This is a genomic window from Tenacibaculum amylolyticum (genome assembly GCF_964511145.1).
GTDB classification, from domain to species: Bacteria; Bacteroidota; Bacteroidia; order Flavobacteriales; family Flavobacteriaceae; genus Polaribacter; species Polaribacter amylolyticum.
This window is the reverse complement of the sequence record NZ_CAZEFZ010000063.1, coordinates 238,427-296,097: the sequence shown is the minus strand read 5'-3', so window position 1 is coordinate 296,097 and position 57,671 is coordinate 238,427. Positions and strand designations below refer to the sequence as shown.

General features: G+C 30.6%; 37 protein-coding genes (1 of these 37 cut by a window edge). 14 read left to right on the top strand and 23 right to left on the bottom strand.

Annotated elements, in window-relative coordinates; all coding sequences use genetic code 11:
* Positions 1-98: 98 nt before the first annotated feature.
* From ACKTTC_RS14390 to ACKTTC_RS14360, 7 genes are all read left to right on the top strand, one after another.
* Positions 99-914, top strand: coding sequence for a DUF6597 domain-containing transcriptional factor (locus ACKTTC_RS14390; RefSeq protein WP_408040539.1), 816 nt, complete (start codon positions 99-101; stop codon positions 912-914).
* A gap of 72 nt (positions 915-986) precedes the next feature.
* On the top strand, positions 987-1,361 hold the full coding sequence (locus ACKTTC_RS14385; RefSeq protein ID WP_408040538.1) for a VOC family protein: 375 nt from the start codon (positions 987-989) through the stop codon (positions 1,359-1,361).
* Positions 1,362-1,503: 142 nt separating this feature from the next.
* On the top strand, positions 1,504-2,145 hold the full coding sequence (locus tag ACKTTC_RS14380) for a DEAD/DEAH box helicase family protein (RefSeq protein WP_408040537.1): 642 nt from the start codon (positions 1,504-1,506) through the stop codon (positions 2,143-2,145).
* A 143-nt stretch (positions 2,146-2,288) separates the two neighbouring features.
* Positions 2,289-3,269, top strand: a complete 981-nt coding sequence (locus ACKTTC_RS14375; RefSeq protein ID WP_408040536.1) for a hypothetical protein — start codon at positions 2,289-2,291, stop codon at positions 3,267-3,269.
* A 133-nt stretch (positions 3,270-3,402) separates the two neighbouring features.
* Entirely contained in the window at positions 3,403-3,804 is a 402-nt protein-coding gene (locus ACKTTC_RS14370; protein WP_408040535.1) for a hypothetical protein, read from the top strand.
* Positions 3,805-4,101: 297 nt separating this feature from the next.
* Complete coding sequence (locus tag ACKTTC_RS14365) at positions 4,102-4,554, top strand: hypothetical protein (protein WP_408040534.1); 453 nt, start codon at positions 4,102-4,104, stop codon at positions 4,552-4,554.
* 163 nt (positions 4,555-4,717) lie between these two features.
* Entirely contained in the window at positions 4,718-5,440 is a 723-nt protein-coding gene (locus tag ACKTTC_RS14360) for a YebC/PmpR family DNA-binding transcriptional regulator (RefSeq protein WP_408040533.1), read from the top strand.
* A gap of 151 nt (positions 5,441-5,591) precedes the next feature.
* Here ACKTTC_RS14360 and ACKTTC_RS14355 read toward each other — a convergent pair whose 3' ends face one another.
* The 3 genes from ACKTTC_RS14355 to ACKTTC_RS14345 all read right to left on the bottom strand — a co-directional run bounded on the left by ACKTTC_RS14355 (position 5,592) and on the right by ACKTTC_RS14345 (position 10,875).
* A complete protein-coding gene (locus ACKTTC_RS14355) occupies positions 5,592-6,653 on the bottom strand; it encodes a sphingomyelin phosphodiesterase (protein WP_408040532.1) in 1,062 nt (353 codons plus the stop codon).
* A 527-nt stretch (positions 6,654-7,180) separates the two neighbouring features.
* The gene (locus ACKTTC_RS14350; protein WP_408040531.1) at positions 7,181-8,551 is read right to left on the bottom strand and encodes a gluzincin family metallopeptidase; all 1,371 of its coding nucleotides are present in this window, start codon (positions 8,549-8,551) and stop codon (positions 7,181-7,183) included.
* A 233-nt stretch (positions 8,552-8,784) separates the two neighbouring features.
* Complete coding sequence (locus ACKTTC_RS14345) at positions 8,785-10,875, bottom strand: vWA domain-containing protein (protein WP_408040530.1); 2,091 nt, start codon at positions 10,873-10,875, stop codon at positions 8,785-8,787.
* Between the two features lie 471 nt (positions 10,876-11,346).
* Here ACKTTC_RS14345 and ACKTTC_RS14340 point away from each other — a divergent pair, with 471 nt between their 5' ends.
* Positions 11,347-12,432, top strand: a complete 1,086-nt coding sequence (locus tag ACKTTC_RS14340; RefSeq protein WP_408040529.1) for a helix-turn-helix domain-containing protein — start codon at positions 11,347-11,349, stop codon at positions 12,430-12,432.
* 386 nt (positions 12,433-12,818) lie between these two features.
* On the opposite strand, the gene ACKTTC_RS14335 is transcribed toward ACKTTC_RS14340, so the two are convergent.
* The 4 genes from ACKTTC_RS14335 to ACKTTC_RS14320 all read right to left on the bottom strand — a co-directional run bounded on the left by ACKTTC_RS14335 (position 12,819) and on the right by ACKTTC_RS14320 (position 33,964).
* A complete protein-coding gene (locus tag ACKTTC_RS14335; RefSeq protein WP_408040528.1) occupies positions 12,819-22,676 on the bottom strand; it encodes an RHS repeat-associated core domain-containing protein in 9,858 nt (3,285 codons plus the stop codon).
* Positions 22,677-23,032: 356 nt separating this feature from the next.
* Positions 23,033-26,191, bottom strand: a complete 3,159-nt coding sequence (locus tag ACKTTC_RS14330) for an RHS repeat domain-containing protein (RefSeq protein ID WP_408040527.1) — start codon at positions 26,189-26,191, stop codon at positions 23,033-23,035.
* Between the two features lie 56 nt (positions 26,192-26,247).
* On the bottom strand, positions 26,248-32,898 hold the full coding sequence (locus ACKTTC_RS14325) for a coiled-coil domain-containing protein (protein WP_408040526.1): 6,651 nt from the start codon (positions 32,896-32,898) through the stop codon (positions 26,248-26,250).
* 565 nt (positions 32,899-33,463) lie between these two features.
* Entirely contained in the window at positions 33,464-33,964 is a 501-nt protein-coding gene (locus ACKTTC_RS14320) for a hypothetical protein (protein ID WP_408040525.1), read from the bottom strand.
* Between the two features lie 146 nt (positions 33,965-34,110).
* Here ACKTTC_RS14320 and ACKTTC_RS14315 point away from each other — a divergent pair, with 146 nt between their 5' ends.
* Both ACKTTC_RS14315 and ACKTTC_RS14310 read left to right on the top strand, forming a co-directional pair.
* Positions 34,111-35,178 carry a helix-turn-helix domain-containing protein gene (locus ACKTTC_RS14315; protein ID WP_408040524.1) on the top strand — a complete coding sequence of 356 codons (1,068 nt, stop codon included), beginning with the start codon at positions 34,111-34,113 and terminating at the stop codon, positions 35,176-35,178.
* Positions 35,179-35,775: 597 nt separating this feature from the next.
* Positions 35,776-36,876 (top strand): discoidin domain-containing protein, encoded by a 1,101-nt coding sequence (locus ACKTTC_RS14310; RefSeq protein ID WP_408040523.1) that lies wholly within the window; start codon positions 35,776-35,778, stop codon positions 36,874-36,876.
* A gap of 215 nt (positions 36,877-37,091) precedes the next feature.
* On the opposite strand, the gene ACKTTC_RS14305 is transcribed toward ACKTTC_RS14310, so the two are convergent.
* The 13 genes from ACKTTC_RS14305 to ACKTTC_RS14245 form a co-directional block, all read right to left on the bottom strand.
* A complete protein-coding gene (locus tag ACKTTC_RS14305; RefSeq protein WP_408040522.1) occupies positions 37,092-38,147 on the bottom strand; it encodes an AMP-binding protein in 1,056 nt (351 codons plus the stop codon).
* A gap of 10 nt (positions 38,148-38,157) precedes the next feature.
* Positions 38,158-39,123 (bottom strand): CPBP family intramembrane glutamic endopeptidase, encoded by a 966-nt coding sequence (locus ACKTTC_RS14300; RefSeq protein WP_408040521.1) that lies wholly within the window; start codon positions 39,121-39,123, stop codon positions 38,158-38,160.
* A gap of 4 nt (positions 39,124-39,127) precedes the next feature.
* Positions 39,128-40,168: an o-succinylbenzoate synthase gene (locus ACKTTC_RS14295; RefSeq protein WP_408040615.1), complete on the bottom strand. Its 1,041-nt coding sequence runs from the start codon at positions 40,166-40,168 to the stop codon at positions 39,128-39,130.
* 40 nt (positions 40,169-40,208) lie between these two features.
* Positions 40,209-40,733 (bottom strand): SRPBCC family protein, encoded by a 525-nt coding sequence (locus tag ACKTTC_RS14290; RefSeq protein WP_408040520.1) that lies wholly within the window; start codon positions 40,731-40,733, stop codon positions 40,209-40,211.
* A 1-nt stretch (position 40,734) separates the two neighbouring features.
* The gene (locus tag ACKTTC_RS14285) at positions 40,735-41,412 is read right to left on the bottom strand and encodes a metal-dependent hydrolase (RefSeq protein ID WP_408040519.1); all 678 of its coding nucleotides are present in this window, start codon (positions 41,410-41,412) and stop codon (positions 40,735-40,737) included.
* Between the two features lie 38 nt (positions 41,413-41,450).
* Entirely contained in the window at positions 41,451-42,380 is a 930-nt protein-coding gene (gene menA / locus ACKTTC_RS14280; protein WP_408040518.1) for a 1,4-dihydroxy-2-naphthoate octaprenyltransferase, read from the bottom strand.
* Positions 42,371-43,879 carry a PH domain-containing protein gene (locus tag ACKTTC_RS14275; protein WP_408040517.1) on the bottom strand — a complete coding sequence of 503 codons (1,509 nt, stop codon included), beginning with the start codon at positions 43,877-43,879 and terminating at the stop codon, positions 42,371-42,373. Before ACKTTC_RS14275 ends, menA begins: the two co-directional genes overlap by 10 nt.
* Positions 43,872-44,381 (bottom strand): PH domain-containing protein, encoded by a 510-nt coding sequence (locus tag ACKTTC_RS14270; protein ID WP_408040516.1) that lies wholly within the window; start codon positions 44,379-44,381, stop codon positions 43,872-43,874. Before ACKTTC_RS14270 ends, ACKTTC_RS14275 begins: the two co-directional genes overlap by 8 nt.
* Positions 44,382-44,383: 2 nt before the next feature.
* On the bottom strand, positions 44,384-45,163 hold the full coding sequence (locus ACKTTC_RS14265) for a (Fe-S)-binding protein (protein WP_408040515.1): 780 nt from the start codon (positions 45,161-45,163) through the stop codon (positions 44,384-44,386).
* 64 nt (positions 45,164-45,227) lie between these two features.
* Complete coding sequence (locus ACKTTC_RS14260; RefSeq protein WP_408040514.1) at positions 45,228-46,544, bottom strand: 4Fe-4S dicluster domain-containing protein; 1,317 nt, start codon at positions 46,542-46,544, stop codon at positions 45,228-45,230.
* A gap of 15 nt (positions 46,545-46,559) precedes the next feature.
* A complete protein-coding gene (locus ACKTTC_RS14255) occupies positions 46,560-47,162 on the bottom strand; it encodes a carboxymuconolactone decarboxylase family protein (RefSeq protein ID WP_408040513.1) in 603 nt (200 codons plus the stop codon).
* Between the two features lie 3 nt (positions 47,163-47,165).
* Complete coding sequence (locus ACKTTC_RS14250; protein ID WP_408040512.1) at positions 47,166-48,134, bottom strand: MlaD family protein; 969 nt, start codon at positions 48,132-48,134, stop codon at positions 47,166-47,168.
* A 66-nt stretch (positions 48,135-48,200) separates the two neighbouring features.
* Positions 48,201-49,535, bottom strand: coding sequence for an N-acetylmuramoyl-L-alanine amidase family protein (locus tag ACKTTC_RS14245; protein ID WP_408040511.1), 1,335 nt, complete (start codon positions 49,533-49,535; stop codon positions 48,201-48,203).
* A gap of 91 nt (positions 49,536-49,626) precedes the next feature.
* Here ACKTTC_RS14245 and ACKTTC_RS14240 point away from each other — a divergent pair, with 91 nt between their 5' ends.
* On the top strand, positions 49,627-52,341 hold the full coding sequence (locus ACKTTC_RS14240; RefSeq protein ID WP_408040510.1) for a putative LPS assembly protein LptD: 2,715 nt from the start codon (positions 49,627-49,629) through the stop codon (positions 52,339-52,341).
* A 13-nt stretch (positions 52,342-52,354) separates the two neighbouring features.
* Positions 52,355-52,738, top strand: coding sequence for a RidA family protein (locus ACKTTC_RS14235; protein WP_408040509.1), 384 nt, complete (start codon positions 52,355-52,357; stop codon positions 52,736-52,738).
* A gap of 87 nt (positions 52,739-52,825) precedes the next feature.
* Here ACKTTC_RS14235 and gap read toward each other — a convergent pair whose 3' ends face one another.
* The 3 genes from gap to ACKTTC_RS14220 form a co-directional block, all read right to left on the bottom strand.
* Positions 52,826-53,818, bottom strand: coding sequence for a type I glyceraldehyde-3-phosphate dehydrogenase (gene gap / locus ACKTTC_RS14230; RefSeq protein ID WP_408040508.1), 993 nt, complete (start codon positions 53,816-53,818; stop codon positions 52,826-52,828).
* A gap of 32 nt (positions 53,819-53,850) precedes the next feature.
* Positions 53,851-54,837, bottom strand: a complete 987-nt coding sequence (gene pfkA, locus ACKTTC_RS14225) for a 6-phosphofructokinase (RefSeq protein ID WP_408040507.1) — start codon at positions 54,835-54,837, stop codon at positions 53,851-53,853.
* 419 nt (positions 54,838-55,256) lie between these two features.
* Positions 55,257-56,618, bottom strand: a complete 1,362-nt coding sequence (locus tag ACKTTC_RS14220) for a tetratricopeptide repeat protein (RefSeq protein WP_408040506.1) — start codon at positions 56,616-56,618, stop codon at positions 55,257-55,259.
* Between the two features lie 219 nt (positions 56,619-56,837).
* Between ACKTTC_RS14220 and ACKTTC_RS14215 the strand changes: the two genes are divergently transcribed.
* Positions 56,838-57,179: a DUF2853 family protein gene (locus tag ACKTTC_RS14215; RefSeq protein WP_408040505.1), complete on the top strand. Its 342-nt coding sequence runs from the start codon at positions 56,838-56,840 to the stop codon at positions 57,177-57,179.
* Positions 57,180-57,276: 97 nt separating this feature from the next.
* Positions 57,277-57,671, top strand: the 5' portion of a protein-coding gene (locus ACKTTC_RS14210) for an L-serine ammonia-lyase (protein ID WP_408040504.1). Its footprint extends 1,036 nt past the window's final position; 395 of the gene's 1,431 nt are visible here — the first part of the coding sequence; it begins with the start codon at positions 57,277-57,279; the stop codon falls past the right edge of the window.

Genomic DNA, 57,671 nt, shown 5'->3' with positions numbered 1-57,671 from the left:
GGAATAAATAGAGTGAAAATAACTAGTACCAACAAAATGTATAATTAATAACATTTATGATTGATTGTTACTAAATTCGACTCCTGAAAAGAAATCGTATGAATCCGAAAATATTTGAACCAAATAATGAGTTAACAGACTTTGTAAAATGTTATTGGACATTAGAAAGTTCTTTGGAAAAAACTCCAGTAAAAAATACAATTATTCCAGATGGTACAATGAAATTAATTTTTCATTATGGTGATTTATATTGGCACCATCCTAAAAATGGGGAGAGTTTTTTACAACCAAGATGTTTTTTAATAGGTCAACTAACTAAACCTTATATTGTTGAACCTACTGGGATAACTGGAACTTTTGTTGTTCGATTCCATCCAAATGGGTTTTCACCTTTTACCGATATCTCAATAAAGGATATGGAAAACAAACCTATTCCTTTAAAAAAATTATTTGGCAAAGAAGGAGAAAAATTAGAACAAGACATTTTAGAAGCAAAAACTACTAGTCAACGAATAAATATAGCTGATACATTTTTACTTGGGCTATTAAAAAGCAAAAAGGTAAAAGATCGAATTGTAAAATCTACAATAAAAACTATCTCTCAATATAAAGGATTACTTTCTGTTAATGAATTATCTAATCAAGCCAATTTAAATCGAAGGGTACTCGCTCGTAAATTTTCTTCAAATGTTGGATTAAGTCCAAAACAACTCTCAAAGATTATACGACTTCAGACAGCACTAAGATCATTATTACACAACGAAAAAAAGAGCTTAATAGATTTGACTTATGAGAATGAGTATTTTGACCAATCTCATTTCATTAAAGATTTTAAAGAATTTACTGGAATGACTCCAAAAGAATTTTATAGGGAAGATTTAAAGATGTCGTTGATTTTTGATTCGAAAAAATAATACTGTCCCATTTTTACAATTTTAAAACTCTGACCATTCTCAATTTTGTAGAGAATTTAAAATTTTTATAAAATGAATACTGCAAATCCTGTTTGTTGGTTCGATATTAATGTATCAAACATAGAACGAGCTAAGAAATTTTACGAAACTGTTTTTGACATAAAATTAACTGATTTACCTATTGAATGGGGAAAACAATCAACTTTTCCTTTTGAAAACAATGGAATAAACGCCACAGGAGCCCTCGTTGAAAAAGAAGACTATGTTCCTAGTGAAAACAATACAGTAGTATATTTTTTATCTCATAATTGTACCACAGAAGAAAATAGAGTTGAAAGTGCAGGTGGAAAAATAATTAAGTCCAAAACACCGATTGGAGAATTTGGTTTTATTTCAATATTACTAGACACTGAAGGAAACACAATTGGGCTACATTCAAGAAAATAGTGCTAGCGCGATAGCGGTTTAAGTACAAACTTAAACCGTTTTCTCCTTTTATTAAGTATCTTTCAATCCAAAGTTAGAAAGAATTTTAAATCAGTATTTACTTTTACAAAAAAGTGTTAGGTATACTTTTGAAGTTAAAAACATGAATAAATTAACTATTATTTTAGAAGGTGCTAGTGGAATTGGTAAAACGACACTATGCAAAAAACTTCAAAATAATTACAAAACTATTCCTGAAGTAAATCAATTATTTGAAAGAACAAATAATTCAGATAATTATTGGTATTTGAAAAAACAAATTGAACGATTTAAAATTGGAAATACGTCTAATATAACTACAATTTTTGATGGAGATCTTTTTCAGCCTATCTGGTATAATTGGATTTATAATTATCCTAAAGAGTTTTTATCCGCGGAGAAAACTCATGAGTTCTACAAAGAAAACATAAAGAATCAAAATATTCAATTTCCAGATTTGTACATTGTATTTTATTGCTCAGAAGAGGAATTACGGAGAAGAAAAAATAGCGATAAGACCAGATTGAGACGAAATTTTGAAAAGCATCTGTTATTCATAAAACCTCAAATTGCATATTTCGAATACATTCAAAAGTTTACACCTATTAACGTGAAATTTATTGAATATACAGATCTGGAAAGTACATATGAAAAAGTTAAATTGGCTATTGAGGAAACTGAAATAAAGAAAAAAAATGATTTGGAAGCATTTAACAATATCGAAACTTGGATGCTTAAAACTAAATGTAACAACATTTATAATTAATTAATTGTGATTGATTCCTTGATTAAAAACTCAACCTAATTAATTATTTTTAGGCTACAAGGGAAAATGGATTGCGTTCTTTTCCCTAAAATTTTATACACAAACATGCTATAGTAAATTAAGAAAATAAAAAATCCTGATCAATGAAACAAAATACACAAAAAATTAAAGCTTCTATTTTAGTTTTCATTGGTTTTTCCCTTTTACTTTTTGGTAGTCTAGTTCTAAACTCATTTAGAAAAAGCTCACTTGATTTGTATAGTGCTTTACCAGTTTTTATTCAGGCTATTCCTTTATTCGTTCTCAAGATAATTGCTGTCGTATGCATTACCACAGGTTTTTTCATCTTACTTAAAGGGAAAAAATTATTTAAGACAACTCTGGATCTTGAAAAATTCAATACTGACACCCCATTCGTGCTATATCTTAGGCCTTTTGATTTTGATGAAGATGATCAGATAAAAAACATAGGAGGTATAAGTCATACTGGTTTCGAAGTTAAAAAAACGATAGAATCTCAAATATCAAGTGCTTTCAAAAAAGTTGGTAAAGTAATTTCCATAAGTAATCCTAAACTTGACCTACAAGTTCTTGGATCTACAAAATATAAAGCTAATCAAGATAATTGGAAAGAATCTGTTGAACAATTAATTAGAGAGTCACAAATTGTTGTTGTCACCCTTGGTACCTCAGATAGTATAATTTGGGAAATTATTACCTGCCTGAGGGTAAAAGAGCCGAGAGAAATCCTTTTCATCAATCCTTTATTTGAAGAAAGATATGATATAAAAAGAGGTTTCTTTCAACAGCTTTTGGAGATTCTTAACAATAGAAATATAGATGTAAATATTGATGTTGAATCATTATCTAGTGAAGAAAACACCGCTCTGGTTACAATTAATGAAAATAATAAGATGTATACGTCTAAAGCTAGTTTTTTAAGTAGATTGACAGAATCAATGGTAAATCAAACTATTCGAGCTGATGTTATAAATTGGTTAGAAATAAATAATTACCAAACAAAATCAAGATTAAAAAAAATGTATGAATGGATCTTTTTTGTATTCTTTATTCTAATGACATTAGTTTGTTTTTGGGCTTTTTACATGGCTTTTACAGAATAATTTGATATACATAAATCCCCAAAAGAACAATAATTAATCGAAACCTCAACCAAAAATGTGCCGATACGGAATTAACAGTTATAAACCACATTACGCTTGTTTTAAATGCAGAAAAACATTTAAAAGGAGATTAATGGTTGACATTGACAACAATTTTAAAGATTGGGAAAAACAATCGTATAAATGTCCCGATTGCGATGGAATGACTGCAAATATGGGGCTTGACTTTGAGTCTCCAAAAAAATCAGATTTAAAAGCTTGGAATCACTTAAAAGAACTTTATGAAGCTGGAGTCACATTTCATTCATGTGGTTGTTCTGGCCCAGGATATATTCCGAAAGATAAAAACACTTTAATTGATTTTCTGACTAAGAAAAAAGAGACGTATATTGAAAATCTCAGATTTTGGCAACAAGAATTGAACCGAAAAATGATAGCGAAAAAAATAAAGACTGGAATAAAAATAATCTGTTTCTATTTAGTTTACCTAGCGAGTTTACAACTGGTACTAAAAAGAGAAGAAAAACGGACTTGAAAAAAGCTGTGGAATATTGGGCTGAAAAAGTAAATGAAATAGAAAAGAAAATAGTAAAAATTATTGGTAACGGTATATAATCATAATTACAGCTAAATTTCCTTGCTGGAAATACAATCTTATTAATTACCTTTCGATTATAACGGAAAAGAACTCATTCCCTTTTCTCCTAAAAAATACATCCCATATACTCGAAAAAAAACGATGAAACTGAATTTTATACATCTCTTTTTAACTTTAATACTTATCTCTTCATATTGTTTCTCTCAAGAACCTAGCTGTGAATTCATAGTTATTTTGAAAAATATTCAAGATGACAAATACGATTATAGAATTCTAATACAGCATAATTATAAAAAAGAAAATATTGATTCAATCAAAAAAAGAATGAAAACTAGAGGTATATCAAATTATTCTTTTCAAATCGAAAGTTCTCTGTTAAAATCTGATTCTAATAACAAAATTATTGTTGGTTATACTTCTAGCTATTGTTTTCCTGATCGAAGTATTAAGAATCAGTTGAGAATTATAATCGCTAGAAAAGAAAAAAGTAAAAGTGATATTGAACTTATGTATAGTTTATGCAAATTAGCACCAGGAAGAACAGAAATTATAGTTAAAAAATTTGAAGCTGGACAAAGAAAATGTGAAGTATTTGAATATCAAAAAGATTATTTAAGCAAAAAAAATGTGGACTACGGACGTAATCAGTATTTAAACTTAAAATCAAGAAAAATATTTCTAAAATAAAAATATCAATTGATAATACTTACATACTCGTTTTTGGCAAAATACATTTAGCATATCACTTTTCATTATAATCCATTTTTCTTTTCTTTCTATAAAGAAGGTTTCTTTTATAAATAATCTGATTTTTTTACATTTGCTATCATTGAAATTATAACAGTAAGAAATGGGAAGAGCATTTGAATTTAGAAAGGCAAGAAAAATGAAACGTTGGTCGGCTATGGCTAAGACTTTTACCAGAATTGGTAAAGATATTGTAATGGCTGTAAAAGAAGGAGGACCTAATCCAGAAACCAACTCTCGTTTACGTGTTGTTATTCAGAATGCTAAGGCAGCTAATATGCCTAAGGATAATGTTGCTCGTGCAATTAAAAAAGCATCAGATAAAGATACAGCAAACTATAAAGAGGTATTATTTGAAGGATATGCTCCTCATGGAATTGCCATCTTAGTAGAAACAGCTACTAACAACAATAACAGAACTGTTGCGAATGTTCGTGCAGCTTTTAATAAGTGTAATGGAAACTTAGGAACTTCTGGTTCGGTTGCTTTTATGTTTGACCATGTGGTAAACTTTAAAGTAAAAGAAGAATCTTTAGGAATGGATTTAGAGGAGTTCGAAATGGAAATGATTGATTTTGAAGTAGAAGAGGTTTTTGCCGATGAAGAAGACAATAGCGTAATGCTATATGCTCCTTTTGGTCAGTTTGGAGCCATTCAAGGATATTTAGAAGAAAACAATATCGAAATTATTTCTTCTGAATTTGAGCGTATTCCTACTACCACAACAAAGCTTTCTCAGGAACAACAAGAAGAAGTAGAAAAATTACTAGAGCGTTTAGAAGAAGATGATGATGTGAATCAAGTCTACCACTCTATGGAAGCTTAACAGCTTTATTCTCTTAGTTAAATAATATAAAAAGCCTCATTTGTTCATAAATGAGGCTTTGTTTTTACTACTTTTTTATTCTAAATCAATCTTTTGCTTGTTTCTGATAATCTCTAAAAATATTATTAGAATGAAAGATTAAGACTTCTAATTAATATTGAAAGTAATAGGTTTGTACTACCGGATGGTGATCTGACAAATCATTTCCGCTAGCATCTATAGCTTTTACTGTTTGTTGGCTCGGACTTGGGTAATACATAGGTTGTTTAGCTCCTGCACCACTACTTACAAAAATATAATCTAAAGTTTGTGGTTCGTAAATTTGATTCATTGCAATATTAACAGTGTTCTTAGGATCGTACGTTGGCACGTTATTTCCTAAATCAACAGCATTTCCTTCAATAATATTCTTCATTCGTTCTACTCCCGGTGCGTCCCAATCTGGCACATTCATATCACCTGCAATAATAATAGGTTCATCTGCTCCAATTACACCTGAGCTCTTTAAGCTATTCATAAATACTGTTAATTCATTTAATTGCTCCTCTCTTGTTGTTGCCGTTCTCCTATAATTAACATCTGATTCATCTGCTTGTAAATGCATTCCGAAAACGTGGAATATTCTTCCATTTTTGTTAATTTTTGCATAGGCTACACCTTTATTCGAATTATAATCGCTAGTACCATAAGTACTACTCTTAAATATTAATTGTTGATCGTGAACAATAGGCCATTTACTATATATTTTTACGCCTCCATTTACTACAAACCAAGAACTGCTACAGTTAGAACCTCTATACATTGCATCAAAATATAAATCAGATCTATTACCAGCATCCCATCCTCCACAATATTGACCTACTAATCCTGATTGTTGTGTATGATACGTTAATCTATTCGTAAAATTAGGAACATGTTTATTAAACGCTTCCTGAACTACTAACACATCCAAATCGTTATTTTTATTTATAAAATTTGCTTGTCCTATAGCTCTTTCTTTTTCTTTATACTGATAAGCAACTGCAATAGAGGGTAAATGCCGAATGTTATAACTCATGACTTTAAAAGGAACTGTGTTTAAAGATTCTTTTTTTGAAGCATTTGTTTTAGCTTCTGTTTCATTTAGTAATTCCTCATTGTTATTACAGTTGGAAAATGTAGTCATCATTAAAGCTATTGTACTAGCTAATGTAATTTTCTTAAAGTGTTTCATAAGGGTTTATTTAAAATTTATTAATAGGTTACGGTTAATTCTGCTTCTCTTAAAAGCTATGCTAAAACTATATCTCATACTACATTCTTTTAAAAACATTTTAGTTATTAAAAATTGACTAAATCGTTAATTTAATTTTTCTACTTCTAATAAATTCAAACTGAAATTTTATTATGGAAAAGTGAGATGGTTAAGCAAATACCTTCAAGAGAAAATAAATGATTTTTATTACGCTTCTTAAGAAAACTCTGACTTAAAACTAAACAACAACACTTTATAGTTCTTTAGTAAGTAGTTTATTGTTTTAACAATCATATAATATCTTCACTAGAAAACTTGAGTAACTAAACTATCAATAGAAGGTTAAATCAATTGGTTATATTGATTTTCTTAAGTTCGTATATCTATAAATTTAGAGAAATATTATGATATAAAAGCGCTTTGTTTAGTTTTAAACAAATAGCATAAAAAAACTCCCTACTAGCATTTTAGTAGGGAGCTTTTAATTATAATATCATTCTAAAAGATTAGCTATAATTTTTTAGAATCTCACTTTTTATATTTTGTTCGAACTTTTTATTGGAAATAAATTTCTTCATGAATTTATTGAATTCTTTTTCATTAATTCCTGCATTTATTGCTGCTTTTTTCCATTTATCTAAAGTCAAAGTTTCGTTTTCACTAAGTTGTAACAACTCTTTTATTATCAAACTCATTTTTTTTCTACCAAACTTATCTTCAAATAACTTTAGCATTAAAGGAGCCACTCTATACCTATATTTATTCCCAATTTCATTTTCATTCTTTATTTTATCTAACGAAATAAAACTTTCATCATCTTTAATACTTTTTGCTTGCTTTATTAAAGTTTCTTTCAAAAAATCTGCTCCAGATAGTTCTTCTATAACTGTATATGATAAATATTCAGCAAACGATTCTATCCAAAACCAACTTAATTCGCCCGACTTTACATTATATCCGAAGTAATTATGTCCAAATTCATGTCCGAAATATTTGAACATTCTATTGTTTAAATCTCCATTTTCTTTTAACATCTTATTAAAATCCAAATTGGTAAAGGCAAACGCTGGGTAGGAATTAAAACCCCAACTACTCCCTTCTTTTCTTTTATTCAATGCTATGTGATTAATTAAATAAACCTTATCTGTAAATGCTAAGTCTAAATTTTTAGACAAGTATTTTTTAATCACTTCTATATTCTTAAATACTTTTGATGAATTTTCTTTAGTTACGGATGTATTTATTATGTAATTGCCATCATTCTCTATAAAATCATAATCTCCCACAAAAAGCAATAAAGGATGAGCTTTTTTAGAAACAAACTGAGTAGAATTTCCTTTTTTTGGTGCACTTCCATTGATAAAAATAGTATTTCCTCCAACAACATTAATCTTTACATTATACGTATAACTATTAATTAGTTTATCTTTTGCAACATCATAAATTACTGGATACCATTTTGTTTGTTCTGTAGCTCTTAAGGTTTCGCCATTAAATGCAATAATACCTTTATAATCGAATGCACTAAATTCATTTTCGTAAATTGGAAATGCTCCTTTATAACTGATGTGGAATGTTGAAGGAATAGTTGGTGCATCGTCTTTTAATATATATTCAATTCCTTCTCCTTTTACTTTTGCATTATAATGACCTTTATAATCAATTAGTTCATTATTCTCATTTTTAAAGTATTTAACATTCATTCCTTTATTCAATAAAATACGGTAATCTTCTATTTTGGGAATGTTTGACAGGTCAAAATTGCATTTAATTACTCCTGTATTCATATCAATATCTACGCTTCCTTGAATATGAATTTGCGCATGTATAGCACTGAAGAATAACAAAGTACAAATGGTAATTATTTTAAATTTCATTGTATAGTATATATTTAGGTTTAGGGTCTACTTTTTAACAAAGACTTTTCATTTTTCAAATAGTTACTATAAGTCAAGAATTAACTTATTGTACCCTACCAAATATATTATTTACACTATCGAAATTTAACTTTTTTAAGTTTTTTCACTTTTATTTAACAAGAACACAAAATGTTAAAATATTAAGTATACAACAAAGAAAAAACACCGTAAAAAACGGTGTTTTCTTATCACTAATCAATATACGATTTTACCAATCTTATAAACTCGCTTCTATAACCTTCTTTATCTATTCCTTTTCCTTGATTTGCTAATGCAACTACATTTTGCATTGTAGTATTATTCTTAAATTTTGATTTCCTTAAATGCATACCAAATAAAGCAACAGCTGCAGAAAAATTCATATCTACTGTAGGTGTATTTATTACATCTTTCACAACTTTTATAAGCGCTTTACTTTTTTCTTCTGTTGGTTTCTTATATCTAAATTTTACCGTTAATAATTCATCTGCATACTCTTCAATTGTTTGTTTATTAGTATACTTTAGTGTTGGAATGTCTTTTAAATACTTACTTTCTGTTCCAACAGGGATTACTTCGTATAAAGCTGTAACTGTGTGTCCGCTTCCTAATTCTCCTGCATCTTTTGTATCATCTATAAAGTCTTCATCTTCTAACAATCTATTTTCATACCCTATTAAACGATAGGCTTGTACTTTTTTTGGATTAAACTCTACCTGAATCTTTACATCTTTAGCTATTGTATGTAATGTTCCTCCAAATTCTTTTCCGAATACTTTTTGAGCTTCTTGCATCGTATCTATATAGGCATGATTTCCATTTCCTTTATCTGCTAAGATTTCTAATTTATCATCTTTATAATTTCCATAACCAAAACCTAATACTGATAAAAATACTCCGGTTTTTCGCTTCTCTACTATTAATTCTTCCATTGCTTTATTGGAAGATCTTCCCACATTAAAATCTCCATCTGTAGCTAAAATCACTCTATTATTTCCCTTTCTCTTAAAGTTCTTTTCGGCTAATTTGTAAGCTAACTCAATTCCTTCCCCTCCTGCAGTAGATCCACCTGCCTCCAAGGCATCTAAAGCTTTTAAAATCTTTTCTTTATTCTTACCAGAAGTTGGTTCTAACACAACACCTGCTGCTCCTGCATATACTACAATAGCAACTCTATCTTTCTCTCTTAATTCGTGTACTAATAGTTTAAAAGCTTTCTTTAGTAATGGCAATTTATTGCTTGAACTCATTGACCCAGAAACATCTATTAAAAACGTAAGATTTGAAGCTGGTAATTCTTCTTGTTTGTATTCTTTTCCTTGCAATCCAATCCTTACTAATTTAGTTTCGGAATTCCATGGTGTTTGTATTACTTCTGTATTGATTGAAAATGGAGTTTCTCCTTCTGGCTGTGTATAATTATAATCGAAATAGTTAATCATTTCTTCAATTTTAACAGCATCTGCAACTACTTTTTCTCCATTATTAATCATTCTTCTAATATTGCTATATGAAGCCTTATCAACATCTATTGAAAAAGTAGACAAAGGATTAGTATATACATTTTCAAATTGATTTTCATGAATTGATGCATAAGCATCATCGTTTTCTATTCTATAATTTCCTTTTTTAGTTGTGATAACAATACATCCATTCTTTGCAGAAGAACCAAATGTTTGTTTGGCTTTGTATGGTTTATATACATTAATACTTTCTATTTGATCCTTACTAATGTTTTTCGCTATTTCATTGAACTGAGAGTTCACTGGTTGTCCATCTATTATATATAAAGGCTCTTTGTTTTTTGCTTTACAATGCTTACAATTTCGCCCACCTATTTTAACATCATTTGAATTTCCTATGTTTGGTTTACTAAGTATAAGCTGGTTGTTTATTTTTTGATGAAGTTTATTGATTTTTTTAGGACGTGAACGTTTATAATTAGCTTGAACAGCTGAGCCTACTCTCATCGATTTTCTAGTAGTTCCATACGCCGTAACAACCACCTCTTCTAAAAGACTATCTGTAGTTAATACAACATTAATTATTGTTGTATTTTTCACTTCTTTCTCTACGGTTTTCATCCCAACAAAAGCAAATACTAACACCTCTCCTACTTTTGCTTTGATTTCATATTTCCCATCGAAATCTGTTTCTGTTCCATTCGTCGTGCCTTTTACTAAAACACTAACTCCTGGTAAGGGTCCTGATTCATCTGAAACAATTCCTTTAACTAACTTTTCTTGCCCATGAGCAAATGGGATCCATAAGACAAGTATTAAAATTTGTAATAATTTCTTCATAACTAAAACTGTTTTTGTTTATAACAAATCTATACAGTCAGTTACTTTGATCAAATGAAAAATTAGAGAACACATTATTACAATGAGTAAAATGGTATAAAGGAGACGTGAAATATTAATTCTTATATTTTTTTATAGCATTTTTAAATCTCAGAAATTTAATTCTTTATTATTAATAATAAACTGTTTTATGAATCAGTTATCTATTTAGTAATAAAAAAAAAACAATCCTATTTGTAAGCTACTATATTTTAATACAACTATTATTGACACTATTAAAAACTCCCCATATGAAAACTAAATATCTTATAAAGAATACCAATATACCGCTAACTTATCAGCTTTTTAATCAGCTACAATAAGATTCTATTTTATTTACAATTTATTTTAAAATTAAGGTAGGGTAAATGTCCTCTTAACTGTTTTATTCTGCCCATAATTGTAACCAACCATTAAAAATCATTCCCCCAGATGAATATCAAACACCTCATAGAAATATTAGATGTCCTTATATTTACACAAGGCCTCATTTTTGGAACTCAATTTATTCTTTTAAAAAATACTTATAGACCTACTTTATTCTTAGGATTATTTTTACTAGTTACCTCTACAGCACACGCTCCTACTTTATTTAGCTTATTAAATATAAAAGCTTTAGGCGAAAATGGTATGTCATTATTAATTCACTTACTTTTTCTTTCTATTCCTTTATTTTATTTACATATAAGATCTGCTCTAAAACTACAAAGACAAATAAAACATTATACTTTATTAATACCTAGTGGTATTAGTTTTTTAATGCTTTTTCTTTTGGTGTTATATAACGATCCAAGCGATTTTCTTACTTCTAATTTTTATGCTTTCTACTTTCTAATAGGTATCATATTTAACACCTTTTTAATTATTAAAATTATTGAGTTAATGTGTAAGAGAATAAAAAAAGTAGAAAATACGTTTACTCCCCTAGATAAAAAGTCATATATAATTCAGTTCATCTTATTACTGCTAGTTATTACTTACCATCCTATACTACTTAAATTTAAGGATGTAAATCTTTATTTTAACTTATTAATTAATATCTCCATCTCTATTTCATTATATTGGTTTATATTCCAAGGGTTTAAACCTAGAGGACTTGTATCATTACTATTAAGTAATAAGGAGTATAAAAAAAAACCTAACGTCATTCCTACTGAGAATCAAACCGAGCTTCAAGAGACCTTTGAAAATATTGATACTTTTTTAATTCAAAACAAAGAATATAAAAACCAAGAGTTAACTATTAGTGATGTAGCAAAAGCTATTCAAATTCCTGCTGTAAAAGTATCTAAAGCAGTTAATCATGTTACTGGTTTAAACTTTAAAAATTATATTAATAAATTACGTGTACAAAAAACGCTTCAGCTTTTTGAGGATGATTCGTACCGTAATCATACTATTGAAGCGTTAGGTATAGAAGCTGGATTTAAATCAAAAAGTACTTTTTATCGTGCTTTTAAAAAAGAAATGAAATGTTCTCCTATGGAATATAAACAGAAGTTAGGAGATACTATGTAAGAACTCTTTCCAATAACAAAACGAACTAGCAAATTTATTACTCATGAGATTTTGTTTTTATTAATATTTAAAACCTCTTCTTTCTTCTAATTATAGGTCTTTTTATTAAAGTAAGATCCGTAATAGAGTACTAATAATCAATAAAATTACTTCTTAAAACCTACACTACAAACTTAGTTTTATACCGATAACATCATACATTTTTTTCTTATTCTTTCAATCTTGATAGATATCTGAATAATAATTACAGTTTACCTTACATACTATAGTATAATTACTGTTAAGTATCACTTCTCTTTCTCCATATTTAATAACCATAAAAAAACAGCCTAAAAATTAATTTAGGCTGGTTCTTTGGGTTATTCTATCAAATAATTAAAATATAGTTATTTCCTTAAGGATAATCCTTCAATTCCATCCATCTTATATACCTTAATACCAGGATACTTGCTTTCAAATTGATTAATGACCCCTCTACAAGAAGAACAATAAGGTAGTTCAGATGTTATTTGTATACTACCCTTATTTGGATAAATATTTGATTCAATTTGAGAATCTAAATGTTCTAACAACTTTACTTCCGTATCAAATGCTCTATTTGTTCCTCCAACAAAAGTAGTCGTAAAAGACCGAGTGCCCTCAGCAGGAACAGGTACAGTGCCTTTTACTAATCCTTTTTCTCCACTTACAGAGTTTAAACTGATATTTTTATCTCCTAATTTTCCTTCCAAAGTTGCAAAATTTCTTTTGTTGGAAACTTTATTATCTAATTTAAACTGTTTCACTTTTCTTCCTTCTATACTAGGGAATCTATCAACCTCAGCCTGTGCCGCTGCCTTCTTAGCTAGTTCTGCTTCTTTTCTTGCTAACTGAGCTGCTTTCTTTTCAGCTTTACTTAAACCTTTAGAAGCTTTAGCTACAGATTTTTCTGCTTGCAACAATTCTTCTCCCCCTGGTGCCTCACCACTTGGATCCACAAAATTTACAGGATTGTTATTTGCATAGGTATATGGTGAATAATTGATATGCTTAGGATCTGGTTGTAAAAATATTTGTTTTTCAGGATCATAAAAACGAGCTTTAAAATTGTATAGTTCTACCTTACTATCGTATTCCTGACCTGTGTACAAGTATGTTCCTAAAGGATCATCTTTATCTGCAACCACACTACTCGTAATTTCTCCATACGGATTATAATTATAACGCTCTTCAACTTCTTTATCTCGCTCGTTATAAACTACTCGTAAGCTGTTTTGATAGTCTCTAATAAAATAATAAGTTCTATTATTCTCGATCATTGCCAATGGAGCATATCCCTTACCATAAATAAACACTCTATCTGACTCATTACTAGTAGTAGATGAGATAACAATTCCGTCTCTACGCGTAGTTCTTGTTTCATGTTTTTCGTATAATGGTAAAGTACCATTACCCCAGATATAAGTAATCGTATTACGAGTATTTGCACTTGGATACACCATTTTTTGTACACGATTATTATTAGCGTCATATAAGAAAGCCATATGTTCTGAAAAACCACTTGTTTCATTAGTCGTTATTCTAGCTACTTTTCTTGTAAAGGAATCATATTGTAACGTAGTATTACTTCCTAACTTACTTGTTCCAATACCTGTATATAGCCCAATACTATTGCTAGAAATTCCTGTTCCCATTATTTTATTTGTTCCAGCTTGGTAACTTATATTATCAATAATGGGTCTACTAGAAGTTAAGAATGATTTTGTAGTTATTCTTCCATTAACATCATAATCACTCCCATATACTCTTAAACTTGAATTAATAACTGCATTCTCTCCATTTAGTTGCTCTCTTCTTGCACTAGTTAATTGATAACGGTTATCGTAAAAATAGCTCCATTGATTTGCTAATTGCCCTGTAATTTGCTCAGTTCTTTTTAGTAACATTCCACCAAGATAATTACCAGAAGCATTTATATACTCTAAAGATTCTGTAAACAAGGTCTCCTCCCTTCTAACAATATCACCGGTATCTGGAAAATCTGTAATGATGGTAGTTGCTGTCATTTGCTTACTATGTTCTTGTAGCGTATAGCGCTTTTGAATTTGTATATTACCATCATCAAAGGCTTCAACATTCATCTTACCATTTACTCCGTACGTATAGCTTGCATATTCATTTGGATCTGTAGGAGTACCAACACTAGATAAACGTCCATTAATATCGTAGGTATACGTAACAACCGTATTGTTTGGATAAGTAATACTCTTTACTTTACCTGAAGCATCGTACGTATATCGTATTACCTGATCTTTTAAGTTTCCTACTTTGACGTCTTTCTCTATTATCTGACCTCTTTTATTATACTTATAATCATATTCTACGAATCCAGATGCTACACCATTGGCTTGCGCTCTAACTTCTTCAGTAACTCTACCTAAACTAAAGTTACTTTCATCATCTAGAATATCGTAATCCCAATATTTCAATCTATTTGTTTCAAAGTTCCATATGGTATGCGGAATATTAGCATAGAAATATAATTTCTCTTTATTAAAAGCTCCTGGTATTGTTACAGTTCCAGCTTCAACTGGCCTGTCTATTGCATCATAAGCTATATAACGCCAACTAATATTAGAATCTCCAGCAGAAAAGTTATTTTCTGATATAAATACAGGCAGTCCTTTTCTATTTTTAACCATGTACGTAGTACCTTCATCAATAGAAACTGTTTGCATTTGATCTCCTAATAAATCATTTTTAGTATCTGTATTTACAAAATCTGCTGCAGGTGTAGCTATACCTAGTGGTAATGTTTCTGCTGTTGAAAAACTATTACGCTCGTATTGATACACAAATTTAGTTTCAGCATCTCCATCTTTGGTTCCTACAGTTCTTCCAAATACATCTTTTACACTTGCTTGATCTCTATCACGATCTTCAGTAGACATAGTTGGGAACTTTAAACGATCTCTTGAAGAGATTCCTATGGCAGTTTCTAAAGCAACTCCTATTTGATCTTGATAACCAGTTCGCATTTTATTTTCTGTATTATCAGTAATTCCTGGTTCTAATACCGATATTTTACGTTGTAAAGGATCGTTACTATACAATGTTCTCGTAAATGCTTTATTAGTCTTTGTTTGATCTATAACTCCATAAGTTGAAGCTACTTTAGACGCATCATTATAATAATCAGCTAATGTACCTGTAATACTATTATTTGCAATAGTATAATTAATAAAATTATGATCGTATTCTAATAAATTATTAGCACTAACCAATGCTGATTTTGTATGTAACATTGGTTTTCCCCAACCATTGTATACTATACCAGATACAATTTTATCATTTAATGTTGCATCGTTATAATATTGATGCTGTATCGGTCTTGATAACCCATCATAATATTGCATTGATACTATTGGAGATTTAGCTACAATTAAATCATGAGTACTACCTGTAAAAGTAATATCCATAGTTGGTCTTTGCACTCTTAACTGTGTTATAATTACTCCATCAACAATTACAAAAACTTTACCTCCTATTCTTATGAAAATATAGTATTTATTATGGCTGGCTGATTGATACAATCCATTTAACACATCTCTACTACCTTCCAAAATTCTGAAAGTATTATTTTGTGTATTATACTCAATACTATTTCCATGCATGTTTAACGTAAAGTCATCAGGTGCAGTAAACGAAATCACATAATTATCTCCTTCTTGTAAAAAATTAGTTGGGACTTCTTGTTTATCTCCTAAATATAAACCTTCATCCTGTACACCTATATTTAAATTAGAATTAGGAAGGTTATTTACATAACTCTCTGTTGGCTCAAACCTTAATACATTATTTATTAGGTTTAAGTGCTCTCTACTATAATAATGTCTATCTAAACCTGTTACTCTACCTTCATCGTCTATAGCAGCAATTGGTATTTGTGCATCATCATAAACATGACGTATGGCTCTACCATTATTATTTATAGTTAATGCTGGTAAATCATTTTGATCATAACTGGTCATTGTTACTTGAACAGGTACTGGACGTATTAATAAATCATCTATTAATAACCCATTGGTTGTTTGTAATTGAGGTACATCTCCAATAGCTAATATACTTTCAAAATATTGCCATGTATTTGTAGCTGTAAATAGATCATCATCTCCGTCTTTTACTACTGTAAGTGTTGCATTAGATATTCCTGAGTTATTTTTTATCCAACCAGAAACAGCATATCGAGGATTAGCTCCATTAATTGTAGGCAATTGAGGTCTTATAGTTCTATTACCAAAAGTAGCACTAGACTCTCCAGAGTGTCCATCTGATACAACAGTTCCTCCTAATAAATCTGTATTTCCAAAACGATCAAAATGATAATACTTTGTTGTAGCATTAGAACCATACACATTTTCTCCTCTAAATGTTGCTACTGGTTTTTCATTATCTGCGTCCATTAGCATACTATGATCAAGTTCATCAGCATCTTTCCAAGCAACAGCAATACCAGATTTTTCATCTCTTTTGGTAATTGTTTTTGTTGCTAACCAATTATAGTTATAAGTAGATCTTGGTGTTAAACTCGCTAAACTTCTTTTAGAGGTTGCTATCTGTGAATGATTACTAGCCAATTGAGTTAAATGAGTGCTTCCCATTGTTAATTTATTACTCAATGCTGTAATATGATTAGAGATACCCGCTTGTTGCCCTGGAATAGTACTTAAGTTAGAAATATTTCTAAGTAAGTTGATATAGTTTGTAATAGCATCTAAACTTCCAGTAGGATTAACTATATTTTGATGTATATAATTTGTAACCTCATCATGATCTCTATGATTGCTATGTACAGCTTCAGAATGGAAAGCATCGCTACTATTAGAATGTGCTGTCCCTAATTTCTGTATTAAATCAGTATATGCATTTTCTTCAGCATCTACGGCAGCATCTACAGGAGTTACAATATTTAACGCATTTGTAGCACTTGATAATAAACTTCTAGCTTCTGTACGCTTCTCTTGAATTTCTGTTCTTTTCTGCCTTATATCTGCTCTTAAATTATTAATGTTACTAATTATAGTATCAATTTCACTATTAATTCGATCTCTTTCAGAAAGTAAATGCGCTGCAACACCTAAACCAAAAATAGGGATGAATAGAAGAGGGAATGCCTCGTCTTCTTTATCTCTAAATTCTTGTCTTTTGGCTGCAATGGCTGCATATTGACTATCTATTCTATCGTTAAGGTTATTTATCGAAGTATTTAATTCAGTTATTTCATTATTAATAGCTCGAGCTCTTGCACGATCACTAGCGGCCTCTGCTTTATATTGATTTAACCTATTTTTATACTGTTCTAAATTTCGATATAATTGTCGTATTTCTCTTAGTGTATTTGTAGAGGTATTTAGTAAATCTCTAGCTGCTCGTATAGCTCCGCTAGAATTTGGATCGACAGCTATAAAATCAGCTTCATACTGCTCTTTAACCAATTGTTGACTTACTAAATTTGTTGTAGGAGCATTTAACAATTGTAAATTCGTATAGTCATTTACACCTGTTTCTTGATTCGCTAATTTATAATTTGTTTTAGGTAAAAACAGATTTCTATTATTAACTGTAAAAGTATCGTATGCTGCAACATCAATATCCTTTATAATTACTGCTGCATTTCCTACTTTAGTGGTAGCTTTAGAGCTAAAATGTTCTTTTAACCTATTACTAGACAATACATCTCCATATACTTCCGATGCATATACATACGATGTTTTATGCAACTCTTCTTCTCCGTTAAGAGCAGTTCCTTTTACTGTCTTATCACGCATACGTAATCCATGATGAATAAAATCATAGTTATTTACTGTTCTATGAATTACTCCATCTAATATATGTACATTCTCTGTTGCTCGTACTTGGTAATTTCTTGTTATATTAAGTCTATCCCCTCCTGCAACCTGTCCTCTAATATCATCTTCAAATACTGTATAATATGTATAATCTCTTGATACTATTTGTTGGGTTTTATTAAATACTAAAGTAGCATAAGGGTGTCCTTGTAATACATTAATATTACCATTATCAAATGCATTATGATCATCTTGATATATACTTTCATAACTTACCAATTGATCTCCTGGAATTCGATGTACTTCTGCTTGAGATGGATACCCTGTTATATTAGCTCCATTTTTTCCATACGCATTATAACGGTTGTAATAATAATGTGTAATATAACCGTCATCCGTTCCATTTAATGCTATAGTACTATTCACTGCATGATTTGTACTACTTGGAATATCTGTTACTTTACCATAAAAAGCAATTCCTGATGCTGAGTCGTAAGCTATTCCATCTGTTCCATAACGATAATGATGGTATCCTAAAGATTCATTTCCTTGTTTTATACTCACTTTGGCTACAGGATAGTCATACAATGTATTCTCCGCTAAGTTTTTATCGGCAATCTTATGTAATACTACCTCACTTGCTTCGTCATATGCGGGTCTCATACTCCTGTTACGCAACGTAGCTGTAGCTGGAATATCTGGTAAATAATTAGCTAAAAATGCTCTCCTAGTTACAAAGCCATTTGAACTTACAGGACCGTAACTTGCATAAGCTCCTCTTCCTGCCGTGGCAGATAATGAATCTTGATGTACAACTCTATTACTAAAAGGTAATTCTACAGATTTATAAACTCCTCCATTATGTAATTGTTTTACATAGTTCTTTAATCCTGTTGGAGTTTTTAATGTATATGGAATAAAATCGTACTCTAAATTATTAGTACCTCCTACTAAGGTTGTAGTATCGTCTAGAGTAAATATAGCATCTGTAACGTCTGTCCAACTACCGTTAGGTTGTCTATTAAACAATTTTCCATTAGTTGAAATGAAATTATTAGCAATAGAAGTACTCTTATGATTTGTTCCTATAATATCTTTAGCTAGTTCTTTAGCTACTGGCTCTATCATAGAAGATGCAATTCCTGCTACATTTGCTGCTTGTTCAATAGAAGCCATCGTTTCTTCTGCTACGCCTGCCAATTCTCCAACTCCTGGAATAATTAACGTAACTATTTGAACTATTACATTAATAATTTCTACAGATAAATTAATTGCTTGATCTACATAATCTACTGTTTCAATTTGCTCCATAGATGCATTAGAAATCATACTCCATGGATCATTAACTACTTGACCTGTTCTAGAGTCGACTACAACATTATTGGGATTAAACTGAAAAAATTGCGGGGTTCTATATGTTCCATTAGTATCTTCTACCAAAGCAGATGTAACATCATTTCCAAAGCCACTTGTGTAATAAGGAGATACAATTTGTTTTCTAGTAAACCTATTGTCTCCTAAGTAACGGAATGCATAATTTTTCCCATCTTCTGGTGCTAAAGCATCATTAGAGTTCTCTAGTAGATTATGTGCTCTTCCTATTTTATTAATTACGTTTCCTACAATAAATGTATCTATACCATCTTGCCCTACTGCTGTATGTAAATGTTGTAATCGTATATTACTAAAATCTTCATCCCAAACAATGCTATAAGTACTGTTAATTTTACTAGTATCAGGTGTTAACCCACTAATTAAACTACCAAATATTGGAATATCTGAAGCTCTTGGAAGGTTTTCATCTAAATTATCATAGGTTTGTAATACGGCAAAAGTATCACCTATACTTACGTCAATATTACCATCTCTTCCTAACAATTCTCCCAAACGTGCTATATGTCCTCCATTTAACGTAACACTATGTCCGCTTAAAATAGTAGCTTTTTTGTTTACTTGAGTAGCAGAAGGTGTTTGCCAAACCATATTCTCATCGTGATGAAAAATAGTAATATCTGCATTTACTCCATGAGAATCGGTAATAACAGCCAAGATCATATTATTTTTTGCTGTTATAGATGAGCGGTGTTGTGCTTTTTCTTGCGCTGTTTCTCCTGTTGGATTAAAAACTGCATCAAAGTTATCTTCTGTAAGATCTTTTTCAGAAGCAATACGATTATCAAAATCTGTTCTAAGTACTGTAAAATCGGTATTCCAAATCAATCCATCCCAAGTATAGATGTACATAAAATCAGTTAATTCATCTAGTACAACTACAAAGTTATCTCCAGAATCCATGGTAAAGTATTTACTAGTAACATTAGCTACTTCTCTACTTAAATCCCATTGACCAGGCACCAAAGCACTCTTCCTAAAAATATCCATCTGAGAACCTCCTAAAGAACGTGTAAGTGCAAAGAAGTCTTTTTCCATAGTAATGTGATATACTTTTCTAGGAAAATCTGTTTCTTGCATTGTCCTTGCATTATATAGTCTTCTTAAATGATCTCCAAATAAAGCTGTTCTATCTCCTCCTAATTCATCAAAAAACGCCTTTACTTCTTCAAAAAACATTTCAAGTGCTGCAAAAACATCTAAAATAACATCTCTAATCACCTCTCCAGCTCCAGCAAACCAATCTTCTATAGCCTTTCCTATATTACCATCAGCAATATCGCTTCCAACTCTATAAAATGTCTTGGCTTGATCTGTAATAGCATCGTTCAATCCATTAAAAAGCCCTGAAAGTCCTGGTGCTAATCCTTCTATAGTTCTTAAGAAAGTCATTTCAATATTTTGCCAAATACCCTTTGTATATGCGTCTTTAGCTCTATATCTGTCATAAAAATAACCATCAAACTCACCAAAGTTTTGCTCTATCCAACGATCTCCAATCCATTGATATACTTTTACATAACTTTTAGGTTCTAAGATGTCCATAGATTCAAAAATAGCTACTACATAATCTGTACCATAAAACAACTCTGGTGCAGTCCATGGTGCCTGCGCATTATTGTATCGTGCATTTTGAGTGTTTGGAGGAAATGTAATTGTAAATTCTTTAGAAGCACCATTAATTTGTTGTTTTCCATAATGATACCCGTAACTCACTCCATCTGGTAATGTTTGTTGCTTTAATGCTCCATACAATGCCCCTGTAGCTGGGTTATATAATGTAGTACCTGTGGCTGTTAAATTAGCGGTAACTCCATCTACACTTGTTCCATCTTCATTTTGTTTTAATCCAAAATAATCGAACACTGTAGCTGGTTTATAACGATCTTCTCCTGAATCATTGTAATTAATAGAAGTTAGCATTCGTTTTTGTAAAGCGGTTCCTTCTTTTAAAAAACCATACTCTAATACTACTTCTCTTTGTAAGTTTTCGCTTCTATTGTATAAACCTATTTTAGAGATATACTTGCGCTCGTAACGTTCTTGATAGGCATCTTGATCGTTTGTTAGATCTACCGTTCCATCAACAATGTTTTGATGTTCTGTATGTGGGTCTTGGTATTCATCTGAAGCTTTATCCCCATATGTAAAACGTATGGTTTTATTACGTAGCCCTTTTACTTCTTTTAAATAAGTAGCTCTGGTGTGTCTTTTTGAATTGGTAGCACTTCCTACTTGTTCCTCTTCTTGCGTATAAGTAAGTTGTACTTGCTCTCCATAAATATCTTCTATTGCAGAAAGATTATAAGCTACAGGTATGCGGCTTTGGCCGTCTGGAATTACGGAACTACCAATCCAGTTACCCCATTTAACATTGTGTTCTACACTATTAGAACGGTGCTTTACTAAGTTTCCAGTAGCTGGAGTTTCTGTTTGGTTTGGAGCCGTTCCTGTAGTTGTAAAATTACCATCTCCATATATATATATTGTACCATCTGGATGAAAGAATTGCCACTGATCTTGGTCTAATTTATGTTTAATGACCCAATCTGATTGTTTAGCAATACGGTATTCTTTTATTCCATTGGCTACACTTACAAACAATAGAGGATAAGTATTTCCTTCGTTGTATAGTAAGAATTTATCATCTTCTGTATTTCCTGTTTGTTGTGTTAAACGAATTACTTTGTTTTCTGGATATGACCACCCTAAACCAACAAGCCCTTGCTTTTGTTCTAAGTTCCAAGTACTGGCTTTTTTATGTACTCCTTCGCTGTTATAAGTTAAAAAAGCTTCATATCCTTCAACAGAAAATAAGGATTCGTGAAAACTTACATTTCCTGTTCCCATTTCAACATTTTCAACAGCAACACTACCTCCGTTTGGAACCGTTGTATTCATTACGGGGGGACCATCTTCAAAAAAAATGGATCGAGCATATGCTGGACTCGGAAAAAAACTAGTAAATAACATAAGCGTCCATAAAAAATGAGCGCCTAGTCTTCTGCTTTTGCTTGTACTCATAAAGATTTCAAATTGATTAATAATTAAACAGCTAAAATATTATGAGAAGTGTTTTAAAATAAACTGTAGTAGTGTCACTAATCGATTTTGGGATTAATTAATATAACACTTATATATTTATCAGTTTTTTATGTAAAACTATATGAAGTATCAAAAATATATTTTGGGAGTTTCAAAATGTATTTTGAAACTATTTTTCTTTATTATTAAGTTCCTCTTTATATAAGTTTGTTTTATGAAATAAATTTGCTCGAGTTGATATCTTTATAGATTTTTTTATAAAAAAACAGCCTAAAAATTAATTTAGGCTGTTTTAAATTTAGATTAATTGTTTTGTATTAGAAATACTTCTTAGTTTATTCTACAAGAGGGACTTCTGGATGAAAAGTTTTACTGACTCCATGAGGCCCTAACCCTCGTATAATTGAACCTGTATTTTCCTCAATAGTAGTCGTTCTATTTAAAGGTTGACTTAGACTATTAGTAAATATATTACCTCCTTCAACTACATTAGGATCTATATTATGGCTAAAATACGAAACTTCATCACTTTCAAAATTTGCTGATGACATTAGCACTTCTCCAGCATTAGCTAATCCATCTTCATCATACCCAAAAGCCATTAACTCTGTATTAAACCCTACTGCATTAACTGTTTTATTTGAATCATTTGCTAAACCTTTCCCAAACCTATCTAAAAAACTTGTAGATCCCTCCTCACAATAAGCGCCATGGCACTGTATCAAATTCAAATTAACCTCCTTTAAATCTGAGGTTTTTAAATAACTACCTAGATCTTTAGATAATACTTGATTAGATATTGATTCCACTCCTTGACGGTTTGCAGTTTTAATAAAAATAGACTCGGATTCCCCTTTAAAACCATGGCCAACCAAATTAACAGTTCCATCAAAGCCTTCTAAATTCAGGTTTGGTAAATGTTGCCCATTTTTTAAATTGCTAAATGATACAGGAATTCCTCCTGAATTTGATATTGTATAAAAATGAGAACCGTACTCTCTTGCATCTAAAACATATAATGGTGCCTTCCCTGATAAATCCACAAAATTCACAGGATTATTATTTGCAAAAGTATATGGTGAATAATTAATATGCTTAGGATCTGGTTGTAAAAATATTTGTTTTTCAGGGTCGTAAAAACGAGCTTTAAAATTGTATAGTTCTACTTCTTGATCGTATTCTTGTCCTGTATATAAATAAGTTCCTATAGGGTTTGTATTAGCAGATTGCATGCTACTTGTAATCCTACCATAAGGGTCGTAATTATAATGCTCTTCTATAGTATTAGACGTTCCATTTACTACAACACGTAAACTATTTTGATAGTCTCTAATAAAGTAATAACTGTTATTCCCTTCTAGCATTGCTATTGGTGAATAGCCTTTACCATAAATGAATACTCTGTTTGAATCATTATTAGTACTAGATGATAAAACAGCACCTTCATTATTTATAGCTCTGGTTTCATGTTTCTCGTATAATGGTAAAGTACCATTACCCCAAATATACATAGTTCTTTTACGTGTATTTGCATTTGGATAGACCATTTTTTGTACTCGATTATTCCCAGCATCATATAAGAAAGCCATATGCTTTGAAAAACCACTTGTTTCATTAGTCATTATTCTAGCTACTTTTCTAGTAAAGGAATCATATTGCAACGTGGTATTATTTCCTAACTCACTTGTTCCAATACCTGTATATAGCCCAATACTATTGCTAGAGATACTTGGTGTCTCTAAAATTTTATTAGTTCCAGCTTGGTAACTTATATTATCAACATGAGGCTTCCCATTTGTAAAGGGGAAAATAGTTTTATTTAATATTCTTCCATTAACATCGTAAGAATATCTCCTTAACTGTAAACTATTTAGCTGTCTTTTTTGTGCTTCAATTAATTGATATCGATTATCATAATTATAGCTCCATTGATTTGCTAATTGTCCTTTGATTTGCTCAGTTCTTTTCAACAACATTCCATCAAGGTAATTTCCTGAAGTGTTTGTATATTCTAAAGACTCTGTAAATAAGGTCTCTGCTCCTCCACCGGTAGTTGCTGTAATTTGCTTATTATGTTCTTGTAACGTATAGCTCTTATGAATTTGTATCTTGCCGTTATCAAAAGTTTCAAAATTCATTTTACCATTTACCCCATATATATAGCTTGCATATTCATTTGGATTTGTAGGAGTACCAACACCAGATAAACGTCCATTAATATCGTAAGCATACGTAACAATCTTATTATTTGGATAGGTAATACTCTTTACCTTACCTGAGGCATCGTATGTATATTGTAATACTTGATCTTTTACATCTCCTCCTATTTTGATGTCTTTCTCAGTCATCTGACCTCTCTTATTATACTTATAAGCATATTCTACAGATTCAGATGCTACACCATTGGCTTGCACTCTAACTTCTTGAGTAACTCTACCTAAACTAAAGTTATTTTCCCCATCTAAAAGATCATACTCCCAATACTTTAATTTATTAGTTTCAAAGTTCCAAATTGTATATGGAATATTAGCATAAAAATACATTTTCTCTTTATTAAAAACACCTGGAATTGTGGCAGTCCCAGCTTCAACTGGTCTATCCATAGCATCATAAGCTATATAACGCCAATTAATATTAGAATCTCCAGCAGAAAAGTTATTTTCTGATATAAATACAGGCAGTCCTTTTCTATTTTTAATCGTGTACGTAGTACCTTCATCAATAGAATTTGTTTGCATTTGATCTCCTAATAAGTCATGTTTAGTACTTGTATTTACAAAACCAGCTGCAGGTGTAGCTATACCTAATGGCAATGTTTCTGCTATTGAAAAACTATTACGCCCGTATTGATACACAAATTTAGTTTTAGCATCTCCATCTTTGGTTCCTACAGTTCTTCCAAATACATCTTTTACCGTAGCTTGATCACGATCACGACTTTCTGTTGACATTGTTGGAAACTTTAAATGATTTCCTGAAGAAATTCCTATGGCCGTTTCTAAAGCAACTCCTATCTGATCTTGATAACCAGTTCGCTTTTTATTTTCTGTATTATCAACAATACCTGGTTCTAATACAGATATTTTACGTTGTAGAGGATCGTTACTATACAGTGTTCTTGTAAATGCATTATTTGTTTTCGTAGCATCTATAGTTCCGTACGTAGGTAAAACTTTTAACTCATCATTATAATAATCGGCTAACGTACCTGTAATATTGTTATTTGCAGCATTATAATTAATAAAACTATGATCGTATTCTAATAAGTTATTAGCAGTAACCAATGCTGATTTCGTATGTAACATAGGTTTTCCCCAACCATTATATACAATTCCTGATATAATTATATCACTTAATGATACACCATTATAATATTGATGCTGTATAGGTCTTGATAACCCATCATAATATTGCATTGATACTATTGGAGATTTAGCTACAATTAAATCATGGGTGTTTCCTGTAAAAGTAATACCCATCGTTGGTTTTTGCACTCTTAATTGTGTTATAATTACTCCATCAACAATCACTAAAAATTTATCTCCTATTTTTATAAAAGAATAATATTTACTATGGTTGGTTGGTATAGTACATTTATCAAATCTCTATTCCCCTCCAAAATTCTGAAAGCATTATTTTGCGTGTTATATTCAATACTATATCCATGAATGTTTAACTTAAAGTCATCAGGTGCAGTAAACGAAATCACATAATTATCTTCTTCTTGTATAAAATTAGTCGGTATTTCTTGTTTATCTCCTAAATATAAACCTTCATCCTGCACCCCTATATTTAAATTAGAGTTAGGAAGGTTATTTACATAACTCTCTGTTGGTTCAAACCTTAATACATCATTTACTCGGTTTAAGTGCTCTCTACTATAATAATGTCTACCTAAACCTGTTACTCTACCTTCATCATCAATCGCTGCAATTGGTATTTGTGCATCATCATAAATATGACGTATGGCTCTACCATTATTATTTATAGTTAATGCTGGTAGGTCATTGTTATCATAACTAGTCATTGTTACTTGTACAGGAATTGGACGTATTAATAAATCATCTATTAATAACCCATTGGTTGTTTGTAATAGAGGTACTTCTCCAATAGCTAATATACTTTCAAAATACTGCCATGTATTTGTAGCTGTAAATAGATCATCGTCTCCGTCTTTTACTATTGTAAGTGTAGCATTAGATGCTCCTACATTATTTTTTATCCAACCAGAAACAACATGTCTAGCATCAGGTGCATCAGTTAAAGATAACACAGAACCCAAAGGTCTTATAGTTCTATTACCAAAAGTAGCACTAAACTCCCCAGAATGCCCACCTAATACAACAGTTCCTCCTAATGAATCAGAATTTCCAAAATCATCAAAATGATAATACTTTGTTGTAGCATTAGAACTATACACGTTTTCTCCTCTAAATGTAGCTATTGGTTTTTCATTATCTGAATCCATTAGCATACTATGATCAAGTTCATCAGCATCTTTCCAAGCAACAGCAATACCTGATTTTTCATCTCTTTTGGTAATGGTTTTTGTTGCAATCCAATTATATGGATTCCTTTCTGAACGTTCTATTAAAGTTTCAACGTTCGTTTTTACATCATTATGATGTGATGACAAACTTGTTAGTCTACTTCTTAGTTGAGTGATTTGATTCGTTATAGAACTTATATTACTTCGTAAATCACTACTTGTTAAAAGATTTGGAAGATTAGTATTTGACAAAGATTCTAGTGCCGTAACATACCCTGAAATTACACTTACATCTTGGCTAATTAAATTAATCACATTCTGATAAACTGAAGGCTCTAATTCACCTGAATGTAATACATTTAAGCTATTGCTATTGATCTTTTCCAGTTTATTAGAAAATGTTGAATAAGCGTTATCGATACCTCTAAAAAGAGTTAGCGTATTTTCTACTTTAGTTTTATCAGGTGCATTATTGTTAACCAAGCTTTCTATTTCTTCTTGTTTTTCTCTAATTTCAATGTTCTTCTGGTCTATATCTCCTTGAAACTCTACTATACTTTCCTTAAGGTTTTTTATCTGATTTTCATATCTTTTAATCTGAGCAGCGTATTCTACAGCAACATAAATTCCGTAAAAAGGAATAAATACTTTTGGAAAATTTTCTCTTCTATATCTTCCCCAATCACGATAAGTACTAGATATACTTCTAGAATTTACATTTATTTGTTCTCTCAAACTACTAACAACTTCCTTTAGATCTAGTATTTCTCTATTAAGCTGGTCTGTACGAGTTTTATTAGTTGTAAATTCTAACATATACGCTTCTAACCTTCTTCTATATTGATCTAACCCTTCTTGTAAAGTTTTTATTGACTCAAAAGATTCTGAAAAAGAATTTTGCAATGCTACCCCTGCTTGAACAGTTTTAGGTGAATTAGGGTTTAGTCGTATAAAGTCCAATTCATAGTTTTCTGCTAAAGTTTCTTGCGCTAATAAATTAGCTGCTGGTAGACTTACTTTTGATGTATAAAGTTCTTTTATATCCTCTTTCTCATTAGCTAACTTATACATTGTTTTAGGTAAAGACAGTTCTTTCTCATTTACCATAAAACTCCCATAATCAGTATAGTCAAGTTTTTTTATTACTTCTGCATTACCACCTATCTGGGTCGTTTCTGTTTTACTTAAACGTTCTGTTAATCGATTTGATAATAAAACATCTTCATTCACTTCTGAAACATATACATAAGAGGTTTTATGTAGTTCTTCTTCTCCATTAGGACTTGTACCTTTTATTACTTTATTACGCATACGTAGTCCATGATGAATAAACTTATAGTCCTTAACAGTTCTATGAATTACACCATCTAATACATGTACGTTCTCAATAGGGCGCACTTGATAGTTTTTAGTAATTCCTAATGAGGCACCTTCTCCTGTTCTTTCTAAAATATCATGTTCAAAAACTTTGTAATACGTATAATCCCTAGAAACTGCCTCTTGATTTTTATTATAAACTATAGTTGCATAAGGATGTCCTTGTAAGACATTAATATTACCATTATCGAATCCTTTATGATAGTCTTCTTTATATTTACTATCATAGCGTACTAACTGGTCTTCAGAAATTCGTTGTACTTCAGGTTGAGATGGATATCCTGTTATATTGATTCCATCCTTTCCATAAGCATTGTAACGGTTGTAATAGTAATGCGTTATATATCCATCATCCGTTTCCTCTAAGGCTATAGCCTCATTCACAGGATGATCTGTACTACTTGGGATATCCGTAGTTTTTCCATAAAATGCAATTCCTGATCCTGAGTCATAAGCTATTCCATCTGTTCCATAACGATAATGATGATATCCTAAGGATTCATTCCCTTGTTTGATGCTCACTTTTACTACCGGATAATCGTATAAAGTAGTCTCATTTAAATTTCTTCCTGCAACCTTATGTAAGGTTACATTACTAGCTTCTCTATATGAAGGCCTGCTATTACGGATTTTAGCTGTAGCTCCAATAGTAGGATGAACCCTTGTTAAAAAAGGATTTTTAGTTACATAACCATTTGCTTCTACAGGTCCATAACTAACATAAGCTCCTCTTCCTACCGTTGCTGATAGTGAATCTTGATGTACAACTCTATCATAAAAAGGCAACTCTACAGATTTGTATACCTCTCCATTATGTAATTGCTTTACATAGTTCTTTAATCCTGCTGGAGTTTTTAATGTATATGGAATAAAATTATCCTTTATACCATTAGTTCCTCCTACCAAAGTAGTCGTATTATCTAATGTAAATATATCATCTGTAACATTCTCCCAGATACCATTAGGTTGTCTGTTAAATAATTTTCCATTAGTAGAAATAAAGTTATTAGCTATAGAAGTACTCTTATGGTTGGTACCTATAATATCTTTAGCTATTTCTTTAGCTATAGGTCCTACTAGAGAAGATGCAAAACCAGCAACATTAGAAGCTTCGTTAATAACAGACATTGTTTCTTCTGCTACCCCAGCTAATTCTCCTGCAATAGGAATCACTAAAGTTGCTACTTGAATAGCTACATTTAAAGTTTCTGATGACGTATTAATTGCCTGTAAAACAAACTCTGAGGTTGGAATTTGCTCTGTAGAAGCATTTGAAATTAAACTCCATGCATTCTCTCTAGTTCCCAAAGCATTAGGATTAAATTGATAAAACTCAGGGGTCTTGTATGTTTTATCTGTATCTTCTACCAAAGCTGAAGTTACATCATTTCCAAAACTGCTTGTATAATATGGTGAACTAATTTCTTTACCATAAAACTCTTTATTTCCTACATATCTAAATGCATAATTCTTTCCATTTGCGGGTACATCAGATAGATTAGGCACTAATAAACTATGCGACTGCCCTACTTTGTTAATTACATCACCTACAATAAATGTATTAATACCTTCTTGTCCAAATGCTGAATGCAAGTGCTGCAAACTTATCTTACTATAATCTTCACTCCACACTATTGCATAAGTACTATTTATCTTATTAATATCAGGGGTCAATCCTGCAAGAAGATCTCCAAAAATTGGTGCATCTGAAATTGTTGGGTATTTATTCTCATCTAAATTGCTATAGGTTTGTAGCACCGCAAAAGAGTTCCCTAAATCTACATCTATATTTCCATCTCTTCCTAATAGCTCTCCTAATCGTTGTATCTTTGATGAATATGCTTCATCAGGTTCATTTTCTTTTTGTGCTAAACCTGCTGCTACTTTAGCTTTTTTATTAACCTGTTTATTAGACTGGTTCCATTTCATATTTTCATCATGATGGAAAATAGTTATGTCTGCATTTACTCCATAAGAATCTGTAATCACAGCTAAAATCATATTATTTTTAGCTGTGATAGCTGAACGGTGTTGAGCTTTTTGCAACTCAGTTTCTCCTCCTAAGTTAAATACATCATTTAATTGATCTTCCACTAAATGAGTTCTGGTTTCAATTAGCTCATCAAAATCTGACTTTAAGACTGTAAAATCTGTATTCCAAATAAGCCCATCCCAGCTATAGATATACATAAAATCAGTTAACTCATCTAGTACTACTACAAAGTTATCTCCAGAATCCATGGTAAAAAACTTACTTGTAATTTTAGCCACTTCTCTGCTTAAATCCCATTGCCCAGGTACTAGTGTATTCTTCCTAAAAATATCTATCTGAGAGCCTCCTAAAGACCGTGTAAGCGCAAAAAAATCTTTTTCCATCGTAATATGGTATACTTTTCTTGGAAATTTTTCTTGATCTTTTGTTCTTTTTTCATAAAGTCTTTTTAAATTAGCTATAAATGAATTTCCTCCAAATATATTTTCAAAATACGTCTCTAAAGAAGACAAGACATCTAATGCTACATCTTTTATAAGTTGCCCTGTTCCATCAAACCAATCTTTTATAGCCTTTTTTACATTCTTTTTAGCTATTAAATCATCTCCTACCCGATATATTGTTTTGGATGCATCTGTAACAGCATTATTTAAAGCATTAAAAGCTTCTGATAAAGGCACAATTCTTCCTATAAACCTTCCCAGATCTTCTTTAATACTTTTCCATATACTTTGAGTATAACCATCTTTAGCTCTATAATTATCATAAAAATAATCATCAAAAACACCTTTATCATCCTCTATCCAACGATCCCCTATCCATTGGTACACTTTTACATAACTTTTACGATTGGATATATCCATAGATTCGAAAATAGCCACTACATAATCGGTTCCATAGAATAATTGTGGTGCTGTCCATGGTACTCTTTCTGCATCTGGATATTCTGGATTCTGAATCCTATCAGGAAAAGTAATCGGGATATTTTTAGATGCTCCATTAATTTGCTGTTTCCCATAATGATAACCATAACTTATTCCATCTGGTAGTGTTTGTTGCTTTAACGCTCCATATAAAGCTCCTGTATTGGGGTTGTATAAATTTGTGCCAGTAGCTGTCAAGTTAGCGTTAACTCCATCTATACTTGTTCCATCTTCATTTTGTTTTAATCCAAAATAATCGAATACTGTGGCTGGTTTATAACGATCTTCTCTTGAATCGTTGTAATTAATAGAAGTTAGCATTCGTTTTTGTAAGGCAGTTCCTTCTTTTAAAAACTCATACCCTAATACAACTTCTTTTTGCAAATCTCCTCCTCTGTTGTATAAACCTATTTTAGAAATATACTTACGTTCGTAACGTTCTTGATAAGCATCTTGATCATTGGTTAGATCAACTTCTCCATCAATCATGTTCTGATGCTCTGTATGCGGATCTTGATATTCATTTGAAGTTTTATCTGCATAAGTAAACCGAATTGTTTTATTACGTAATCCTTTTACTTCTTTTAAATAGGTAGCTCTGGTATGTCTTTTTGAATTAGTAGCACTTCCTACTTGCTCTTCTTCTTGCATATAGGTAAGTTGTACTTGCTCTCCATAAATATCTTCTATTGCTGAAAGATTATACGCTACAGGTACACAACTTTGATTATCTGGAATTACGGAACTACCAATCCAGTTATCCCATTTAACATTATATTCTACACTATTAGAGCGGTGCTTTACCAAATTTCCTAATTCAGGTATTTCAGTTTTTTTAGGTGTAATTGTAAAATTACCATCTCCGTAAATATATATATTCCCATCTGGATGAAAGAATTGCCATTGATCTTGGTCTAATATATGCTTAATTACCCAATCTGATTGTTTGGCAATACGGTATTCTTTTACTCCATTCGTTTCACTTATAAATAATAAAGAATAGGTATTTCCTTCATTATACAACAAAAATGTATCATCTTCTGTATTTCCTGTTTGTTGTGTTAAACGAATTACTTTGTTTTCTGGATATGTCCATCCTAAACCAATAACCCCTTGTTTCTGTTCTAAGTTCCAAGTACTCGCTTTGTTTTGTACTCCTTCACTATTATAAGTTAAAAAGGCTTTATATCCTTCAACAGAAAATAAGGATTCGTGAAAACTTACATTTCCAGTTCCCATTTCAACATTTTTAGCAGCAACACTACCTCCGTTTGAGTTTTGAGTAGTTGTATTCATTACGGAAGAATCATCTTCAAAAAAAATGGATCGGGCATATGCTGGACTCGGGAAAAAACTAGTAAATAACATTAGCGTCCATAAAAAATGAGCGCCTAGTTTTCTGCTTTTGCTTGTACTCATAAAATTTTAATTTGTTTAATAATTAAGCAGCTAAAGTAGTATGAGGCATATTTCAAAAAAAATTATAGTTGTCTTACTAATCATTTTTGGTACACAAAAACAACATAAACACATCACTAATAATAATTTAATAAAAAAACATAAAAAACTGAGACATCAAATGGGACATCAAATGAGACATCAAATGAGACATATGATAAGGTTATCTAAAATATATTTTGATACAAAAAAGCAATCTTATTTTTAATAAAATAGAATTTTGTTTGTTACTGTTTTTCTATTGAAATAACCTTATTTATATTGTAATAGTTATATAATATCCTCATAAGACCGATAAAACATTATATCTTTTTGGTTTACAACTAATATAGTTAGGTAAAACACTTCGTTATCTAAGTTAATTAATAAGCCAGCTTAGTAAAATAGTAAGCTAATGGAGTTTGTAGCATAACTAACAGGGTATCTAACCCTAATAGTTAAGTAAAAAAATAAGCCAGCTTGGTAATTAACCAAACTAGCTTATTATAAAACCTATATGTATAGGTTACTTACCACAATATAGTGGTTACTCAACAGGTGCGTCTGATACAGTACCAGAATTACTTCCTGTAATGCCTTTTTTACTAAAAAATTGTGCTAAATCTGTTTGTTTTGCTTCATAACCTGCTACCGAAGTACTATTTTTATACTTGGTATAATTATACTCTGTAAGTGTGTCTTGATAATTATCCCAATCGTGTAGAATCTTGGCATTTTTTAGGCCCATGTGTAAATTACCAAAACGTTGTAATAGCATTTCTATAAAGTTACGAGAAGCAAAATCTCTAGTAAATTCTTCCCAGTCTATATCTGGGCTACTTAATTGAGGCTGATTCTCTCGATACTCTTTTACTTTGTTAATTACTAATTTGTTTTGCTCGTTTACACTACCATATTGCCTACGCTCATCTGGTGTAAGGTTTGCTAGTTTGTTGGCTAAAGCAGTTTCTAAAGTTGTTAAAGCATCTTTAATAGCAGTTTGTTCGTCACTAGTAAAGTGACGCGATTCAAAATTGTTAAATCGCATTTCTTTTTCATTTTAAATTAATACTAATTAAATATATTGTTTTAAACCCAAAACAACAAACTCATTAACAACACATTAACACTTTAATTTAAAATAACTGTAAGTAATTTTATAATGTTAAGACCTATAGAAAAATTAACTCCCCCATGACTATTAAAATATTTATAGAAATATTAAATTTTCTGATATTTTCACAAGCAACAATTTTTGGTTTACAATTTATTCTATCAAAAGATAGATATAGAAATATTTTATTTCTAGGAATATTATTAGTTACTATTGGTATAACTAATTTTCCTTCATTATTTACTTTTTTAGACCTAAGAATAGTTCATAAAAATCTTTTTATGCTTTTTATGCTTTTTTTGTCTATCCCCTTTTTTTATATACATTTACTTACCTATAAAAAATCTAATTTTCATTCTAAAGACTTCCATTTTATTCTACCTAGTATTATTGCTTTTATAACTAGTTTTATAATATTATATTTTAAAATAGAAATAGACACAAAATATTTATCTAGTTTACATATTCTTCTTTTCACTGGAACTTTTTTAAATTTCTTTTTAGCTTTAATAATTATTCCTTTCGTTTTTAATAATTTACATAAAAACGAATACTCTTTTAAAACTATTGGTTTAGAGAATTTAATACGAATTTATACTGCGCTATTGTTTTTAAGTTCTTATCCTATATTATTAATATTTAATAACAATGTTTACATTAATATAATTGTTAGCTCTATACTATTACTATTAGTATATTGGTTTATTATTGAAGGATGTACTCCATTCTTAATTAAGAAAAAAACAATAAAAAAAGAAACTATAGCTGTATTATTACCTAAAAATATAGAAGAATTACAAAAAAAATTTCACATCATAAATTCTTATATAGAAGAAAATGAAGCTTACAAAAAAAGCTCTCTAACATCCAAATGTTTGGAAGGATCTATCGGAATTCCTTCAACTAAAATAGCCAAGGCTATTAATTTTATAACAGGTTTAAATACAAAAACTTATTTCAATAAGTTACGTATACAAAAATCAATAGCACTTCTAAAAAGTCCTGAACATAAACACTATACTATAGAAGCTATTGGTAAGGAAGTTGGATTTGAATCTAGAACTACTTTTTACCGTGCTTTTAAAAAAGAAATGAACTGTACTCCTAAAGAATACCAACAAAAAATTACCACTAATTCTATTTCTTAAAATTATTTCATTTAAACTCATTACAAGTAGTATAACTATTTAGGTTTTCTTCCTTTCCTTCTCTACTTTATAACTTTAATTTAAAATTATCACTAAAAATACTTATTGTATATTGAGTAATGAAACTCTAAAATAAATTTTAGATGCCTTAACTGAATGTACGTATTATATAAAATGAGAATATGATTGTTTTTTTCTTTCTGATTTCGACAATGCTCAATCATCAGAAGAAATATTTGAACTGATACTTTAAAAATCTTTTTTCGTTTTTAACAAACTTGACTTCTCTCTAATTTTTAACTCAGAGTAGATTTACTCTCTAAAGTTTATCTATTCCAATGTAGAACAGTTAAAAAATGTTTCAAAACTCTGTTTTGATACTTTAATCTACATGTAAAAAACAAAAAAGTAACATAATTGAACCTTTATATAAGTGATCTTTAGAGAAAATAAGTATCAAAAAAAACTTTTGATACAAATGCTATTCCTGTAAAACATGGATAAGAATATATCTTTGTAGTAGAAAATCAAAACAATAACATTTCCGGAAAAATATTGTTTCTCAGATTTAAAATATTAACCTTTAATAATTTTAACATGAAAAAAAATAATTCATTTTTAAAGTCATTTATATTATCTGGTATCTTTTTTTTGGGAATATTATCCTCATGTAATACAGAAGACTCTGTTGATAAATTAGAAATAGATGCCACCGTTAAGGCAAAAAAATTAGATAATACCCCAATAACATCTTCTAGATCAAGCAATACACTTACGAGTACAGTTCTTAGTGCTGCAAGTTTTACTTTTACACAAAGAGGCAGTAATGCTGATGATTTTTTTAGCAATTTTAATTTTGGTGAGCTATATGATGGAAACACTAGCAATGGTATTGGTGTAGGTAGATTTACAGGTGGTAATACTTTTTTCGATTTAGATATTCGTTTTAATTCACCAATTACAATTAACGACCTTACTATATATGGTCGTTTTACGGGGTATCAAGTTTTTTTATTTAATGAAAATGGATCTACTACTCCTAGTTCTCTATCAACAAGCACTTCTGATAAAGTTTCTTTTACTAATAATAATCCAAGTAGATTAATTACAGGTATACGTATAAGATTTAGAGGTAGTTCAGGTATTCTTTTAGTTGGAGGATTATTTGAAATTGAAATTACTACTCCAAATAATCTTGCCTCAAACCAACCCGTAGCACTTAGTACCAGTTCCCCTACTCCAGGAGATTTTGGAGCAAATAATTTGGTTGATGGTAATCTATTTGATCTGACACATACTAATGATTTTAGACAAGCATGGGCTAGAATAGATTTGGGAAGAAATTACCAATTAGATAGAATAGTAATTTTTAATAGAACAGATAATTGTTGTGTAAATAGATTAGGTAATTTTAATGTTATAGCATCTACAAATCCTATAAATGAAATAGATAACGATCTAGATAGAGCTGTAGAAGGCTTAAATAATGGTATAACTACTCCTCCAATTTCAATAACTAATATTGAAAATTCTCCCGGTTTTGTAAGAAGGATTTTTGATAGTACAGGTGGGCGTAGTGTTATTGGATTAAACTTTTCTGGTGAAACTGCAAGGTATGTATATGTTCTACAAGAATCATCAAATGTAGCGCTTAACTTAAGAGAAATCCAAATTTTTGGACGTGAAGTTTCAAATTAATCAGTAAACTTCATCATATATTGTTTTTATAACCCTCGTTAAGTACGAGGGTTTATCATTTTAAATTAGCTACCTAAATTACTTCAAAAAAAGTTGCTTATAACGATAAGTAGACAATATAATTTTATTTTTATGATGACATTAAAAATCATTATAAAGAGTGTTTTACCAAATAACTTCGTTACAAAACAAATAAAGTTACTCAGAATAAAACATCATATCAACTCCAATGTTTTTGTACGTTGTATTTTTTTTGTTTCTGTTTCTATAAATTGTTTTACAAAATAGATTTCTTTAGGTATTTCGTATTTGTGTAGTGTGGTTAGTTGAGAAATCTGTTTATTTAATTTCTCGACTGCGTTCGAAGTGGCATTATCTTCTATGATTAGAATTAACTTCTCTCCTAATTTTTCATCTGGAATTCCTGCAACAAAAAATCGATTCGTAAGTATTTGTGCTAGTTTTTCTTCTATTTGTTCTGGGTGTAGTTTTACACCTCCAGAGTTAATTACATTATCATAACGACCTAGCCATTCAAATTGAGTATCTGACACTAATTGTACAATATCGTTCGTTACTACCATTTCATCTGAAACTTTTGGCGCTTTTATTAGCAAACAGTTTCGATCGTCTCGGTAAATTTGAACGTTAGTAAGTACTTTATAAAAGTTAGGTATTCTATCTATATGGTTTAGTTTTTTAACTGCAATATGCGTAATTGTTTCCGTCATTCCATAGGTAGCATATACTTTTGTTGGTATATCTTGAAGCTGTTTTCTAAGGGAACCAGACACCACTCCTCCTCCAACAATTAGCTTTTTTATTCGATGAATATCTTGTAATGAGTTTTCTAATTGTAAGGGTACCATTGCAGAAAAATCGTAGACTTTTTCTGTCTTTATTAATGGATTTGAGATTGGTGCTACTATATCTAAATGCCATCCTAACGTTAGCGCTCTAACCAGCATCATTTTTCCAGCTATATAATCAACAGATAAACATAATAAAGCTGTAGTTTTTTCTTTTATGTTGAAAAACTCCCCTGTAGCTAAAGTTGAGTTTTTCATATATTCTTTTTTTAACTGAATAGGTTTTGGCGTACCTGTAGATCCAGAAGTTTTTACAATTACATATTCTTTTTCATCAAACCAATCTGTTAGAAATTCTTTTAAAGAAGTATCTTCTTTTTTACAATATGCTAATACTTCTTTATCACTAGAAAAATGTATTCCGTTTAATTGAAAATTGACATGAAAACTTCTCTTTTTCATAGTAACACTATTATCCTAGTCCTTCTATTTGCTGAATTTCAGTATCTGTAGGTTTTTCTACTTTACCAAATAATTTCTCTTGCCAGTTTTTCCATCCATATTTTTTAGAAAGAATGAAAAACATGAGTGGATACAATACTAAAACAGGGAAAAACATTTCAAGACTTACAGAAGGTTCTGAGTGATCTATATACAATGCATCTGTTTGAAAAACGGTCCAATTTGTTGTTACAAAAACGGCTGCTGTAATATTATTAATTGCATGAAAACCTAAGGCTAACTCAGTTCCTTCGTCCATTAAGGTTAATACTCCATAAAACAATCCTGTTCCTATATAAAACACCATTGTTATATATCCTAGTTTTGCTACTTCTGGATTTGCAGCATGTAATAATCCAAAAATACTACCTGTTAAAACTAACGGTAACCATCTATTTTTAAATAAAACTCCAAAACCTTGTAATAAATAGCCTCTAAATAATAATTCTTCAAAACTTGTTTGTATTGGTAAGAATACAAAAGAAACAAAAACTAATGTAAAAAATGGTACAGGCTTAAAATTCCAAGTATAATCTTCTGGAGACATTAGTATTCCAACAGCTACTGTTATAACCGCTACAACTCCCCATGATATAAATGCAAACCAAAATCGTTTCCAATCAATTTTATCTCTTGAAGTTATTAATGTTTTGATGCTACGTTTATGAATGTATTTTATACATAAAAGCAGTGTAAGTAATCCTATTGCAAACATTAGAATTACTAAAAACAAATATAAATTACTATTAATTCCTAGCCCTGCAAAGCTGTCTTCTGCTGCTTTTAAAAAGCTTGTTGCATCTCCAGCTTTAGCTATGGCTACAACAACTAAAGGAAGTACTCCAAAAAATTGCCATCCAACTAGAACAGCTATGATTGTTATTAAATATAAATACCATTCGTTCCTGCCTTTATAAGCTTGCTGTATGTAATTCATAATGTTATTTTAAATTAAAATCCCATGATAAGGATGTATTATATTTTAATGCTCCGTTTTCTACTTGTAATGGACTCTCAAAATTATTGGTAAATAAACCTCCTGTTCCTAAGCCTTGCGGCATATTACTTTGTAAAGTGTATGTCCATTGCGCTATTGCATTTAACCCAATATTACTTTCTAAAGCAGAAGTAATCCACCAACCGATATTGTTTTTTTCAGCTATTGAAATCCATTCGTTACTTCCTATTATACCTCCTACCAAACTTGGTTTTAGGATAATATATTGCGGTTGTATGGTTTGTAGCAATTTCTCTTTTTCTGTTACAGAAAAAACTCCTATTAATTCTTCATCTAATGCAATTGGTAATGGTGTATGTTCACATAATTCTGCCATTTCTTGCCATTGCCCCTGTTTTATAGGCTGTTCTATAGAGTGTAAATGAAATGCTGATAATTGTTTTAGTTTTTCTAAAGCATCTTTAGGTGTAAAAGCACCATTTGCATCTACTCTTAACTCTATCTCTTCTGGAGAAAATTCACTTCTGATATACGCCAATAAACGTAGTTCCTCTTCAAAATCAATTGCTCCAATTTTCATTTTTATGCATGAAAAGCCAGCTGCTATCTTCTCTTTAATTTGGGTTTTCATGAATGTTTTATCCCCCATCCAAATTAGTCCATTTATTGGAATTGGATTTTCATTGTATATGAAATCTGAAGGAAATAACTCAAAAGAAGTTGTTTTACTGTTTAGTGATAACAATGCTTGTTCTAATCCAAATTGAATAGAAGGAAACTCTATTAATTCTGAAAGTAATATAGCTTCATCTAAATTAATATTTTCACACAACCATTGTAGTTTATCTTCATAATCTGGTCTATCATCGGTACTTAATCCTTTGAACACTCCACATTCTCCTATACCTCTTTTCCCTTCTCTTGTGAGTATTAAAAAATAGGTTTCTTTGGTTTTTAAAACTCCTCTTGAAGTACCACTAGGTCGTTTAAATTCTAATATATATTTATGAAAATTTGCTTGAATCAATTGCTTTGTTTTTAAACTATTCAGGAAACTAAACTATTTAGTTTTTACCGCTTTCAATAAAAGATTTAAAGTTATTTAAATACCCTTGGTCTTGTCCTTTTAAAACGGATTTGAAATATGGGAAAGTACAACTCAATAAATACGAATTACTTTTACAAATAGAGTTATTTGTTATTGTTGTAACGCCATTTTCAAAACTAAAAGTATAATCGTCTGTTTTTAGCATATTTCCAGCATCAAAATACAATGTCACCTTTTCATTAGGCACATATGCCATTACCTTTTCTTGTAATGTAATTTCTTGACCGTCTCTACTCGTTACAACCATTTTATAAGTACTTCCTGTTTTCCCAGGCTTTTCATCTATAGCTTCAATTGATTTTAACTCAGGAATCCAATTTCCAATTTTTTCGCTATTGTTAAACATTGAAAAAACCTCCTCTATTGGTTTGTTTATAGAAACTTGTGTGGTGTACTTTGTTTCTTTAAAAATAAGTCCTGTTGATAGAAATATAACTGCTATGGCTATAATAATACCTAATATTATTTTTATTCTCTTCATCTTAAATTACTATGGATGCTCCTATTTCTAATGTTACTAATTCTTTATTTGCTTCTGAGAATTCCTTTATTGCATTTGCTACATCTATTTCTATTGGTGGAAATGTATTATAATGACAACCTATTACCTTATTACATTCAACTAGATTTGTTGCAATGATTGCATCTTTTACTCCCATTGTAAAATTATCTCCTATTGGAAGAATTGATGCTGTTAATTTTGTCGTCATTGGTATTAATTTCATATCCATAGTTACGGCTGTATCTCCTGCAATATATAAAGACGTATCTCCTGCTGTTACAACAAAACCTCCAGGTTGTCCTCCATAAGTTCCATCTACAAAAGATGATGTATGGACTGCATTTACATATTTAGCTGAAAAGGTTTCTGTAGTAAAAGTTCCTCCATGATTTACCGGGTGTCCTTTTAAATTCTTTGCTCCGTAATACATTACAATTTCATAATTAGAAATAATGGTCGCTCCAGTTCTTTCTGCTATTGCTTCTACATCTAATACATGATCTTGATGTGCATGTGTTATTAGAATATAATCTGCTTTAATTGTATTGATATCTATATGTGAAGCTTTTGGGTTTCCTGTAATAAAAGGATCTACTAAAATGTGTGTGTTATTTACTTCTAATCCAAAACATGCATGTCCGTAAAAGGTTATTTTCATGGTATTGTCTTTCTTGTTAGTTTGTTTCTCTTATAAAATTACAAAACGTTGCCTAGTCCAAAAAGTATGGCAAATAAAAACGTGCTTAAAGCTACTTTCTTCAATTCCCCATCTAGTAATACTTCTTCTTTGTTATTATATACAAAAAATAAGTGCTTTACTAATGGTATGTAAGCAACTAAAAATAAAAACTGTAAAGGTGTTCTATATTGAATAGCTGTGTACAATAATGCGAATAATAATGAAGACCCTATTAAATAATAATGATAATATTTTGCAAATTCTGCACCTATTTTAACTACAATAGTACGTTTTCCTGATTTTGCGTCATTTTCTCTATCACGCATATTATTTAAATTCAATACTGCTGTACTTAATAAACCAATAGAGAATGCAGGTAAGAATATGGTAAAGTTAATCTCTTTTGTATATAAAAAATAGGTTCCTACAACTGCTAACAAACCAAAGAAAAGAAACACAAAAATATCACCAAATCCACTGTACCCATAAGCAGAATTCCCTACTGTATATTTTATTGCCGCAATAATGGAAGCTATTCCTAAACCGAAAAACAACAATGAGTACATAAAGTTTTCTTTTCCAAATGCTGTATAGATTAATGCAATAGCTACAATTAGTGTAAAAATCGTAGTTACAATCATAGCATTTTTCATTTGTTTTGGTGTTATTGCTCCAGATCCTACCATTCTAGCTTCTCCTTTTCTATTTGCATCGGTTCCTTTTACTCCATCTCCATAATCGTTTGCAAAATTAGATAACACTTGAAATCCAATAGTGGTTAAAATTGCTAACCAGAAAATAGAGGTTAACCAAAAATATCCTTTAAAACATCCTGGGTTATTGATATAAGCTATTTCATATCCTAATGCGCTCCCTACTATAATTCCTGAAACAGAAAGTGGCAAGGTTCTTAATCGTGCAGCTTTTATATAATTTTTTACATCCATTTTTCGTTGCTTGTCTCTACTTTGTATAAAATATGATTATAAATTTCCATAGCTCTATTTGTTGGCACACTTGGTATTTTAATTTTTCCAGCGGCAGTTTGCAAAACAATATTTACGATGTTTCGTCTTCTTTGAAAAATTGTTTGTACCGTTTCTATATTTTGAATTTTAAACAATGCTATATAAGTAGCTTTTGTTTCTATAATTCCTCCTCCTACCATTAGAAGATTCTCTGAAAACTTAAAATACTTCTTCTTTATTTTCTGATAGGAAATTATTGTCAATAGCGGTATAAATAATAGATTTATGTATACTAAATGAATCATTTCAGAAAAGAAATACACTCCAAGGTTTAGTAGTAATACAAATAGTAAATTTCTAAGAATTATTCGTTGTTGATAGTATACATGTGGTCTCTCCTTTTCCGTAGTTTCAAGTTCTTCTGTAGTAAATAATGTATGTTTTATTTGTGATAATTGATATGCATTGCAACCTACAATTTTTATCAGTTTATCTTTCTTTTTATTTATAACACCACTTACTGCTTGTTTAAAAACTACATACGATATTCCCAGCTTCTTTTTAATTGGATTTGTTGTAATGGTAATACTTTGTACTTTTTCTCTTTTTAAAACAATTAATTTCTTATTTATTAATCCTTGCTTTATTTCAAAGGCGTTGTCTTTAATTGTAAAAATTAAATCATAATGACGTAAAAATACACGTATAAAAGAGCTGATAATAGCTATGATAAGTAAAATAATAAATAGGCCTACCATTAACATTAGACTTCCAAAAATCAAGTCTTTTCCTTTACTCATGTAACCTTTTAAGACATCTTCTCCTACAAAGTTTTTAAAAACATCTTGTATTTGCTGGTAAAAACCTATTAATAATGCTAAGAAAATCCCTAAGCTTTGAATATGATTTTCAGATAAACTAACCTTAAACAAACTTTTAAAATCTATTTTTAAAAGCGGTGGGACTTTGTCTTCTATAATTTCAGTTTCTTCTTCTGTTATTGGTTTCTTTTTAACCGATATAATTTCTCTTAATGCTTCTGCTGCTTCTAATGACAATGCTTTAATAGAAATCTCGGTTTTATCAGAACCTGCAGTTTCTATACGAACTTCGTATACATTAATTAGTTGTTGAATTAAATTTTGAGAAAAATTGATATTTTGTATTCTATCAAAAGCAATAGCTGTGTCCTTTTTTGAAAAAATCCCTCTTTTCAAAATAAAATAAGTTCCTTCAATTTTAAATTGAAAGTTTCTAAATAATAAGTATGATCGTATTAGTAAAAAAATAAAGAGTACTGATAACCCTAAAATTAAATAGTTTTTTCCTGAAGTACTAAGTAAGTTTAGTTTGGTAAATAACAATAAAAAAACGAACCAAGTCGCTTTAAAAATCTTAATGATTAAATTACCATACATAACAACAATTCCTTTTAATGATTGTCGTGAATATTCGGAAAAATCAAAAGTTTTACTCATTAATTTTTTGGGTAATAAACTCTTTTATTTGCAATGCTTTTTCTCTAGATATTCCTCCTACCTCTAAATCGTCGCTACTATCTCCTGCTGTGAATACACTTATTGTAGCCAATTTAAAAATTCTAGAGAATACTCCTTCAGTTATTTCTATATGTTGAATTCTAGAAAATGGTACCGTAACCATTGTTTGTGTTAGCAATCCACTTTTATAAGAAATATCCTTATCTCTAACTACATATTTTCTTTTGGCAAAACCTGCAATTAAAAGTATAATAGCTACAATAAAAATTATACCAAAAAGGATATAAAATAACGTTTTGTCTTCAGGTAATCTTTTCTTTAGAAGGTATTCGATAAGTAGCATAAAAAATAAAAAACCACCAATAAAATAGCTTATAGTACTCATTAGAATTACTTTTAAATAGTTTTTTTCTACTTTCTCAAAAGTAACTTCAGCTATATCTGGGTAGTTTTTTATTTCTTTATTTTGAAATTCTTGCATTCTTATAAGCTATTAGCTTCTGCAATTAATTCAGCAATATCTTTTACAACGATTTGGTCTTCTTTCAAGTTGAATTTCACACCATCTGTCATCATAGTATTACAATACGGACAACCTGTTGCAATAATCTCTGGATTTGTTTCTAGAGCATCTTTTGTACGTAGAATATTAATATCTAAATCTCCTCTTTCTGGTTCTTTAAACATTTGTGCTCCACCTGCTCCACAACATAATGCTGTAGATTTATGACGCTTCATTTCTGTTGCATTCACACCTAGTTGATTGATTAAATCACGTGGTGTTTCATATACATCGTTAGCACGCCCTAAATAACAAGGATCGTGGTATGTTAAGCGTTTTCCTTTTAAGTTTTCACTTTCAATAGTTAGTCTTCCTTCTTCTACTAACTTATGAATGTATTGCGTATGATGATATACTGTATAATTTCCCCCTAAACCTGGGTATTCGTTTTTTAACGTATTAAAAGAGTGTGGATCGCAAGTAACAATTGTTTTTACTTCATAAGCATTTAATATTTCAATATTTGTTATTGCTTGCATTTGAAATAAAAACTCATTTCCTGCTCTTTTAGCAGCATCTCCTGTTGAACTTTCTTCGGTACCTAATACTGCAAAATCAACATTAGCTTGGTGTAAAATTTTCACAAAAGATTTTGTGATTTTTTTAGCTCTATCGTCATAACTTCCTGCTGCCCCAACCCAAAACAACACTTCTGGTTGTTTTCCTTGAGCCATCATATCTGTCATTGTTGGTACGTTCATAATATTGTATCGTTTAAGTTGATTTTAAAAATTTGATATAAAATAAGCTGATAAAAAGCTATGACTATTCGTCTTTCCAGTTTAATCTGTCCATTTGACTATACTGCCATGGTGCACCATTATTTTCAATATTGGTCATCATCATGTTCAGTTCTTGTGGAGCAGCAGATTCTTCCATTACTAAATATCTTCTCATATCCATAATAATAGATAATGGATCGATATTTACGGGACACTCTTGTACACATGCATTACAACTTGTACAAGCCCATAATTCTTCTCTAGTAATGTAACTGTCTAATAATTGCTTTCCATCTGGAACAAATTCACCATTATTGGCATCAATATTTTTACCAACTTCCTCTAAACGATCACGTGTATCCATCATGATTTTACGAGGCGATAATTTTTTCCCTGTTAAATTAGCTGGGCAAGAAGAGGTACAACGTCCACATTCTGTACATGTATACGCATTCATTAACTGTACCCAGTTTAAATCTGTTACATCTGAAGCTCCAAATTTTTCAGGTTCCTCTTCCTCTGCTCCATCTTCTGGCATTGCATAAGGATCTGCATTCGGGTCCATCATCATTTGTACTTCTTTAGTTACAGAAGCTAAATTTGTAAACTGTCCTTTAGGCTTTAGGTTTGCAAAGAATGTATTTGGAAACGCTAATAAAATGTGTAAGTGTTTAGAGTAATATAAATAGTTTAAGAAAATTAAAATTCCTACTATATGAAGCCACCAAGCTGTTTTCTCTATTGTATGTAATGCTTCATGCGAAAATGAATGAAACCAAGGTGCTATAAATTGAGATACTACATTTCCAGCTCCTGCTTCTTGAAATGGAGTGTCCGTAGCATTCATTACTAAGAATAATGTCATTAATACAATCTCAAAGTATAAAATAATATTACCATCATTCTTTGGCCACCCTTCCATTTCTTTATTCCAAAAACGCTTTACACGTTCAATATTTCTTCTTAACCAGAAAACAATTACGGCAACCAATACTAAAAGTGCCATTACTTCAAAAGTTCCAATTAAGAAACCATATAGTCCATTTCCTATAATTGGTTGAAATACTCTGTGGGTTCCAAATAAACCATCGATAACGATTTCGAGCATTTCTATATTAATAAGAATAAAACCTACGTAAACTACAATATGTAGTATTCCAGATAATGGACGGCGTACCATTTTATATTGCCCTAAAGCAATTTTCGCCATGTTTTTCCATCGTTCTGGTTTTCTATCGCTTCTATCTACGTCTTTTCCTAATTTAATGTTGCGAATTAACTTTCGAACATTCATTACAAAATACCCTATACCTGCAATCAAGATGAATGCAAAAAAAATGTTTGGTACGTACTTCTCCATTTATTATTTGTTAGTTTATTGATGTTTCCAATTATCTTCCTCAGAACTATTTGGTGACAATCCTAGAATATCTCCTTCTGTGGTGACACCTAATCCTAAAACCGTTCTATTAGCATAATTAAAATAGCTAACGACTTGGTTTATCTCAAGTATTTCACCATCGGACAGCCCCCGTTCTTTTAGTTCATCTATGTCTGTTTTTGTTATGTAAGCAGCTTCTAGAGTAAGCCTCTTAGCATAACGTAATCCTTCAACGTAAGATTCGTTGGTTATAGTAGTATAGTTGTTTGTTTGTAATTCTTGTTTAATTTTTTCTGCTTTTTCTGAATCTTTTAATAATCGTTCTAAACCAGAAAAATGGTGCCTTACACAATATTCGCAGTTATTTAGCATACTTACATATACTCCAATAACTTCTAAATACCATTTTGGCAATGTATTATTACTATTGTGTAATACATTTTTATATATCGCCATATGCCCAACCATTGTATGCGGTCTAAGGCTATGTACTAGCATTATATTATCTACATTATTGTTTGGACCTGTAACTTTTTCGTATAGTTTCTTCAACTTCCCTTGAGCTTTCTCAAAAGGAATTGTTTTAATCCAACTCATCTATTATTTATCGTTACTAACGTTTTTAGTATTATTTTCTTCATTATATGGTTTTGGTTTTTTTCCAAATAAAGAAAAATGTACAAAACGCTTTGGGTTTAACTTCATTTCTCTTAACAACTCTTCCATTTCTTTAGATGCGTTGGTAAGATTTGTATACATCTGTTCATCAGAAATTAATTTTCCTAAGGTACCTTTACCTTCTTTCATTCCTGCTAAGAGTGTATTTACATTATCTAAGGTAGTCTCTAATTTTTTAACTGTTTTTCCTAAGTCAGCTGCAGCTAAATCTTTAGACACTTTAGAAAAGTCATCTGTAATTTTTTTAGTATTATCTAGTGTTACATCAATCTTAGCTTTATTATCTGCTAATAAAGCATTAACAGATTTCGTAGCTTTATTTAAGTTTGACATTATTTGCTCTAAACCTAAAACACTTCTATTCAAACTATTTCTAGCATCTTTATTTAGTATTTGGTTTAAACCTATTAGTAACGAATCTGCTTCTACCAATACATTTTCCAATTTAGCTTGAATAGGGTTTAATTTTTCTCCAACAGAAGAAAACAAATCTGACTCTATTTCTCCTTGTAAATAGTCTCCAGATTTTGCCATATCACCTTCATAATTTGGAATGATTGCTAAATTTTGTCCTCCCATTAAACCTGCTGGATAGATTTTAGCAACACTTTTTTTAGAAAATTGAAAGTTATCATCTAATGATAATTTCACCAATAAACTCCCTCTCTTTTCAGGTTTTGTATTGAAAGTTATTTTATCTACTTTTCCAACTTTTAATCCATTAATGGTAACAATACTTGCTTGGCTTAGCCCATTAATGTTTTTATATTCCACAAAAAAGAAACGTGAATTTGGACTGAAAAGGTCTTGTCTCTTTAAAAAATTATATCCCCAAATACCTAGAGCTATAATTACTAATGCTATTATTCCTGTTTTTAGTTCTTTTGACATAGGCAAAAATTGCTAGAAACGAAATTACTAATTATTTTTTGGAGATTAGATTAGATTTTATCTAAATTACTGTTTTTTTAAGGCTTCACGTAATGGAATTTTAACACCATCTTTAAAAGCTACGATAAAAGCATCTTTATGACCAGCACTTCTAGCTTTTTTTAAAGCTTCTTTCACCTTTGTAAAACTTTCATTTCCACCATAATAGTATTTAAAGTACTCATCTATTACAAGAACCTCTACGTTTTTTAATCCCCTGAAGTTAAAATTACCATCTGTAAGAGATCTTCTAGAAGCAGCAATCTGAACTTTAAACTCAATTTTACCTGAGCTTTTAGTTTCAGGCTCTTTTTCCTTAGTTTTTGGAGGTCTCTTACCTGTAACAACAATTTCTTTAGATATCTTTTTGGGTTCTTTCTTAGTTACAGTTGCTGTTTTTGGCGTAGTTTTAGGAGTCTTAATTTCTTTTTTATCAGACGGTTTACCTGGAACCTTCCTTCTCTCATAAGCTCTTTTATGTTCAACAGAAGCAACCACTTCTGGTTTCTTCTCTTCTTTTTTAGCAGGTGTTGTCTTTGCTATACTTGATGCTTTCTTTTCCTCTAACGTATTTAATTGTAATCTTTCGAAGTATTTTTCAATAGCTTTAGTAATGGCATTCGCCATACGCAATTGTCCTGTCTTAGAATTTAAGAATTTCCCTTCTGCTTTATTGGTTAAAAATCCTAACTCTATTAAAACACTTGGCATTACTGTTTCTCTAAGCACAAGGAAATTATTCTGTTTCACACTTCTATCAAACCTCTTTACTACAGAAAAATTGTCTTGAACTAAATCAGCAAACTCTAAGCTTTCATCTAAATTATCGGCTTGTAACATAGATAAACTAATTACAGATTCAGGAGAATTAGGGTCGTAATCATAATTTTGCTGGTAATTATCTTCTAAAAGGATAACCGCATTTTCTCGCTTCGCCATTTCCAGATTTTGCTTATTACCACTCAACCCTAGCACAAAAGTACCTGCTCCGTGTGCTCTAGGATTTGTATAAGAATCACAATGTATAGAAACAAATAAATCTGCTTTATTGTCATTCGCTATCTTAGCTCTATTATGTAATTCTATAAAAACATCTTTATCTCTTGTATAGATAACATCGATATCTTTATTCTTTGTAAGCTGTTTTCCAACTTCAAGAACAACTTTAAGTGCTATTTTTTTTTCTTTGTAACCATTTCCTAAGTTACCTGGATCTTTCCCCCCGTGTCCTGCGTCTAAAACAACTGTATATTTCTTTTGTGCATTAATTTCTATTCTATTAGAAAAGAAAAAGGTAAAAAACAATACGAAACACAAAGTTGTTACGTTGCTTTTATATTTGCTGAATTTTAAGAATTGCATCAATAAAATTTAACTATTTTTGGCTTCTAAAATTTGGTACTCCAAATATTGAGCCATACTTTTATTTAACACAAAAATAGTATTTATCAGATTGAAAGCAAATTCCTTGTACATACTTTTAATTTTCTCCTTTTTTTGGCTCTCAAAAGGTATTGCTCAAGAAATTGGAAAAAATACAATTCCAGAACAACCTACAGTTAAAAAAGATTCTGCGAAAACTATAGAGAAAAAGGCACTAATCGACTTAAAAAAAGGAGCTAAACCCTCTATTCAAGCCGATTCTACCAAAACAGATTCTATCATAAAACCTAAGGAAGTAATTAACCACATCATTACACATGATGCAGAAGATTACACTATCCAGAATGCAAAAGATAAAACCATTACGCTTTATAATAAAGCACAGGTTATTTATGGTGACATTGATTTGAAAGCTGGTAAAATTATTATTGATTATCAAAATAACACGGTATATGCTACCGGAATAAAAGATAGTACAGGTTATCAACAACGTCCTGTTTTTAAACAAGGGAGCCAAGAATCTGAACAAGATTCTATCATATATAACTTTAAATCTAAAAAGGCTTTAATATATGGTATAAAAACAGTGCAAGGTGAAATGATTACTTATGGAGAGAAAACAAAACGTGTAAACGATTCTACCATATATATGAGTAAATTACGTTTTACTACTTCTCAAAAGAAAATACCTGATTACTATATTGCTACTAATAAAGCAAAACTGGTTCCTGGTAAAAAGATTATTGTTGGTGGAAGTAACTTAGTATTAGCAGATGTACCTACTCCTTTATATTTACCTTTTGCTTATTTTCCTCTTACTAAAGGTAGAACTTCAGGTTTTATAATACCAACTTGGGGTGAAAATAATCAACAAGGATTCTTTCTACAGAATGGTGGTTATTACTTTGCTGTAAGTGACTATTTTGATTTAGAATTAACTGGTGATATCTACTCTAATGGAAGTTGGGCTATAAATGCAAGTTCAGCTTACAAAGTTCGTTATAAATATAATGGTAACTTAAGTTTTAGATTTCAGAATCTAATTAATGGTATTAGTGGTTTTAGTAATTTTTCTAAAACTTCTAATTATAACATCTCATGGAATCATAGACAAGATCCTAAATCGAGTCCAAATTCTAATTTAAGCGCTAGTGTTAATATTAGTAGTAGTAGCCAATTCTTCAGGCAATCTTTAAATGAGGTTGATCAAAATCAACGATTTAACAATGCTTTTAATTCCTCTATTAGCTACTACAAAAAGTTTCAAGGTACTCCTTTTAACATGAATATTACCGCTACTCATAGCCAGAACTCAGCTAATCAAACAGTAACCATGACACTTCCTTCTTTACAAGTTAATATGGATCGTATTTATCCTTTTGCTGGTAAAGGTGGTGTAAAGAGAAATCCAATTCAAAAAATTGGTATGAATTATACTTTACAAAGTAGATACGATATCAATACTACTGAAGATAATTTCTTAACTGCTAAAATGTTTGAAAATGCTAGAACTGGAGCTGAACATAGAGTAACTGCCAACACTAATGTAAAAGTTTTAAAATATTTCACCTTAAGCCCGAATATAAATTATACCGATGTTTGGTACTTACAAACTATTCGCAAAAGGTTTGATCAACAAGCTCTAAATACTTCTACTAATGAACGAGGAGCAATTGTAAATGACACTATTAACGGTTTTAAAAGGTTTAATGAATATAGTTTTGGAGCTTCCTTAAATACAACAATATACGGTACTTTTAACTTTAAAAAAGGACGCCTTAAAGCTTTAAGACATACTTTTAGACCTACCGTAACTTGGAGCTACAGACCTAATTTTGCTCAACAATATCAATTAACCGTTCCTAGAAGCACTGATCCGAGTGATGGTGTTCTAACCTATACTCCTTTTGAAGGAGGTATTTATGGAGAACCTGGTAGTGGTGTTTCTAACCTAGTTAGCTTCACCGTAAACAATAATTTAGAAGCTAAAGTAGCTCCAAAAGAGGACGATGATGATGAAGAAGATAAGAAAGTTACTATTATTAATAACTTGAACTTTAATACTAGCTATAATATTGCTGCTGACTCTTTACGATGGAGTAATGTGACTTTTAATATGGGAATTCCTTTATTAAAAAATAAAATGATGCTGAATTTCACAGGAGCTTTAGACCCATATCAAAGAACGTCCGATGGAGCTAGGATCAATAAATTTAACCCTGGTATTTTTAGATTAGAAAATGTAACTATGACTACTGGGTATTCTTTTTCGAGCAGTGATTTTGACAAAAAAGATGATAAAAAGAAAGAAGGAGATAAAAATGACAACAACAATTTACCAGATGTTTTAGGAGCAGATATTAATCCTAATAGAGGTTTTGCTAATAGAGCTCAAACTGGTAAGCAAGAAGGCCCGAAAGAGAAAGTAGCAGAATTATATCGTAGTAAAATGCCTTGGAACTTTAGTTTTAATTATGGTGTTACTTATCGTAATAATGGATATAATTTTTCAGGCATACAAAATCATGCTATGACATTTAATGGAAGCATTGAATTAACTCCAAAATGGAAAGTAGCAGTAAATTCTGGGTATAATTTTGATGAAGGAGCCTTTACACATGCACAATTTAATTTCTCTAGAGATTTAGATAGTTGGCGATTCAATTTTAATTGGACCCCTTTTGGTAGATATACTTCTTACTACTTCTTTATTGGAATCAAATCTTCTATGTTAAGTGATTTAAAATGGGATAAAAACCAACCACCTGACAGACGTTTATTTTAAAAACTAACCAAATATGAAAAAAATAATTAATACATCTAAAGCTCCAGCGCCTATTGGACCTTATAACCAAGCTGTTTTATCTGGAAATACATTATATACCTCTGGACAAATTGCAATTAATCCCGAAACTGGAGAACTTGTTTTAGACGATATTAAAACTGAAACAAAACAAGTAATGGAAAATATGAAAGCTGTTTTAAATGAAGCTGGAATGTCTTTTGAAAATGTAATTAAAACATCCATTTTTATTTCAGACATGCATAATTTTGCAGCAATTAATGAAGTGTATGCTACGTATTTTGACGATGCAAATGCTCCCGCAAGAGAAACTGTTGAAGTAGCTAATCTTCCAAAGTTTGTAAATGTAGAAATTAGTATGATTGCTGTTAAAGCATAACATAAATAAAAACTAATTATAAAAAAGGCTACCTCTATTTAGAAGTAGCCTTTCTTTTTGCAAAAATTAATTTAAATATGCTTTTCTCTATAAAGAGGCTGCGTATTCTAATAAATCTACTATTTTGTTTGCATAACCAAACTCATTATCGTACCAAGAAATAAGCTTAAAGAAGTTCTCATTTAACTCTAAACTTGCTCCCGCATCAATAATTGAAGTTCTTGCATCTGAAACAAAGTCTTGAGATACAACTTCATCTTCTGTATATCCAATAACATTTTGGAATTCTCCTTCAGACGCTTCTTTTAATGCTTCTAAAATTTCTTTTAACGAAGTTTCCTTCTCAGTTCTAAAAGTTAAATCAACCAAAGACACATCTGCCGTAGGAACACGCACAGCCATACCTGTTAATTTACCTTTTAATTCTGGAATTACTTTAGTTACTGCTACTGCTGCTCCTGTAGAAGTAGGAATCATATTTCTTAATACAGAGCGTCCTCTTCTCCACTTCGAACTAGGTCCATCTACAGCATCTTGTCCAGAAGTTGCAGCGTGAATTGTAGTCATTAATCCTTCTACTAATCCGAATTTTTCATGAACTACTTTTGCTACTGGTGCTAAACAGTTAGTTGTACAAGAAGCATTAGATATAATTGTTTCTTCAGCTGTTAGTTCATCATGGTTTACTCCCATAACGTACATATTAGCATCTTTAGATGGTGCAGAAATAATTACTTTTTTAGCTCCTCCTTTAATGTGTAATTCTGCTTTTTCTTTTGTTAAAAAGAATCCAGTAGATTCAATTATATATTCTGCTCCAACTTCATCCCATTTTAAGTTTTCTGGATTTCTTTCAGCAGTAATTCTAATTGTTTGTCCGTTAACAACTAAGTTACCATCTTTTACATCTACAGTTCCATTAAAACGTCCATGAACAGAATCATACTTTAATAAATATGCTAAATAATCTACATCTAATAAATCGTTAATTGCTACGATTTGAATATTATCTCTTTGAATTGCTGAACGGAATGCTAATCTTCCGATTCGACCAAAACCATTAATTCCTATTTTAATCATTATTCAATTTGTTTGTTTATATATACTCCGTATTATGTCGTCATTATATCCGACACTCTTAATAATTCTTTATCTATTGAATGTTGCCCTTTTATTGCTTTTTCTAAATCAGTAGCAACAACCTGATTATCTTTTAAACCTACCATTAAGTTAGACCTACCATCGATAAGTAACTCAACTGCTCTAACGCCTAATCTAGAAGCCAATACTCTATCAAAGCAAGTTGGAGAACCTCCTCTTTGCATATGTCCTAATACTGAAACTCGTACATCGTACTCAGGCATATTCTCTTCCACATAGTCTGCTAATTCATATACATTCTTACCTGACTTATCTCCTTCAGCAACTACGACAATACTTGATGATTTTCCTGACCTTCTACTCTTTTTAAGCGACTCTAACATACGTTCTAATCCTAAATCTTCTTCAGGAATTAAAATTTCTTCTGCTCCAGCACCAACACCTGCATTTAATGCTATAAAACCTGCATCTCTCCCCATTACTTCTACAAAAAACAATCGATTATGAGAAGAAGCCGTATCACGTATTTTATCAATAGCTTCAATTGCCGTATTTAAAGCAGTATCGTAACCTAATGTATGTGATGTTCCATAAATATCATTATCTATTGTACCAGGAATACCTATTACAGGAAAATTATACTCTTGATTAAAAACTACCCCCCCAGTAAAAGAACCATCACCGCCAATTACTACCAATCCATCTATTCCGTGTTCTTTTATATTCTCATAAGCCTGCTCTCTACCTTCTTTCGTTCTAAAATCTTGAGATCTAGCTGATTTTAAAATAGTACCTCCTTTGTGAATAATATTATTTACACTACGAGCTGACATATTGATAAAATCTCCCTCTATCATTCCTTGATATCCTCTGTAAATTCCTACACACTCGGTTCTATAATAAGCGCATGTTCGTACAACAGATCGTATTGCTGCATTCATTCCAGGGGCGTCTCCTCCAGAAGTCATTACTGCTATTTTTTTAATTTTATTCTCCATAAATTCAAAATCAAATTTACTTACTTATTTACAATTTTCACTGATAAAAATGCGAAATCGTTTTCGATTTCCATCTATTTTTCATCGTTTTAAAAAGGTCTAATCGCATAGATATTCTTAGTCTAAATTATTAAACTTACTTTACTAAAGTATATAATCACTGGACAATTTTCTTTTATAGAAAGTAAAAAACACACCACCATCGTCTAACCAACCTATTTATCTGGCACTTGTATCTATTAGTCTATCGAAAAAAACCACAGCTTTTAAAGTAGTAACAAAATGCTTTTTAATTGAAGTCTTTAGTTTTATAACCTTTTAAATAAAAGTTTACGTATAAATTATAAAACTAAAAATGGAAGTCATTTTAGCGCACAAAATACTGACTTCCATTTCTAAAAAATTATAAACAAACAGTTTTAAATCTCAAATTTAGAGATAAATTCTTTTACTTTTTCTTCCTTAAATAATGAAGGAAATAATTGTTCAAGCACCGTATGACTTTTATAATCGATGCTAAGCGCGTTCTTTAAATGCAAGAAAGCATATTCTTCTTTATCATCTATCATAAATAACCCAAATAATCGATACTCTATTTCAGCAAATTCCTTATATACTTTTTTCGCTTTTAATAAAACTTCTAAAGCGTCTTTAAATTCTCCTGTAAATAATAACACATCAGCTAATGCAATATAAATTTCAATGTCTATATCTCCTAAATCAATACAGTTTTGAAAAGCTTTAACTGTTTCTTCATAAAAACTAAGCTTAATATTTATATCTGCATATTTTCTCCAATACATAATATTGGTTTCATCAATCTGTAATGCTTTATTGATATAATAAATAGCTTTATGATAATTCTCTGCTTCGTAATATAAATTGGTTAATTGTAACCACGCTTTATCTAATAATGGATCTTCATAAACAGCCTTTTTATAATACTCAATTGCAGTTCCTGGAGCTTCTAAACGTTCATAACACTCACCAATTCTTACATAAGCATAAGCTGTAGGATCGTCTAATTCTAATGTAACCAAGTAGTTTTCTATTGCTTTTTCGAAAAGACCAAGTTGCTCTAAGGTTTTCGCTTTTTCTAAATAACCACCTATAAATGTCTCGTCTATTAGCACAGCATAGTCAAATGCCTGCAAAGCTTTTTCAAATTTCTGGGTTTCGTAATATTGTTTTCCTAATTGATGCCACGCAACTTCACTATATGGGTTTCTATCAATATAGCTCGTTAAAAAACGTATGGATTCTTCATAGTCTTCTTGCATTTCGAAGCAATAAACGATATTGTATAAAGAAGAATAATCTTCATAATCTACATCAATACATTTTGCAAAGTTCAATCGTGCATTATCATAATCGTCTAAGTACAAATACTCCATTCCAATCATTCCCCACACATCTACTGGGTCTTGGACAAACTCTAACGATTGTTTTAAAATATCTATCGCTTCTTTATGCTTTTTGTGTTTAGATAAGATTGTAGCTTTTTGAATGAAAACCTCATCATTATGTGGTTCTACAGCTTCTATTTCATTAATCAACTTTACTGCTGCTTCAATACTATCTTCAAAAATAAAAATCTCAACTTTTAGCAATTTAAGCGCTATTGAATTAGGATGTTGATCTAACCCTAATTCAAGTGCTTTTTTTGCTAATGAATGTTTTCCTATATTTAAATAATGCTGAATTATGTCTTCAAATTCTGTTGCATCAAAAAAATAAACATCATTCGTTTTCAACATCGATTCAAATTTTGATAAAGACATAGGCTGCAGATTTGAATTTCCCTATATAAATCTACTACAAGAAGCTTATTTTTTAACATTTAGACAGATTAGTTTTCAACAAATTAATTAACAATTTAACCCGCTAAAAACGCCATTATTATTTTTATAAGTATTTGTTTTTTATCGATTTGAATTCACTAATTATTTTTCTATATTTGAAAAGAGTTGAAATACAAATTAACTAAATAATAAAAAATCATGAGCAAATTCGACGAAAAAGTAGAGCTGTACAAGAAATTTATGGAGAGTAGAGGATTAAGTTTTGATGCAGATTTATTGACAGCAGTAACAAAAGGATTGGGGCCATCTATCTACAAAAAGGATGCTGAAACCGTTTCTGGAACTGACGCGAAAGAACTGGAAACAGTAAAGAAAAACTTTTTAATTAAAAAATTAGGTTTAGCAGACGGTCCTAACTTAGACGAAGCTATTGCTGAGGTTGTGGAACAAATTGGAAAATCTGAAAGAAATAAATATCGTGCTGTTGTATACTATCTTTTAACTAAGAAATTTGGCAAAGAATCTGTTTACGGTATGTAAAATTCTTTTTTTAGTAATAAAATGAAAACCTGTATTGAATTCCAATACAGGTTTTTTTATTTTTGCTTTACAAACAAACAACTAGAATTTACATTATATGCATCAATTTATTAGTGTCTTTGACATGCTGAAGATTGGCGTAGGTCCTTCCAGTTCACACACACTAGGACCTTGGAGGGCTGCACAAAGATGGATTGAAAAACTAAAATCGACTGAAATTTTTAATGCAATAAGCAAAGTAAAAGTAGATTTATACGGTTCTCTATCTTTAACCGGAAAAGGACACGCCACAGATCTTGCTGTTTTATTAGGTTTAAGCGGTACAGATCCTGAATTTATACCTATTAAAGAAATTGATGAGATTATTAAAAACATTCAAGAACAACAGATTCTTTTTTTAAACGCTGAAAAAGAAATCGTTTTCGAAACTTCTCAAATAGTTTTTAATCGTGATTTTTTACCTTTTCATGCTAATGGCCTTACCTTTCGAGG

Excerpts from the sequence above, each read along its gene's own strand:
- ACKTTC_RS14265 (WP_408040515.1), bottom strand. The coding sequence starts at position 45,163 with ATGAACGTACCAACAATGACAGATATGATGGCTCAAGGAAAACAACCA.
- ACKTTC_RS14310 (WP_408040523.1), top strand. The coding sequence starts at position 35,776 with ATGAAAAAAAATAATTCATTTTTAAAGTCATTTATATTATCTGGTATC.
- gap (WP_408040508.1), bottom strand. The coding sequence starts at position 53,818 with ATGATTAAAATAGGAATTAATGGTTTTGGTCGAATCGGAAGATTAGCA.
- ACKTTC_RS14335 (WP_408040528.1), bottom strand. The coding sequence starts at position 22,676 with ATGAGTACAAGCAAAAGCAGAAGACTAGGCGCTCATTTTTTATGGACG.
- ACKTTC_RS14255 (WP_408040513.1), bottom strand. The coding sequence starts at position 47,162 with ATGAGTTGGATTAAAACAATTCCTTTTGAGAAAGCTCAAGGGAAGTTG.
- ACKTTC_RS14350 (WP_408040531.1), bottom strand. The coding sequence starts at position 8,551 with ATGAAATTTAAAATAATTACCATTTGTACTTTGTTATTCTTCAGTGCT.
- ACKTTC_RS14385 (WP_408040538.1), top strand. The coding sequence starts at position 987 with ATGAATACTGCAAATCCTGTTTGTTGGTTCGATATTAATGTATCAAAC.
- ACKTTC_RS14235 (WP_408040509.1), top strand. The coding sequence starts at position 52,355 with ATGAAAAAAATAATTAATACATCTAAAGCTCCAGCGCCTATTGGACCT.
- ACKTTC_RS14305 (WP_408040522.1), bottom strand. The coding sequence starts at position 38,147 with ATGAAAAAGAGAAGTTTTCATGTCAATTTTCAATTAAACGGAATACAT.
- ACKTTC_RS14290 (WP_408040520.1), bottom strand. The coding sequence starts at position 40,733 with ATGAAGAGAATAAAAATAATATTAGGTATTATTATAGCCATAGCAGTT.
- ACKTTC_RS14260 (WP_408040514.1), bottom strand. The coding sequence starts at position 46,544 with ATGGAGAAGTACGTACCAAACATTTTTTTTGCATTCATCTTGATTGCA.
- pfkA (WP_408040507.1), bottom strand. The coding sequence starts at position 54,837 with ATGGAGAATAAAATTAAAAAAATAGCAGTAATGACTTCTGGAGGAGAC.
- ACKTTC_RS14390 (WP_408040539.1), top strand. The coding sequence starts at position 99 with ATGAATCCGAAAATATTTGAACCAAATAATGAGTTAACAGACTTTGTA.
- ACKTTC_RS14320 (WP_408040525.1), bottom strand. The coding sequence starts at position 33,964 with ATGCGATTTAACAATTTTGAATCGCGTCACTTTACTAGTGACGAACAA.
- ACKTTC_RS14340 (WP_408040529.1), top strand. The coding sequence starts at position 11,347 with ATGAATATCAAACACCTCATAGAAATATTAGATGTCCTTATATTTACA.
- ACKTTC_RS14275 (WP_408040517.1), bottom strand. The coding sequence starts at position 43,879 with ATGAGTAAAACTTTTGATTTTTCCGAATATTCACGACAATCATTAAAA.
- ACKTTC_RS14360 (WP_408040533.1), top strand. The coding sequence starts at position 4,718 with ATGGGAAGAGCATTTGAATTTAGAAAGGCAAGAAAAATGAAACGTTGG.
- menA (WP_408040518.1), bottom strand. The coding sequence starts at position 42,380 with ATGGATGTAAAAAATTATATAAAAGCTGCACGATTAAGAACCTTGCCA.
- ACKTTC_RS14345 (WP_408040530.1), bottom strand. The coding sequence starts at position 10,875 with ATGAAGAAATTATTACAAATTTTAATACTTGTCTTATGGATCCCATTT.
- ACKTTC_RS14300 (WP_408040521.1), bottom strand. The coding sequence starts at position 39,123 with ATGAATTACATACAGCAAGCTTATAAAGGCAGGAACGAATGGTATTTA.
- ACKTTC_RS14245 (WP_408040511.1), bottom strand. The coding sequence starts at position 49,535 with ATGCAATTCTTAAAATTCAGCAAATATAAAAGCAACGTAACAACTTTG.
- ACKTTC_RS14370 (WP_408040535.1), top strand. The coding sequence starts at position 3,403 with ATGGTTGACATTGACAACAATTTTAAAGATTGGGAAAAACAATCGTAT.
- ACKTTC_RS14375 (WP_408040536.1), top strand. The coding sequence starts at position 2,289 with ATGAAACAAAATACACAAAAAATTAAAGCTTCTATTTTAGTTTTCATT.
- ACKTTC_RS14285 (WP_408040519.1), bottom strand. The coding sequence starts at position 41,412 with ATGAAAATAACCTTTTACGGACATGCATGTTTTGGATTAGAAGTAAAT.
- ACKTTC_RS14220 (WP_408040506.1), bottom strand. The coding sequence starts at position 56,618 with ATGTCTTTATCAAAATTTGAATCGATGTTGAAAACGAATGATGTTTAT.
- ACKTTC_RS14215 (WP_408040505.1), top strand. The coding sequence starts at position 56,838 with ATGAGCAAATTCGACGAAAAAGTAGAGCTGTACAAGAAATTTATGGAG.
- ACKTTC_RS14315 (WP_408040524.1), top strand. The coding sequence starts at position 34,111 with ATGACTATTAAAATATTTATAGAAATATTAAATTTTCTGATATTTTCA.
- ACKTTC_RS14270 (WP_408040516.1), bottom strand. The coding sequence starts at position 44,381 with ATGCAAGAATTTCAAAATAAAGAAATAAAAAACTACCCAGATATAGCT.
- ACKTTC_RS14250 (WP_408040512.1), bottom strand. The coding sequence starts at position 48,134 with ATGTCAAAAGAACTAAAAACAGGAATAATAGCATTAGTAATTATAGCT.
- ACKTTC_RS14355 (WP_408040532.1), bottom strand. The coding sequence starts at position 6,653 with ATGAAACACTTTAAGAAAATTACATTAGCTAGTACAATAGCTTTAATG.
- ACKTTC_RS14325 (WP_408040526.1), bottom strand. The coding sequence starts at position 32,898 with ATGAGTACAAGCAAAAGCAGAAAACTAGGCGCTCATTTTTTATGGACG.
- ACKTTC_RS14380 (WP_408040537.1), top strand. The coding sequence starts at position 1,504 with ATGAATAAATTAACTATTATTTTAGAAGGTGCTAGTGGAATTGGTAAA.